Here is a 57,671-nt window from a genome sequence, read left to right on the forward strand (position 1 = left end):
GAAACCCTACAGGCCGCAGACCAACGGCAAGGTTGAGCGGTTCAACCGGACGCTGGCCGCTGAATGGGCCTACGCGCAGCCCTACACCAGTGAGGCCGAACGAGAAGCCGCCTACACGCGGTGGCTCCATCACTACAATCACCACAGACCCCACACCGGCATCGGCGGCCAAACACCCTCACAACGCGTTCACAACGTCACGGGGAAGTACATCTAGGCCGCGAATGCTCGCGACTGAATCTGCGCGAAGAACCCGAGCGCCTGGTCGATCGTGATCTCACCGCGGGTTACCGCCAGATCGAGTTCCTCCGCAACCCCCGCCAGGCGTGCGGTCACGGAGGGTTCCTGGGCCTGCGGCGCTGTGGGCTCCGCCCAGGGCGCATCCTGGTCGGGGCTGGCCGCCGGCGGTCGCACCGCGTTTTCCACCGCGACGGCGGGGGTGGCTCCGACCCCGGACATGAGGGCAGCAGCCAGTACGGTGCCGGCGGCGGCCTTGCCGGTGCGGGTGGCCTGGCGGTTAAGTTGGGAAACTCCGGCGGAGATCCGCGATCTCCGCGCATTCCGGGGCACAGGGGCAGGACGGGGTTCCGACGACGAACTCTTCGACGACGATGTGCTCATACCCTGCAGTTTGCCCGCTTCGTCTGTGTGAATCCTGCCGTTCGCATCACAAATCGGTCACACCTCTAGACTGGCGAATGAACACGCGGATGACCGCTCATGGGAGTCGGGCGCCGGCACCCACCATGACCGTCCGTTACGAACCCGCGCGGTGTGCTCCTCTCTCCGGCTCATCCGGCCGTGACGAGCAGACCCGAATGACGAGAAAGGAGTACCCAGTGGCCAGCGATTCGACGTTCGACGTTGTCAGCAAGGTGGACAAGCAGGAGGTCTCCAACGCCCTGAACCAGGCCCAGAAGGAGATTGCCCAGCGCTACGACTTCCGTGGCGTTGGTGCGGACATCGATTACTCCGGCGAGAAGATCCTGATCAAGGCCAACTCGGAAGAGCGCGCTTTGGCCGTCCTCGACGTCTTCCAGTCCAAGCTCGTCAAGCGTGGCATCTCCCTGAAGTCACTGGACGCGGGCGACCCGTACGCCTCCGGCAAGGAGTTCCGGATCGAGTCCTCCATCAAGGAGGGCATTGCGCAGGACCAGGCCAAGAAGATCACCAAGCTCATCCGGGACGAAGGACCCAAGTCCGTCAAGGCAACCATCCAGGGTGATGAGCTGCGCGTCTCCTCCAAGTCCCGGGACGACCTTCAGGACACGATCTCCATGCTCAAGTCTGCCGACGTGGAGGTCGACCTGCAGTTCGTCAACTTCCGCTGACCGTTCCCGGGCCCGGCCGGTTCAGGGCCGGGCGTCCCCGCCGCCGGCCATGTTCTGCAGCCGGGCGATCCGGTCCGCAGTCGGCGGGTGCGTGCGGAACAAATTCGCCATTCCGCGCCCGGAGAACGGGTTGGCGATCATCATGGAGGACGTGTTGACCACCCGCTGGTCGTTCGGGTCCAACGGTTGGGCGCTGACGCCGTTCTCGATCTTCTGGAGCGCATTGGCCAACGCCAACGGGTCACCAGTGAGTTGGGCGCCGTCCTCGTCTGCGTCGTACTCGCGGGTCCGTGAAATGGCCAGCTGAATAACCGTGGCGGCCATGGGGGCCAGCAGCGCAATGGCCAGTCCCGCCAGGGAGTTTCCGCGGTTGTCCCCGCCACCACGGCCACCGAAGATCGCGGCGAACTGCAGCATCTGGGCGGCCGAAGTGATGATGCCGGCCACGGCCGCGGCCACCGAGGACGTCAGGATGTCCCGGTTGTAGACGTGCATGAGTTCGTGGCCGAGCACGCCCCGCAGTTCACGCTCCTCGAGCAACTGCAGGATCCCTTCCGTACAGCACACTGCGGCATTCTGCGGATTCCGACCCGTGGCAAACGCATTCGGGCTCATGGTGGGCGACACGTAGAGCCGTGGCATCGGCTGACCCGCTTGCTGGGAGAGTTCCCGAACGGTCCGGTACAGGCCGGGCGCCTGCTGTTCGGACACAGGGACGGCACGCATGGACGCGAGCGCGATCTTGTCGCTGTTCCAGTAGCTGTACGCCGTCGTACCCAGCCCGATCAGGGCGAACACCCCGATGAACACCGAGTTGTTGGCCGCCACGGCCACGCCGTACCCGATGGCCAGGAGCAACAACCACATGCCACCAAGCAGGGTGACGGTTTTCAGACCATTGAAATGCCGGTGCATTCAGCACTCACCTCCAGCCAATCAGCACCCAACCGTCCGGGGTGAGGACCCAGTACCCGCCGGTATCCGAACCGCTGGTCGGGTCACTGGTCGGGTCGGTGGAATCCCCACCGGTGGTGTCGCGGGTGGACGTGTCCGTGCCGGATGTGTCCGTACCCGACGAATCCGTGGACCCGTCCGTCGGCTCGGAGGCGTCGGTGGTCGGCAACGGACTCGGGGAGGGCTCCGTCGTGGGAGCGGGTCCAGTCGTCTGCGTCGGATCCTGGGTCTGCGGCCCGGGCTCGTCGGTGGGCAGGTGGGTCTCCGGGGTGTCGACTCGCGTCGAGTCGCCCCCGTCAGTCGGGACACCTGCAGGATCCGAGGTCTGCCGAACACCGTCGCCCTCCCCCGTTCCGGGGTCCGTGGGTGCCGGTTCCGTGGAAGTCGGCTCTGCGGGCTCAGCCGGCACTTCTTCGGACTGGTTCGGGGTTGGCGCGGTCGGCGCTGTCTCAGGGGTGTCGTCCACGACGGGCGGCACGAGAGCGCCGGCGTGCCCCGTCCCCGGTGTGGTCCCCGAGCCCTCGGGCGCCTGCTGGCGGGGTGCCTCCGGCACCCGGACCGTCGCGGGGTCTTGTTGGTCGGCCGAACGCGGCAGCACACCGTTGGCGGTCGCACCCGAATCGTTCTGCGCGGGGGCGGCCGCCTGGCTCTCCGGGCTCCGAGCGAGTGGGGGGTCAGCGGGGACGTTGCGGAATGCACTCATGCCGACAGACGGTCCTGTGGCCTCTGAAGCTTCGGTCGAACGCGCGGTGGGCCCGGACAGCTCGTTGCTGCGCTCCAGGCCGACGCGCACGGTCTCCGAACTCTCGGAGTCGTCCGTGGGCGTGCTCGAGGCGCGATCCGCGCTGTCCGACGAGGTGGCTCCGGCGGTCTCAGCCGCCTCCGTGGCCTCTGCCGGTCCGTCATGGGCCGGGAACGGAAGTCCACCGAGTGTGGTGGAACCGTTGGTCCCGTCGTCCCTCACGAGCGTGTTGAACCCGACACCGACCAGCGCGACGACGGCGGAGGCCGCCACCGCACCCACAACGACCTTGAGTCCGACTCCGGCTCCAACGACGCCCGTGACAGTTCCCGCGTTGGCACCGGACCCGGCCGAGGAGGCGTCGCCCGACGCCTGGTCGGCCGAGGGTGGCGGGTCGTCGACGACACCCTCGAAGAGGGAAGGTCCGTGCGACGAATCGGCTGCCGCGGCGGTGGTCGTCGGGTCGATCGCCACCCCGCCCGTGGAGCCGGTTGTCCCGGCGGCGTTCTGCGTTCCTTGGGCCACCCCGGATGCGACCGCAGCGGCTCCCGTGCCACCGCCCGAGACCATGAGCGCGGCCAGGACCTTGGATTCGGTGCCCCACAGGGGCAGTGCCGCCAGCGCGGGGAGCAGCCAGGTCCGCATTCCCACGCCGGTCTCCTGCAGTTGCAGGTACTCGGCCGTGCACCGCGGGCAGGAGTCCAGGTGCTGCTGCACCTCCCGTCGCGCCCGAGACCCGAGGCTCCCCCGGGCGAAGGCACCGAGGTCTGCGGCGATCTCCGGGCACTGGCTCGTGGCGGCCGAGGACACCTGCGCCTGCAGATAGGCGGCCTGGAGGCCTCCCCTTGCCCGCTTGTTCAGCGCCGACACCGCATTCGGTGTCATGCCCAGGACCTCGGCAATCGCCTGCGGTTTCATACCCTCGACCTCGGCGTGCCACAGCACGGCCTGCCAGCGTTCCGGCAACGAGGCGTACGCACCGGCGACGGCGACGGCGTCGCACTGCCGGACCACGACGTCGTCGAATTCCTCTGCACCGTCGAGTTCGCTGTGCTCACCGACCGGCTGCACGCGTGTCGAGGCGACCCCGTGGTCAACGGCCAGGCGGCCGATGGTGGTCACCAGGTAGCTGCGCAGGAACTTCTGCGGGCCCCCGCCCTTGCGGATGACGGACAGAACTCTGGTGAAGGCCTCGGAGACCAGGTCCTCGGCGTCCTGCACGTTGCGGGTGTGCATGCGGGCGACATTGAGAGCAGTGGAACGGTGGCGCTGGTAGAGCACGCCGTAGGAGGTCTCGTCACCGGCGCGCACTGCATCCAGCAGTTCCTCGTCCTCGAGCGGACCGTCTGCCGCAGGAGCCTGCTCCCCCGTGCCGTCGACATCGGGTACGCCCTGTGCCCCACCGTCGAGGAGTTCGTCGGCGAGGTCCGTGTCCTGCTCGGGACCGGGGCGGCCGGTCACAGGATCGTTCGAGTGCTGCGGGACGATGGTTGGCCTCCTACTGGCCGTCGGCCGACTGGTGAGGTGTTGGTGGGTCGCACGAACATCAGCGGCAGCGAGGTGGTTCGCCGACGATGGTCGGCATTCACGTGTGGGAGTTGCGTCTACTCAGGTGTGGCACGCAATCCCGAAAATTCTACGCGCCGGGGTACCGCAGGCCAAGAGCCGTCTGATTAGTACAGACGACACTCAGGGGACACCGGTGAAAGTCTCGGGGCGGGTTGTTGTGAACTACTCAGATCTTTGGTTAGCGTGAATCACATGCAGCGATCCACGACGGTAATGGCAGGCACAGCGGGCGGGACGAGGCCACGCCCGCTCCTGGCCGCCGACGAGTGGGCATTGCAGTTGCGCGGACACGGTCGTCGGGTGACCAAACAACGGCTTGCCGTCCTGGGCGCCACCGATCGCCATCCACACTCGTCCGCAGACGAGATCACGCGGTGGGTGCGCGAAGACCTGCCGTCGATCACACCCCAGTCGGTGTACGTGGTCCTGTCGGACCTCACCGAGCTGGACCTGGTGCGGAAATTCGAACCACCGGCCGGCCCGGCACTGTACGAAACCCGCACGGGCGACAACCACCATCACGCGTACTGCATACGGTGCGGCCGGGTGGAGGACGTCGACTGCTCGGTGGGTGCCGCTCCGTGCCTGGTTCCTTCCCAGGACCACGGGATGACGTTGCTGTCCGCCGAGGTCCTTTACCGAGGCCTGTGCGAGCGGTGCCAAGCCACCGCCGCAGCCGAACCACAACCGTGAATTCATGAGGAGGACGAACATGTCAGAGATGTCAGGAAAGTCCGAACAGCCAGAGATGTCAGGGCAGGACGTTCGCAACATCGGCGAGCGCCCCACCGGGACCTTCACCACGGACCAACAGGGACGGGCCGTCCCGTCGGACAACCATTCGCTCACGGTGGGCGGCCCCGACGGGGTCATCTCCCTGACCGACACCTACGTGGTGGAGAAGCTTGCGGCCTTCGACCGCGAACGTGTGCCCGAGCGCGTGGTCCACGCGAAGGGCGGCGGGGCGTTCGGCGAACTCGAGATCACCGAGGACGTCTCGCAGTACACCCGCGCCGCCGTGTTCCAGCCCGGGACCAAGACCCCCATGCTCGCCCGCTTCTCAACGGTGGCCGGCGAACAGGGGTCCCCTGATACCTGGCGCGATCCCCGCGGTTTCGCCCTGAAGTTCTACACGACCGAAGGAAACCTGGACATCGTCGGGAACAACACCCCGATCTTCTTCGTCCGCGACGGGATCAAGTTCCCGGACTTCATCCACTCCCAGAAGCGCCTGCCCGGTTCCGGCCTGCGTGACCACAACATGCAGTGGGACTTCTGGACCCATCACCCGGAGTCCTCCCACCAGGTCACCTACCTCATGGGTGACCGCGGTATTCCCAAGAACTGGCGCCACATGAACGGGTACGGTTCACACACCTACCAGTGGATCAACGCCCAGGGCGAGCGGTTCTGGGTCAAGTACCACTTCGTCTCCAACCAGGGCGTGGAGGGTCTGACGCAGGAGGAGGCCGACCAACTGGCCGGTCAGGACGCCGATGCCCACCGCCGGGACCTGTACGACGCGATCGAACGCGGAGAGTTCCCGTCCTGGGACGTCTACGTCCAGGTCATGCCGTACGAAGACGGAAAGACGTACAAGGTCAACCCGTTCGACGTCACCAAGACGATCTCCAAGAAGGATTACCCGCGCATCAAGGTGGGTAGGTTCACGCTGAACCAGAACCCGTTGAACTTCTTCGCCCAGATCGAGCAGGCGGCCTTCTCCCCGGGGAACACGGTCCCGGGGGTGGCGATCTCCCCGGACAAGATGCTCATGACGCGTGTGTTTTCCTACCCGGACACCCACCGCCACCGCATCGGGGCGAACTTCGCGGATCTTCCGGTCAACTATCCGCACTTCGCCGAGCAGAACTCCTACTCGCACGACGGGCCCATGCGCTACACGTTCAAGTCCCCGGCGGTCCCGGTGTACGCCGAGAACTCCAAGGGCGGGCCGCACGCCGACCCGGCGCGGGCCAACGAGGACATGTACTGGCAGTCCGACGGTGAGATGGTCCGTGCCGCAGCCACCGTACGCGGGCCCGAGGACGACGAGAAACGTCAGGCCTCCGAGCTCTACTCCGAGGTCATGTCCGCCGAGCAGCAGGACATGCTGGTCAACAACGTGGCCGGGCACATCGGCGACGTGACCGACGACGGGATCCGCGAACGCGCGTTCCAGTACTGGGAGAACATCAACCCGGAGCTGGGTTCCCGGGTCCGCCAGAAGTGGGCGGAAAGCCAGGGCTGACGGCCGACACCCGCTCGGTCAACCGCGCGGGAACCCCGAACCGGGATCGACCTCGGGCTGACCCGGGTCTGCATCGAGCAGGCCCGGGTCGCTGCTCAGCATCCCGGGATCGGTGTCCACGTCCAGGCCGCCGGCCATGGGCGGCAGCGGCACGCCGTCCTCGACGTTCTGCGCGGACGAACGCTCCACGGATTCCAGCACGTCCCGGATGTCCTCGCTGCTGAACGAGGCGACCGGTGGCCGCGCGTTCAGACAGACCTGGCGGGCACCCGTGCCCAGTGCGTAGCGCAGGACGTCGCGGGCCGGGGCGGAACGAATCGCAAGGCCGGGGTCCAGCGCAGCGACTTCGGCGGCCGAGGTGAACAGCAGCAGGGTGTCGGCCACCTGTCCTTCCTCCGGTTTCGCCCACACGGGTTCGACGTCGGAGGTCGTGGCTGCCGCCGGAGCCGCACCTTCGGGTTCGTTTGCGGAACCATCAGCCGCCCGGTCCCCGTTGCCGGTCACGGGACGCACACCCAGGAGCAGCACGCTGTTGGGTCCGACCATTCCGGAGAGCACCTGCGGCACGCTGCCGATGGCCAGCCCGTTCTTGGCGACGTCGTTGCGGGGTGAGGACAGGAGCCAGTCGATCTGCTCGCGGGGGATCCGGCAGGACGCGGCTCCCGCGTCGATGATGAGGTGGTCGTACTGTCGGTCCGCACCCACCAGCTCCAGGATCGCCGTGGCCCGCTGCCGCAGGAACACGGGGTCGCCCTCCTGGCCGGAGCGGTCGAACATGTTGCGCGCCTCGCGCTGGGCCGTGTAGGCCGCCAGGGACCGTGTGCCGTCGGCCTCCGCGAAGCTCTGCAACCGGATCACGGAATCTCCCGTGATCTGCTGGTTGGGCCCACGGACGAGGTCCGATCCCGTGGCATCCACCAGGAGGTCCCCGGCGGTGCACTGCCGGAGCACCTCGATGAGCCCTTCTTCGGAGGGCGCAGCAGCGAACTCGGCCACGGCCTCCCGCAGCCGCGGGTTGACCGTGCCGTCGGGGTCGGCCTCCTGCTCGGTTCCCGGGGGCAGAACCGGAATGACCTGGTCGCTGTCTCCGGCCATTGCCGACAGCCAGGTGGGAACCCTCGCCTCGGTCCGCGGAAAGGCCTCGAGATGTTCGATGCCCTCCTCGATTCCGTACGGGCCTTCCTCTCCGAGGGTGGGCGGACGCTCGTCGAAATTGTGCTGGGCGGCGAAGGAATACGTCGGTCGGGGCCACCCCTCGGCGGTCACGGTGACCACCGTGGACAGCCAGGTGCCGCGGCCCGGGCGGTAGGCCAGGGACTGGAGCCGACTGATCCGGCGCAGGATCGGGCTGCCGGGTTTGATGGGCCCCACGGTGCCGGGCAGGGTGTGTTCGCCACGGTGTTCCGTGATGCGCAGCCACACACGCCCGCCCTGTGGTTTGAGGTCGACGTCCATCCGGTCCCACCCCAGCTGGGCGTTGAGGACCTCGAGGACCCAGTTGCCGACGGACCGGAGCTCGTCCTGGAGGGCTTCGGCGACCTGCTCACTGCTCAGCAGATCTGCTGCGTGCCCTCCGGCACGATTGCGGGATCGCTTGCCGGGCTCCTGCTGTGGCTGAGTCATGTGAACAAGCCTATCCGGCAGGCTGTCCACGGGTTCCATCAGCCGTTGCTAGCCTGGAGGTTATGACGACTTCACTGCAGGAACTGATCGACGACTCGATCTTCATTTCGACCGAACATCAGGCCCGTCTGGCCGAATTGAGCCAGGGCGTCGAGTGGGACGTGGACTTCTCCGTTCCGTCCTTCACCCTGCAGTCCGATCCGCCCGTCGTGCTGACCCCGCACCTGCTGGGCACCGACTCCGCCGAGCGCGGCTCCTGGGTGTGGTCCTGGCAGGAACTGGGCCACTTCCCCTCCGAGGTCGTGGCCGCTGCCGTCCAGTCCCGCGAATCAGGAGCGCGGGCCGACGTCGACGAACTCATCACCGATGAACTGCCCACCCAGGACGGCCTGGCCCGTCAGTTGACACTGGCCACAAAGTCCCTGACCGGCGTGTGGGCGCACTACCCGGCCCGCGTGGGCAAGCAGGTCACCGCCTGGCTCCTGTTGGAGGGCCCCGAGCTCGAGCTCGAACCGATCTCCCTGGAAACCATGATGCGCGTGATCGCCGAGGCCCTCCAGACCGGGACCGCGGTTGACCACAACCGGGCATTGGACTCCTACGCCAAGCTCCGCGGGATGCACATCGAGTGGGACACCGACGCCACGTGCGTGATCTCCACCCGCGACGGCGCCCAGCGGTTCTGGTTCGAGGACCACCAGGTCTCCGGGGTGGAGCCGGCCGAGTCCACCGTGGGCGAGGACGAACTCGCCCGCCTGGAGCAGGAGGCCCGGACCCGCCGCGAGGCCCTGGCCGCCGACCGTTCCGACGCGCAGCAGATCGCCGAACAGCAGGCGGCTCAGGACACCGCGGTCCGAGAGGCCGAGGAGGCCACGCGCCGTGAGGCGTCGGCAGCCGCTGACAGCCCCGCCGAGTCCGTTTCGGTGGCCCCGGAGGCCGCGGCCGCTGCGGAAGCCGGCGAGGGTGACGAGGCAACGGCGACGCAGGCCCCGACCCAGGACGGCCAGGAGCCGCTGCCCGCCGAGCTGTCCCGCGAGGACCTGGAGGCACCCGTACCGGGTACCGCTTCCGAGGATCTGCCCTACGACCAGGAGCCGCGCCGCGACATCGCCCCCGGCGAGGTCACGACCACCACGGTGCCCTCCCTCTCCCCCGAGACCGACGACGACGCCCGGCGCGACCATGCACGGACCGCCGAGCAGGCCGCAACGGCGGACCGCGAGGACCACCGTTCGCCCGGCGTCGTTTCCCCGGAGGAGTACGCGGCCCGCACCGAATCTGCGGAGCCGCGGGACACGGAACGCCCCGAGGTGCGGCAGCCGCGCGTCGAGGAGCCTGCCACGGCTCGCCCCGTCCAGGACGAGGCCGTCGAACCGGTCATCGGACCCGGGGGCACGGTTGAGGAGCCGGGCGCTGCGCAGGCCCCGGCAGATCGCGAGCCCGCCACTGCCGGAACCGGAGCAGACCAGAGCCCGGCAGCGCCCGGTTCCGCGAAGCCCGCGGACGACGCTCGGGCCACGGACGATCAGCCCGCTGACGCCCAGACCGCCCGCGAGGACCGCGAGCAGGAGGACGAGCCGCGCAAGAAGGGCTTTTTCAGCCGCTTCTTCGGGCTGTGATCGGGCAGTGACCGTTTGAGCACGCCCGAACCGGTGCGCCCAGGAGGCGACGACCGGCGCGGGTTGGTCTTCGGCGCGAGCGCCTACGGACTGTGGGGGCTGCTGCCCCTGTACTTCGTGGCGCTCGTGCCCGCCGGAGCCTGGGAGATCGTGTCCCTGCGCGTGATCTTCGCGCTGGGCCTCTGCCTGGTCCTGTTGGCCGTCTTCGGGCAGTTCGGCCGGTTCCTGGCGGCCTTCACCCAACCGAAGGCGCTGGGGCTCTTCCTCCTGTCCGGGGTGCTGATCGGGTGCAACTGGCTGCTGTACACGATCGCGACCACCACGGGCCACACGCTGGAAGCCTCCCTGGGTTACTTCATCAATCCCATCGTGGCCATCGCCCTGGGGGTCCTGGTCCTGCGGGAGAAACTCAGGCCTCTCCAATGGGGTGCGGTGGGCCTGGGGCTGGCCGCCGTGGTCGTGATGTCCGTCTTCTACGGTCAGGTTCCGTGGCTGTCCCTCGGACTCGCGTTCTCCTTCGGACTCTACGGTTTGACCAAGTCGATGCTGCGCGGCAGCTGGCCCGCGCTGGTGTCCTTGACCATGGAAACGCTGGCCATCATGCCTCCGGCCGCTTTGATCATCGCCGGGCTGGCGCGTGGCGACCAGCTGACGCTGACGGGCCACGGGACCACGCACACGCTGTTGCTCGCGGCCTCCGGTGTGGTCACGGTCGTGCCCCTGCTGCTCTTCGGACTGGCGGCCGCCCGTCTACCGTTGAGCACCGTGGGGATGCTGCAGTACATCGCACCGATCCTGCAGTTCCTCCTGGCCGTGCTGTACCTGCACGAGGCCATGCCGCTGGAACGCTGGCTGGGATTCGGGATCGTGTGGGCCGCCGTCGTCCTCCTGGTCGTGGATGCCTACGGCCGCGGCCGTGCGCAACGACGGCGGGCGAGGGGCGCCTGAGGTCGTCCCCGGTGGTCCACAGAAACGGCTCGGGCCGGGCACCCTGTTGGGTGCCCGGCCCGAGCCGTTGTCATGAGTGGTGCGGATCAGTGGTCCGGTGCGGTCCTACTCGTCGCCGCTTTCGTCCGGCTGGCGCCGCAGGTTCAGGATGGAGGCGATCAACCCGCCCCACACCGTGACCCCGGCCACGACCAGCATCACGATTGCTTCGGTGCTCATCGGGTTCCCTCCTCGACTGCGTTCGTGCGGGCGTCGTCGGACTCCACCCAGGGCTCGGAAGCGCGCTCCCGGTGCTCGTGCGGGTCGTGCCAGGGGGTCCCGTCACGTACCACGGAACTCGTGATCGTGGGGGTCACCCCGGTGCTCAGGTACTTCTGGTCCAATCCCGGGTCCAGCACCGCCAGTGCGGGCGAAGACTGGGCCCCACGGGAACGCTTGGACCACGGGATCTTCGAGACGATCAGGGAAATCACCACCAGGGAGATGGCCATGCCCCAACCGAAGGTCACCACGAACCAGGTGGGGAACCCACCGTAGCCCTCGGAGAGCACCGTGGTGATCTGCCCGATGATCGAGTAGCCCAGGACCACGACGGCCACACCGCCGATGAAGATCATCCAGGTGCGGCCGACCTTGAAGGCCGACACGGCGTTGAGGTGGTCGCGCAAGCCCGGGAGCGCTGTCAAGCCGGCGCTGAGGGTGATCACCGCAGCCAGGGACGCGGCCATGATGCCGAAGTTGTTGACGAAGGCGTCCGTGACGTCCAGGAGGTTCAGGCCAGTCGTCGTCGGGAACAGCAGCAAGGAGGCCACGGCCAACGGGACGACGACGGCGATGGTGCCCGCCAACCGTCCCAGACCCAGCTTGTCCTGGACGCCCGCGATGATGACCTCCACGATCGAGATCAACGAGGTCAAGCCCGCGAAGGTCAGTGCCCCGAAGAACAGCACACCGAGCAGGGCACCCATGGGCGCCTCGGAGATGATCGTGGGGAAGGCGATGAAGGCCAGGCCGATGCCGCCGCTGACGACCTCGGAAACCTCGGCCCCCGATGCCGTGGCCATGAAGCCCAGCGCCGCGAAGACGCCGATGCCGGCCAGGATCTCGAAGGAGGAGTTCGCGAAGCCGACGACCAGCGCGGTGCTGGTCAGGTCCGAACGCCGCTTGAGGTAGGAGGCGTAGGTGACCATGATGCCGAAGCCCACGGACAGGGAGAAGAAGATCTGCCCGTACGCGGCCATCCACACCGCACTGTTGCCCAGAGCCGACCAGTCCGGGGTGAACAGGGCGTTGAGACCGGCACCGGCACCGTCCAGGGTCAGCGCCATGACCACCATGACGGCGAACATGACCACCAGCAGCGGGATGAAGACCACGTTGAAGCGGCCGATGCCGCGCTGCACACCCAGGGCCATGACCACCAGCAGGATGACCCAGACGAGAGCCAGACCCAGGAGCACCTGCGGGACGAAGTCGAAGCTCGGGGCGACGGTGTCGGCGACCTGCAGGTACTGGCCCATGAAGAAGCCCTCGGGGTCATCCCCCCAGGCCTTGGTCACGGAGAAGATCGTGTAGGAACCGGCCCACGCGATGATCACCGCGTAGTAAGCGGCGATCACGAAACAGATGCACAACTGCCACCAGCCGAGGAACTCGGCCTTCGGATGCAGGCGCCGATAGGACAGCGGTGCGGAGGCCCGGTAGCGATGTCCCACCGCGTAGTCGAGCATGAGCAGCGGGAGACCCGCCGTCAGCAGCGCGATCAGGTAGGGGATCATGAAGGCCCCGCCGCCGTTTTCGTAGGCGACGTACGGGAAACGCCAGATGTTTCCCAGGCCGATGGCGGAGCCCATGGCGGCCAGGATGAAGACGGTTCGATTGGAAAAGACCTCACGCTGTTGCGCAGCGGGAGGTGCGGATGTGTTTGAGGACACGGGTCCACCTCGTGGTGCTCAGAGGGTGCCTGGCGCGAAAGGCCCGGCGGTGGTTGCGAATGGTTCCGCGGGTCCGGTGAGGGTGGCCGGAGGGACGGTTTGAGGGTTCAGGCTACCCGGGCTTATGCGGATCGATGCACCATGCCGCGCGCGAAGCTCTGCAAGGCGCGTTTGGCGGTGGATTCCGGCAGAGGCGCCAGGGCGGCTTCCGCATGGTTGACCCAGGACTCGGCGACCTCCCACGCCCCGTCGATGGCGGGATGCCCGGCCAATGCCTCGACCGCACGGGCGAGATCTTCGTCCGCGGTCAGGTCACCGTCCACGAGTGCGAGCACTTCCTGGGCGGAGGTGTCGCCCCCGGCAGCCATGCGTCGCAGCACGAGGACGGGCAGGGTGGGGACGCCTTCACGCAGGTCGGTACCGGGGGTCTTCCCGGTCTGAGCTGCCGTGGACGTGATGTCGATGACGTCGTCGGCCAGTTGGAAGGCCACGCCGATCTTCTCACCGTAGTTCTCCAGGACCTCGATGACCTCGGGGGTCGCACCGGCCAGGGTCGAGCCGTAGACCCCGCACGCTGCGATCAGCGAACCGGTCTTGCCGGCCAGAACCTGGATGTAGTGCTCCAGGGCGTCGGTGCCCTCGGGCGGGCCGGAGGTCTCCTGCAACTGGCCGGTGACCAGGCGTTCGAACGCGTTGGCCTGGATCTGGTAAGCCCGCTGGGACAGCGTGGCCACCAGCGCGGAGGCCCGCGCGAAGATCAGGTCCCCGGTGAGGATCGCGACGTTGTTGCCCCATACGGTGTGGGCCGCATCCACCCCGCGGCGCACGGGTGCGGAGTCCATGACGTCGTCGTGGTACAGCGAGGCCAGATGCGTCAGTTCGACCACGACGGCGGCGTCGATCACGTCGTCGTTGATCCCGCCTCCGATGGCACCGGCGAGCACCGTGAGCAGCGGCCGCACGCGCTTCCCTCCCGCTTTGAGCAGGTGGGAGGCCGTGACCTCGATGAGGGGGTCCGAGCTGCGCACTTCTTCGGCCAGACGGGTCTCGATCCGGTCCAGGGCGGCCAGAACCTGGGCACCGAACTCGGGATCGGCCGCGATGACCTCCATGCCCGCGGGAAGCGCGGAATCACCACCGGTGGCGACGGTCTCGCCCGCGGGGGCGTGGGCGTCGTCGTGCCGTTGGGGGGCGGAGGAGGAATCAGTCACGGTTCTCCACTTTACTGGTTTCGGGGGATTCTTTTGCCGCGGGCCGGATGTTGGAGGTCGGCGGGGTGAGCGCGTCCAGGACGGCGACGGCCCGATCCTGCCAGGTGCGCGGCGGATGATCGGTCAGCTCCGTCATGGTCTGCACCACGAAGCGCATCAGCGGTGGCACGGCCATCCCGGTGGCCAGGGCCGCTTTCATGACCCGGGGGTGCCCGATGGCCTCCGCCAGAACCCTCCCCTGTGTGAAGTGCGCACCCCACTCGTTCCGCAGGCGGTGTGGGTAACGGGCGAGTACGGCATCGCGTTGGGCCGGCCCGTTGGCCCCGGCCGCCTCCACGACGTGTTCGGCGGCGTACCGGGCGGACTCCATCGCGTTGGAGATCCCCTCCCCGTTGAAGGCCGAGACCAGGCCGGCCGAGTCACCCAGCAGGAGCATCCCGGGGTCCCAGTGCGGCGTGCGGTTGAAGGCCATCGGCAAGGCGGCGGAGAGCACCTTGCCCCGGACGTGGTCGGGATCGAAGGTCCACTCGGGCGGCATGGACGACGCCCAGTCGGCCAGCACCTTGCGGTAGTCCAGTTTCCCGAACGCGGGCGAGGTGTCCAGGATCCCGAGTCCGACGTTCGCGGTCCCGTCGCCCGCGCCGAAGACCCATCCGTATCCGGGCAACAGACCACCGCGGGGGTCCGACCCGTCCGTGAGTTCCAGCCAGCCCTCCATCCAGTCCAGGTCACTGCGGGGGGACTCGTAGTACGCACGGACCGCCACACCCATGGGGCGATCCTTGCGGCGGTGCAGTCCGGCCGACACGGCGGTGCGGGAGGACACCCCGTCGCAGGCCAGCACCAGGTCCGCACGGTGCTCCTCCATCTCTCCGGTGCGTCGCCCGTCGCCGTCCAGGACGGCCGCGGTCGCCCCGACCACGCGATCGTCGTCGTCACGCAGCACGCCCGTGACGGAGCGGTGTTCAAGGATCTCGGCCCCCGCGGAGCGTGCGTGCTCGGCCAGGTGCTGGTCGAAGCCGGCCCGCGAGCGCACCAGACCGTAGGAGGGGAAGTCGGTGAGTTCGGGCCAGGGCAGTTCGATCGCCCGGCCGCGGGCACGGATCCGCAGCCCCTGGTTGCGGGCGTAGCCCAGCTCGGGGCCGTGGGGCAGGCCGATGAGTTGCATCTCCCGGACGGCGCGCGGGGTCAGCCCGTCACCGCAGACCTTCTCCCGCGGGTAGGCGGTCTTCTCCAGGACGGTGACCTCCATGCCCTGGGAGGCCAGCCAGTAGGCAGCGGTGGCTCCCGCCGGCCCACCGCCTGCGATCAGGACCTTCACGCCAGCCTGATCTCCGGTGCACCGTAGGCGGGGTTCTCCCCCTTGATCCCCCGGTGCACGGCCACGATGCCGCCCGAGAGGTTGCGGTACTGGACGTTCTCCCACCCGGCGGCGGCGATGTCCTTGGCCAGGCCCTCCTGGTCGGGCCAGGCCTCGATCGACTCGGCCAGGTACTCGTAGGCCTCCGGGTTGGAGGAGACCTTCTTGGCCATGCCGGGAAGGGCCTTGACCAGGTACTCGGCGTAGACCTTACGGAAGGCCTTGTTGGTGGGCGTGGAGAACTCGGCGATGACCAGGCGGCCGCCGGGCTTGGTGACGCGGTACATCTCGTGCAGGGCGCGGTGGTACCCCTCCACGTTGCGCAGTCCGTAGGAGATCGTGACGGCGTCGAAGGAGTCGTCGGCGAACGGGAGCATGGTCGCATCGGCCTGTAGGAACTCGATGTCCGGGCGGCGGGAGCGTCCGACCTGCAGCATGCCGAGGGACAGGTCGGCGGCGACGACCTTCACGCCCGCGTCCGCGAACGGCTCGGAGGACTTGCCCGTCCCGGCTGCCAGATCCAGCACGAATTCGCCGGGAACGGCCCCCACCGCCTCCGTCACGGCCTTCCGCCAGCCGCGGGTCTGGCCGAGGGACAGGACGTCGTTGGTCAGGTCGTACCGCGGGGCCACCTGGTCGAACATGGCGGTGACGGCATCTTTGCGCTTGTTCAGGTCTGCTCGGTTCACGCTGCCATTGTGGCACTGATCGAACGGCGGCATTGATGCCGCATCGATGCGGCACCGATGTGGCATTGATCTGGACGCCGACCGCGACGGCAGGCGTGATCGAGCCGCCTTCCCCCCGGCCTACACTGGCCGGGATGCCCACTTCCGATCCGTTCACCACTCCCGAGGACGCCACGAGTTCCCCGGTCACCGCGTCCCCGGCCGCCGCTCTTCGCTCGAGCCTGACCGTCGACCTCGCCGAGGTTGCCGCCCACCCGGATTCGCCTGTCACCGCCGACTTCGCGGCCAACCCTGACCTCCGACGACTGTTGACCGCGGACGACGCGAGCGTGTGGACCATCGGCGGCCTGGGGCTCATCGGCTTCGGGCGGGCGGCGAACGTGGTGGTCACCGGGGACGACCGATTCACCGGCGCTCGCGCGTGGTGGGACGAACTCACGGCGGGTCTGAGCATCGTGGACCCGCTCTCCCGCTCGGCCACCGGCCCCGTGGCTTTCGGGGCCTTCGCCTTCGCGCGCACGTCCACCGCCGCCTCCGGGCTGGTCCTGCCGGAACTGGTGATCGGCCACGACCACGACGGCGCTTGGGTCACCCTGGTCTCCACGGCGCCCGAGCTGACCATCGCCGACGTGGCGGAGGCCTGGAACCGGCTGGTCCCGACGGTCCTGCCCGCAGGCGCCCCCGAAGCCCTCGCCCCGGACGCGGACACGACCTCAGGACCGGGCTCAGACCCGGACTCACGCTCGGGCTCGAACCCCCACGCGGTCGAGGACGAGGCCGCAGCCCGGACATGGTGCGCTTCCGTGGAGGAGGGTGTCCAACTCATCCGGGACGGACAACTCGAGAAGCTGGTCCTGGCCCGCGCCGTGACGGTGCAGGGTGACGGGCAGCCGTTGGACCTGACGCGGGCGCTGCGTCGTCTGGCCGCCGACTACGACACCTGCTGGACCTACTGCGTACGGATCGCCGACCACGAGGACCGGCACGCCGACACACTCTTCGGCGCCACCCCGGAGCGCCTGGTCCGCGTCCTGGACGGCACGTTGCACGCCCGTGTCCTGGCCGGGACCCTGGACCGCGCCTCGGCCCCCGAGGGGATCCCGGGATCGGAGTGGGCCCGGCGCAACCTCTTCGAGGACCCCAAGCAGAGGGCCGAGCACGAGTTCGCGATCGGTTCCCTCCTGGGCTCCGTGGCCGCCTACACGGAGGAGGTGGAATCCTCCACGGACCCGTTCGTGCTGGAGCTGCCCAACGTGTGGCACCTGGCCTCGGACGTCTCGGCCGATCTCACCCCGGGCCCGGACGGCACCGTGCCCTCGGCCTTGGAACTGGTGGAAGCCGTCCATCCCACCGCCGCCGTGTGCGGCACGCCGACCCACGAGGCGGCCGAGGCCATCGCCCGCCTGGAGGGTCTGGACCGGGGCCTCTACGCGGGACCCGTCGGTTGGCTGGACTCCCGCCACAACGGGGACTTCGGCATCGCCCTGCGCGGAGGGGTCCGACGCACCGAGGACACGGCCCAGGTCTACGCGGGCTGCGGCGTCGTCGAAGCATCCGTTCCCGCGGAGGAACTGGCCGAGACTCGAGCCAAACTGCGCCCGGTACTCAACGCCTTGGGCGTCACGCCACGATCCTGACGTGGGAGAACCGCCGTCACGCGGAAGTCACAGTCGCCCCGCGACATCCGCGTAACGGCACGGCGCGTACCATTAACGCGATCGTTGTACCGCTTGACCACCACGACGGGCCCCACGCCCGAGGTCGTTCGGGCGACGACCCCCTCCGGCAGGCGCTCCCGCCCGGCGCGCCCCGGCCCGGGCCTGTCCCTTGCCCACACCACACCGATCTTGAGGTATCCCATGAGAACCCGCCACTCCTCCACCCTGTTCGCGGCAGCGGGGGCCACCGCCCTGGTCCTGGCCGGCTGCACCTCCACGACCGGGGAAGCCCAGTCCGAGTCCGGGGTCCCCCTGGTCGAGGAAGGCGCCCTGACCGTGTGCGCCAACACCCCGTACCAGCCGTTCGAGTTCGAACGCGACGGCGAGGTCGTCGGCTTCGACATGGATCTCGCCGACGAGATCGCGGCCGACCTGGGTGTGGAGAAGAAGGTCATCCAGACGGGTTTCGAGGGCATCGAGTCCGGCGCGGACCTGTCCACCAACAAGTGCGACGTCGCGATCTCCGGTATCACCATCACGGACGCCCGTAAGTCGGCCATGAGCTTCTCCGAGCCGTACTTCGACGACGAACTGGGCCTCTTGGTCCCCAAGGATTCGGACATCAAGTCCTTCGACGACATCGGCGACTCCACCGTGGCCGTGCAGCAGGCGACCACGGGCCAGACCTACGCCGAGGGCAACGACCTGAACTTCGAGCAGCAGGAGGACGTCGAACTCATGCTGCAGAAGCTCGAGACCGGTGGCGTGGACGCCGTCGTCGGCAATGTCTCCGTACTGGGCACCCGTGCCGCCGACAACCCCGACCTGGAGCTCGTCGACCAGCAGTCCAACGGCGAACAGCTGGGTGTGGGGGTGCGCACGGACAACACCCAGATGCTCGACGCCGTGAACTCCACGATCGAGCGCGTCAACGAGGACGGCACGATGGAGACCATGCGCAAGGAGTGGATGGGCCTGTGAACGCGATCAATTCCCGCGTGTTCCTCGGTGCCGCCGCGACCGGCATGCTGATCCTCACGGGCTGCACCTCCACCACCGGTGATGGCGAGGACGGCTCACTGCAGACCATCAACGAAGGCCAGCTCACGGTCTGCTCGGAGTCCAACTACCCCCCGTTCGAGTCCGAGAAGGACGGCGAGATGGTGGGCCTGGACATGGACCTGGCAGCGGAGATCGCCAAGGACAACGACCTCGAGGTGCACAACGTGACCCTGCCGTTCGAGACCATGGTCTCCGGCGCAGCACTGGACACGCAGCAGTGCGACATCGTCACGTCGGCCCTGACGATCACCGACGAGCGCAAGTCCGTCATGGACTTCTCCGAGCCGTACTTCGACAACCAGCTCGGCCTGGTGGTCAAGAAGGGTTCGGACATCGAATCCGTCCAGGACGCGATCGACTCCGAGGCCCGCGTGGGCGTCATGCAGCAGACCACCGGGGATTCCAAGGCCAAGGAACTGGGCCTGAACTCGGTGCAGTTCGAGGACGTCCTGATGTTCCAGGACCTCGAATCCGGCGGCGTGGACGCCGTGCTGGACGACCTGGTCCCGATCGCCCAGCACTCCGAGGAGTACCCGGACTTCGTGGTGGTCGAGGAGGTTCCAGCCGACGACCAGTTCGGAGTGGCCGTTCGCAAGGGTGACACCGCGATGCTCGAGGCCGTGAACTCGACGATCGAGCGGGTCAAGGAGGACGGGACCATGGACGAGATCACCGAGAAGTGGATCCCGGTCAACGACCAGTGATGACTGCCTCGTGTGGCGTCCACGCCCATCTGCCGCCGTGGACGCCACACTGGCAAGGGCACCATCCGTAAGCAGCAAGTGCCGGCAAGAGCCGCAAGAGAAGGAAACCATCCGACATGGCTATGACCGCCCGCAAGAGGGCCCAGATCTCACGGGGAGTCCAGTACGGACTGCTGGCCGTGATCGTGGTGGCCCTGGTGTTCATCGCGGACTGGAACACCCTGATCTCGCGCGCCCTCAACCCGTCCGTGATGGCCCAGCAGTTCCCGGAAATCATCACGGTGGCGCTCAAGAACACGCTCATCTACACGGCCTTGGGCTTTGCCGCCGGCATGTCCGGCGGCATCCTGCTGGCCCTCATGCGCCTGTCCTCGGTGGCCCCCTACCGGTGGATCGCGACGCTCTACATCGAACTCTTCCGCGGGGTCCCGGCCCTGTTGGTCTTCCTGGCACTGGGCTTCGGTGTCCCCCTGGCCTTCCAGGTGCGGTTCAACAACCTGGTCACCGTCATGCTGGCCCTCGGGTTGGTCTCGGCGGCCTACATCGCCGAGTCCCTGCGCGCCGGCCTGCAGGCGGTGCCGAAGGGGCAGTATGAGGCCGCTCGTTCCCTCGGCATGACCCACGCCCGCGCGATGTTCACGATCATCATTCCCCAGGCCCTGCGCATCGTCCTGCCGCCGCTGACCAACGAAGTCATCCTGCTGGCCAAGGACTCCTCGCTGGTCTACCTGCTGGGCATGACCGTTTCCCAGTACGAGCTGACCAAGTTCGGTCGAGAGGCGATCTCCGGCACGGGTGCCGGCCTCACCCCGTTGGTCCTGGCCGGTGTCTGCTACCTGATCATCACCATTCCGTTGGGCCTGCTGGCCCGGTACTTCGAGCAGCGCGCCGACGCCCGCTCGGCACGCAAGTAGGAGCAAGCCGTGATCAAGTCGACTTCCACCTCCACCTCGGCCGCGCCGGTCGGTGAGGCGCACCCCGCCTCCGTCACGATCGACGGACTCCACAAGTCCTATGGCTCGCTGGACGTCCTCAAGGGGATCTCGCTCGACGTCGCCCCCGGCGAGGTCGTGTGCCTGATCGGCCCGTCGGGTTCCGGCAAGTCCACGCTGCTGCGTTGTGTCAACCTCTTGGAGACGCCGCAGAAGGGCGTGATCCGGGTCGGCGATGTCGAGGTGACGGATCCCGATGTCGACATCGACGCCGTGCGCCGCCGCGTGGGCATGGTCTTCCAACAGTTCAACCTGTTCCCCAACATGTCTGTGCTGAGCAACCTGACCATTGCCCAGCGCAAGGTGTTGGGCCGCTCCGATGCAGAGGCCAAGAAGGTCGCCCTGCACAACCTGGAACGCGTGGGACTCTCGGACAAGGCAGACAACGCGCCGGGGCAGCTTTCGGGTGGACAGCAGCAGCGCGTGGCGATCGCGCGTTCCCTGTCCATGGACCCGGAGCTCATGCTCTTCGACGAGCCGACCTCCGCCCTGGACCCGGAGACCGTGGGTGACGTCCTGGCGATCATGCGCGATCTGGCCAGGGAGGGCATGACCATGCTGGTGGTCACCCACGAGATGAGCTTTGCCCGCGACGTGGCCGATCGGGTCGCGTTCATGGACGGCGGAGTCGTGGTGGAAGAGGGCCCTGCCCAGGAGGTCATCGGCGCGCCGCAGCACGAACGTACCAAGACCTTCCTGTCCCGCGTGCTGAACCCGACCGCCGTCGATCACCCCGAGAGCTGACCCGGCACAGCTTCCAGTGGTGTGTGCCCAACCCGCACCGCAGAAGACCGCCAAACCTATGAATCACCCGCAACCTATAGGTGATTCATGCCTAATCGTACCCTGGCGAATGACCGGGCGTTCCCCCAATATGAGCTGAATCACATCCCTGTCACGATCGAGAGCACCCCTCCTGCTGATCGAAAGGACCTGGCAGAGATGTCCACCATCAATACCCTCGTGACAGAGGACCGCCGGTTGGAGATGAAAACCGCGGTATGGGTCGCGACGATCGCGTGCCTCGCGCTGATCTTCGACGGCTTTGACCTCGTCGTCTACGGCACCGTGATGCCGACCCTGCTCAACGACCCGTCCCAGATCGGTCAGCTGACCCCCAGCACGGCCGGGACCCTGGGGTCCCTTGCCCTGATCGGCGTGCTGCTGGGCTCCTTCGCCTCCGGGTTCATCGGTGACATTCTCGGGCGCAAGAAGATGCTGATGATCGGCATCGTCTGGTTCTCGATCGGCATGGCCGTCACCGCGCTGACCGGCACGGTCTTCACCTTCGGTCTGATGCGTTTCGTCACCGGCCTGGGCCTGGGCCTGGTGATCGCCACGGCCGGCCCGACCATCGCGGAGTTCGCACCCAAGGACAAGCGCGGACTGTTCAACGCCATCGTCTACTCGGGTGTCCCGGCGGGCGGCATGTTCGCCTCCCTGTGCGGCATCTCCCTGGGCGAGATGATCGGGTGGCGCGGCCTGTTCCTGATCGGGGCGACCCCGATCCTGTTCCTGGTCCCGTTGGCTGCCATGAAGTTGCCGGAGTCGCCCCGCTGGCTGCTCTCCCGCGGTCAGGAAGAACGCGCCATCGAGATCGCCCGGGAAACCGGCGTCCCGCTCGAGGACGAACTGGCCGTCCGCCGCGCCACCACGGTGCCCAAGCGCACGGGTTACCTGGCCTTGTTCACCCGGGAGTTCGGCCTGGCCACCCTGTTGATGGCCACGATGTCCTTCGCCGGGCTCCTGCTGACCTACGGCATGAACACCTGGCTGCCGCGGATCATGGAGTCCTACGGCTACGCGGACCAGAAGCTCTGGTTCCCGTTCGTGCTCAACGGTGCGGCCGTGGTCGGTGGCCTGATTGCCGCCCGCGCGGCGGACCGCAACGGCAAGCCGCAGAACATGATCGCCACGACCTTCGCGTTGGCTGCCATCTCGCTGGTCCTGATGACGTTCCAGTTCCCGCTGAGCTTGTTGTTCCTGTTCATCGGTGTGGCCGGCATCGGCATCCTGGGCACCCAGGTGCTCGTCTACGGCTTCCAGTCGAACTACTACACCTCCGAATCCCGCGGTGCCGGTGTGGCCGCCTGCGCCACCATCGGCCGGGCCGGCGGCGTGTTCGGCCCGCTGATCGGTGGGTGGCTCGTGGCGGCGGGGCTGGGTGCCACCGAACAGTTCTACGCCTTCGCGGCCGTGGCGCTGGTGGGCGCCGTGGTCACCTTCCTGGTCCCGCGCAAGCACAACACCTACCTGATCGAACGCGAGGCGGACGCCCGCGCCAAGGAGCAGGTGGCCCGGGACAAGGAACGTCAGCCCGTGGCCTGAGCGCCGCTGCTTCGAGTGTCACTGAGCTGAAATCAGCCGAGCCCGCTCGCACACGGTCCGGGGCTGGTTCGTCGACGTCGACGAACCAGCCCCGGACCGTGTGCGTTCAGAAGCTGGGGCCGGACCCCGGAAGACTGTGCGACCTCACAACTTCCCAATTTCTCCCGCGATCGCGGCGTGCAGATCCCGCAGGCTCTCCCGCGAGGCCGCCACGAGAATCACGGAAGTCCCCTTGACTGGCGCGGACAGCGCGTCACGCAACCCCGCAAGATCCGAGACCGCGGTGGCCGGGACCCCGTACGAAGCGCACAGGGCGCGGAGGTCGACTTCGGGCCGTGTTCCGAAGAACCGTTCCACCGTGGCCGACCATGCCGGTTCCTCCCCGAGCGCTCCGTGCTCGAGGGTCGAGAAGATCCCCCCGCCGCGGTCGTCGAGCACCACGAGCTGGAAGTCGGGGCGGTGCTCCGCGGCCAGGTGCAGAAGTGATCCCGCATCGTGTAGGAAGGTCAGGTCCCCGAGCAGCACGCGCACGGGCGAACCCGTTGCCAATGCGGCACCGGCTGCGGTCGCAATCGTCCCGTCGATGCCGGCCAGACCGCGGTTCGCCAGGACGGTGAGCGGGCCGCGCGCGGGCTCGGCCGCAAGGTCGAGGTCCCGCACGGGATTGGAGGAACCCGCCACCAGCACCGACGCATGACGGGCGGCGGTCCGCCAGACCTCCCGAGCCACCACGGGCCCGGGGAGGTGACCCGGTACGGTCCGCCGGGAGAGTTCGGCAGCGAGTGACTCCTCGGCACGAGCCGCCAGGTCCTGCCAGGCCGGCAACCAATCCGCTCCGCCGGACCCGGTGAACTCCAGGACCTCGTCCGAGGTGCGCAGCACGGTCTCCCGACGACGGCCGTCGTCGTACCACGCCACCGGACGCGGCTGCCAGGCCGCGGTGTGCACGTCGGGGCGTGCCAGCAGGCGACCGACCGGCCTGGACAGGGTGGGGCGCCCCACGAGCAGGACGCGTTCGATGCCGGCCCCGAGCTCGGACTCCAGGAGGAGCCGGTACGGGCCCACCGCGTTGGGACCGTACCGGGCGTTCGAAGAGGGTTCGGCGAACAGCGGGAGGCCCAGGAACTCGGCCAGTTCGGCCGCCGCGGGACCCGCGCCGTCGCCGGCCAGGACGACGCTCCGAGCGACTCTGGTGGGTGGTTTCGACGCGGCCCAGACACCGGAGGGGACGTCCACGGCGAAGGACGGCGTGGGGCCCGGACCGGAGCACCGGGACCTTTCGTCGGGTGCCGTCCGGGACTGGACGCCCTCCCCCAGCGGTGGTTGCAGCGGTTCCCGCAGGGCCACGTTGACGTGCACGGGGCCCGGTGGAGTTCCTCCGTCACCCGTGAGTGCGGCCACCACCGATTCGAATGCCCGAGCCACCGCGGCCGTCGTCTCGCGCTCCCCCGACCCCGGTTCCACCACGACGTCGACGGCGGCCCGCACGTGATCCGAGAAGATCCCCGGCTGCCGCGTGGTCTGGTTGGCCCCCGTGCCCCGCAACTCCGGCGGCCGGTCGGCGGTGAGCAGAACCAGCGGCACCTCTGCGTGGTCTGCCTCCATCACGGCGGGCAGGAGATTGCCCACGGCGGTGCCCGACGTGGTGACGACGACGGCGGGCGCCCCCGTCGCGCGGGCAGCACCGAGTGCGTGGAATCCCGCCGAGCGTTCGTCGAGACGCACGTGGGTCGCCAGGTCACCGCCGTCGCGGGAGGCAGCGGCGTACACGAACGGGGCCGACCGGGATCCGGGTGCGAAGAAGAACTGCCGGGCACCGGCACCGACCAGTTGGTCGAGAACGGCGGCGGCGGTCAGGAGGGATTCGGTGCTCACCGTCTCACCCTACTGACCGCCGCCGTTCTCACACGTTCCGACTTCTCAGCCCTCCCGGGCAGGGTATGGCCGATCAGGGCCGGACAATCGGGGCTCAGTCCTCCGCGTAGGTGCGCGGAGCCTTGCGGGCCTTGTTCCGCAGTTCCTCCGTGGCCTTGCCCCGGTAGCTCTCCTGCTTCGGTCCGCGCGGCCCGTTGCCCTTGCCCTTGCCCTTGTCCTTGCCCTTGTCCTTGCCGAACGGGTCCTTCCCCTTCTTGACGGGGAACACCTGGACCACGGACGGACGGGCGAACCCGAACTGGCCTTCGCCCTCGCGGGTGGGCAGCACGTAGTCGGGGAAGTAGGAACGGGGCTCCTCGAAGGAACCGTCCTCCCCGGGGTGCTGGACGGAGACGTAGACCATGTCGTCCTTGTCGTGGATGACCGGTCCGCAGGTCTCGGCGTCCTGGGGAACCGAGAGGAACTGCTGGGTCCGGCCCCGGTTCTCACCGGTGAGTTCCACCCGGAACAGACCGTCGTTGAACCCGATCGTGCTCGGTGCGCCGTCGGTCGAGATCCACAGGTTCCCCTGCGAGTCGAAGGCCAGGTTGTCCGGGCAGGAGATCGGCGAGACCTTGTCCGTGGGGAATCCCGCGAAGTACGCGGTGGAGTCCTTGGCGGGGTCACCGCAGACCATGAGGATGTCCCACTGGAACGTGGTTCCGGCGCTGTTCGGATCGTCCTCGGTGAGCTCGATGACGTGGCCGTCGCGGTTGTTGGTCCGCGGGTTGGCCTCGTCGGCGCCGGCCTTGCCGGGTTCGCCGCGCTTGGTGTTGTTGGTGCAGGCAACGTAGACCTTGCCGGTGTGCGGGTTCGGTTCCACGTCCTCGGGGCGATCCATCTTGGTGGCCCCGGCCTTGTCGGACGCCAGGCGGGTGAACACGAGCACCTCGTCCACCGCCATGCCCTCGACCTTGGACTCGCCGTCGACCACAAGGGGCAGCCATTCGCCCTTGCCGTCGAAGACGCCGTCGGCGGGCCGCCGGCCCGATCCGTCGATCTCACCCTCCGAGTTGCCCGTGAACTTGGCCACGTACAGGTCCCCGGAGGACAGCAGCGTCATGTTGTGGGCGCGGTCGCCCTCCACGTACTTGTCCTCGGCCACGAACTTGTACAGGTACTCGAAGCGTTCGTCGTCGCCCGAATACGCGACCACGGTCCCGTCACCGGCCACGTAGACGTTGGCGCCTTCGTGCTTGAAGCGCCCCAGGGCGGTGTGCTTGACGGGCGTGGAGGACGGATCGGACGGATCGATCTCCACGACGTAGCCGAACCGGTTGACCTCGTTCTCGTACCCTTCGTTGTTGCCGTCCCATCGCGGGTCCACCAGGTCCCAGCGGCGCTCGGGGGGCTCGGTGGGCAGGCCGTACCGCGTGTTCTCCATGGTCTCGGTGCCGGAGAGCACGTTCTGGATGTTCTCCTCACCCGACAGGACCGTGCCCCACGGGGTCACGCCACCCGAGCAGTTGTTCTGGGTACCCAGGACCGTCTTGCCCTCCGGGTCGGCGACGGTCTTGAGCAGGTCGGAGCCGGCCGCCGGGCCGTCCACCGTGAACGGGGTGTCGGCGGTGATGCGGCGGTTCCGCGCGCCTCCCCGGACGTACGTCCACGGCTTTCCGGCGCCGTCGCGGGTGATCTCCACGACCGCCATGCCGTGGGCGGCGATGGCCACGGCGGCGGTGTGTTCCAGGTCCGCACGCTGATTGGCGGGGAACATCAGGTTCTCGTTGGTGTACTCGTGGTTGCACACGAGCACGCCGGTGGTGCCGTCGGCGTCGGGGATGATGTCCAGGTAGTCGTTGTTGAACCCGAATTGCTTGGCCTGGGCCTCCGGGGTCTGGTTCCTGGGATCGAATTCCGGCGCGTCGTTGAACAAGGGGTCACCCCAGCGAACGATGGGCGACCACCCGTATCCGGCCGGGACGTTGAGATCGTCCACCGTTGCCGCGACGGACTCGATCGGCTCGAAGTCCAGGGCCCCGTGGCTCGCTCCCCAGTAGGCGAAGGTGGCCTGGGCCTCGGTCCGGGTTCCCGTCACGGTGACGCCCACGGTGACCGCGGCGGCAGCCCCGAGCCCCAGTGCGGCGCGGCGCGACATGGCCGTGGAGGCAACCTCCCGGAAGCTCTGGTTGGAGGAGGTGTTGCACAGTGGCTTGGTGCACTGTGAGCCGCATTTCAAGGCACAGGTCAGCGGACTCCGCTTCCCGTTCGTGTGACCGAGCATGGGCAATAGCATCCGGTTCATGGTTCCCCTTCGTCCGTGCCCTGGCGGTTGAGCCGGGCACCTCCCGTTGACAGGACTTGTCACGACGGCGCCCATAAAAGTCCCCCGCGGTGAGGTGAAACCCCACACCGCACCAACCGCAGGTGAACAACGGGCAACCATCACCACTGGTCAGCGCGCGGAGCCATGCTCCATCAACTCGTGCACGCGGCGCACGCGATCGACCCACCAGTCCCTCCGAGGCCCTTCCAGCAGAACCGGGTCGGGGTGCACGGAATCCGGGTCGAACGCATCCACCCTCAACTCCCCGTTCACGGGCCGCAGCGGGAAAGCGGTGACGTCCTCGGCCAGAAGCGCGCCCGTTCCCAGGCCGCAGGCGTACGGCAGGTTCGGCAAAGCGGCCGCCAGGGCGACCCCGGCACGCAGCCCCACGCTGGTGTCCAGGGCAGAGCTCACGACGGCGGGCAGACCGGCCTGCTCCACCACGGACAGTGCACGGCGGACCCCACCCAGGGGGGCTACCTTCACCACCACCAGGTCCGCAGCGCCCGCCCGGGCCACCGCGATCGGGTCCTCCGCTTTCCGCACGGACTCGTCCGCTGCAATGGGCACCGGCACTCCCCTGCTGTGCAGTTGCTCACGGACGGCGTACAGCCCGTCGATCCCTGCGGCCGGCTGCTCGGCGTACTCGAGGTCGTGCCGAGCCAGGCGCAGCAAGCCTTCGACGGCCTCCGGCACGGTCCACCCCTGGTTGGCATCGACCCGGATCTTGGCCCCGGGGAGTTCTGCCCGGACGGCGGCCACCCGCGCATCGTCGTCCTCGAGGGTCTGCCCGGCCTCGGCGACCTTAACCTTGACGGCCTCGATCCCGTGCCCGTAGCCCTCCAGGACCTTCGGCACCCGTGCCGCCTCGACGGCTGGGACGGTGGCGTTGACCGGGACCGACGCGCGGACCGGCTCCGGAAAGCCGGACCAGGCCGCTTCCAGACAGGCCCGGTACCAGGCCAGTGCCTCGGCGTCGTCGTACTCGGGGAACGGCGCGAACTCGCCCCACCCTGCGGGACCGTGGATCAGCACCGCCTCCCGCTCGGTCACACCACGAAACCTGACCGTCAAGGGAAGGCGCACGACGACGGCGCAGTCCAGGACGTATTCGAGCCCGACGGGAGGAAGGCCGGGAGAAGGGGTAACGGTGGGCAGGTCGGTCATGGGCACACCCTATGCCGGACTCCACCGCGATCTTGCCCAGGCCCTCTTCAGCTGGCACACAGACAACGCCGTCGACAAGGCTCGGGATTCAGGTTGTACCGAGCCTGGCCTGTCAGACTGTTGCGAACGAATTTCCCAGCGCCAATTTCCCGACGACCGCCGCACCAACCGTGCAAGGTCGCAGACCCCAGGGTTCGCACCGACCACCGGAGAGCCCGAACCGGAGGAAGTCAGTGACGTACATTCCCGCCGAGAGAGACCCCGACGGCGAGTCGAACGCGGATCGCAACCGTGAGCAGCCGACGGAGGCCATTCACACCACCCGATCGGCGCATACCAACGACCGGACGGACACGATCAGTGCCTCCTCCGACCCCTCCGTGACGCGCCCCATGCCCTCGGTCAAGGACGGGGGCAGGCGCTACGACCTCTCCCCGGATCCTGCCACCGCACCCATCGAGACCGCGCCGTGGCAGGACACCGCTCCCACGGCGCGGCAGGAACCAACACCCGCGCCGGCTCCCCGCGACGACGTGGCCCGCACGGGTGCGACGTCCCGCCCCGGTCCGTACGCCGCCCCCGGCCGGGGTCCCGGCGACGGATCCGGTGGGTACCCCGCCCAGACGGCCGGACCGGGGGCCTACCCGGCCACGGCACAGCAGGCAGCGCCCCGTGTGCCGAGCCGGGATCTCACCTTCGGGATCTTCATGGGCCAGTTGTTGCGGGCGGTATTCCTGCTGGCGGCAGCAGTCGGCGTCGCCTACTACGCGCTGCGGACCGTTCCCGGACAGTGGGCCGACGAACTGGCCCTGCAGGAGGGTGAGAAGGCGTTGGCCACGCTGCCGACGTCATGGGCTCCGTGGATCGATATGCTCCCGGTCATCGTGTGCGTGTTCTGGGGCGTGCTGACTCTGATCTTCGCCCTGGCCGCTCGCCGTTGGACGCCCCTGTTGGTGGGTTTGGTCAGTGGGCTCGGCGCGGTGGTCACGGTCCAACTGCTCAAGCGTGAATTCCTGCACAAGGCACAGTTGGGGATCCAGGAATCGGCCATGAACTCGCTGCCTTCGGGTCACACCGCGGCCGCGGCCGTCGCGGCGATGATCGCCGTCATGGTCGCTCCCGCGCGGGGACGCACGGTCGTCGCCTTCCTGGGAGCGCTCACCACCACCCTGGCCGGAGTGGCAACGGTGCTGAATTCTTGGCACCGTCCGATGGACGCCGTGGTCTCCATTCTGGTGGTGGCCTGCTGGGGCATCCTGGGTGCGTTGCTGTTGCGCTGCCTGATCCGACCGGAGCGCTGGCGCGCCAACCGCGCCCTGGGCAGCTTGATCCTGGGGATCCTGGCGCTGGCCGCCGCAGCCGCGGGCATGGCGGCCATGCAAACGGTGGCGATCGACGGCCTGGCCCTTGCAACGGGCGGTGCCGCGATTCTGGGTGTCAGTCTGGTGTGTGCTCACCAGACTGCGCGAGCGCTTCGGCCTCGGCATCGAGCAGGCTGAGCCGGTCCAGCAGGATGCGGGAGGCCCCCGCGCCGTAGGGCAATCGGAACATGGAGGCGGTGACCGGGCCCGATGACCCTTCTGCGGGCTCCTGTGCCTGCATGGCTCGGATCCGTTCGACCGCTCCGGCCATGGTCGCGGCCATGACACGTACGTCGGCGTGGTCCACGGGCAGTCCGTGTCCGGGGACCACCACGCGGTACCGCTCCAGATCGGCCAGTTGCTCCAGGGCCCCCACCCAGTCCTCGGGGAACGAGTCCTCGAAGGACGGGTCGGCGCCCTGTTCCACGACATCCCCGGCGAAGACGACGTCGTCGACACCCACCAGCACGTCGTTGTCCGTGTGACCCCGCCCCAGGGAGAAGACCAGAGCCTGTCGGTCGCCCAGGTCGATGCGGGTCAGGGCCGGGCGGCGGCCGGTTCCGGGCAGGTGGCGGGTGGGGACCACGATGCGCGTGTCCAGGCCGGTGCCCTCCCCCATTTCGGGTTCCAGCACCCCCACGAAAGACCTCTGGTAGTCGCCGTAGGTCTCGATGGCCTGGGCCGCAGCGCGGTGTGCCCAGAAGTCCGTGGCACCCGCTCGTTGGAAGACCGCGTTGCCCATGTAGTGGTCGAAATGCGCGTGGGTGTTCAGCACGACCAGTGGCAGCTGGGTGACCTTGCGGACCGTCTCCAGAATGGCGCGCCCCTGGCGGGGGCCGGCGCCCGTGTCGATCACCAGGGCACGTCCCTGCCCCACGATCAAACCGGAGTTCAGTCTCCAGTTCTCCGTGGTGATGACGTGGACGTCGCGTCCGACCTCGTTGATGGTGATCACCGTGACAGGGTACGGCACGGCCCCCGAGCACAGGATCTGTGAACTGACGTACGGTGTGGGCCATGACCGAGATCACCCGTGCCCCCGGCCCGGACTCCCGTCCGGGATGTGGTGTGGGGCGATACGCACCGTCCCCCTCCGGTGACCTTCACATCGGGAATCTCCGGACCGCCGTCCTGGCGTGGGCCTTCGCCCGCGCCGCCGGAAAAGGTTTCGTGTTACGCATCGAAGATCTGGACCGTGTGCGTGCGGGGGCCCGCGAACGTCAGCTCGCCGACCTCGAGGCCGTCGGACTCGACTGGGACCCGCCGGTGGTGGTGCAGTCCGATCGCGAACCGGAGCACCGCGCCGTCGTCGCGGACCTGACGCGGCGCGGACTGACCTACGAGTGCTTCTGCACCCGCCGCGAGATCCAGGCGGAAATCGCAGCGGCAGGCGGCGCACCGCACGGGGCACCGGGCGCCTACCCGGGCACCTGCCGGGACCTTTCCGCCGCCGAACGGGAGCGACGACGCCGCGACAGGCCACCGGCCGTCCGCCTCCGGGCCCAGGCGCAGGAGGTCACCGTGGTGGACCGGTTCGCGGGCCAGGTGACCGGAACCGTGGACGACATGGTGCTGCTGCGCAACGACGGGCGCCCCGCCTACAACTTGGCGGTCGTGGTCGACGACGCCCACCAGGGTGTCGACCAGGTGGTTCGCGGCGACGACCTGCTGCTGTCCGCACCCCGGCAGGCACATCTCGCGGACCTGTTGTCCCTGCCCCGGGTCACATACATCCACGTCCCCCTGGTCGTCAACGCAGAGGGTGCGCGTTTGGCAAAGCGCGACGGAGCTGTAACCCTGGAGGACCTACAAGCGGCGGGATTCGGCGTGCCGGACGTCATGGGGTGGATCGGTCGGTCCCTCGGGCTCCCCGGCTCCGTCGCCACGGCATCGGATGTCCTGGACTCATTCACTCTGCTCGATCTCACGGGCGGCCCGTGGGTCTTCCACCCTCCCGGAAAACTCTCGGACTCCGGCGTCCAGCCGTAGACCGACGACGAAAGGAATCACATGGTTGACTTCGGCTCAGGCTTCTGGTGGATGCTTGCCGCCATCGGCCTGTACTTCGCCGCGATGCTGGGCGTGGGTGTCTGGGCATCTCTGAAGACCCAGGACAAGGACGACTACATGATCGGCGGGCGCAACTTGCCGCCTGCCGTGGCGGCCCTGTCCGCGGGAGCATCTGACATGTCCGGCTGGCTGCTCATGGGTCTTCCGGGCGCCCTTTACATGGGTGGCATGGTCCAGGCCTGGATTGCGATCGGCCTGACCGTGGGTGCGTGGGTCAACTGGAAGATCGTGGCCCCGCGACTGCGCGTCTTCACGGAGAAGTACGGAAACTCCATCACGCTGCCATCGTTCTTCGGCAACCGTCTGGTCCGCGGAGGCCGCGCGCTGCGCATCGTGTCCGGTCTGGTCATCCTGGTCTTCTTCACGTTCTACATCTCCTCCGGAATGGTGGCCGGAGGTAACTTCGCGACCTCGGCCTTCGGTGCCGCTTTGGAACAGACCGCGGGGTGGGACAGCGACACCACGTATCTGGTCGGCATGTGCGTGATCGCCGGTGTGACGATCTTCTACACCCTTATCGGCGGGTTCCTGGGCGCGACCTACACCGACTTCTTCCAGGGCGCACTGATGTTCCTGGCTCTGCTCACGGTCCCCGTGGTGGTCCTGTTCATGGTGGGGGACCCCGGGCGCATCGTCGAGAGGGTGGACCAGGTCCACCCCGGTGCGTGGAACCTGTTCGACTTCGACGCCGCCGGTGGACTGATCGTGGTCATCTCCCTGATCGCCTGGGGCCTGGGTTACTTCGGCCAGCCCCACATCCTGGTCCGGTTCATGGCGCTGAGCTCGCACGACGACGCTGTGGCGGGGCGCCGTGTGGGCGTCGGTTGGATGCTGCTGTGCGTGCTCGGTGCCATGTTCACCGCGCTGTTCGCCATTCCGCTGGTCGATTCCGGCCGCCTGGCGCTGACCAACGAGGAGACGGCGGAGACCGTGTTCCTGGACTCGGCCATCGGCCTGTTCCCTGCGTTCCTGGCGGGGTTGGTCCTGGCAGCCGTGCTCGCGGCCATCATGTCGACCGTGGCGTCCCAGCTTGTGGTGACGGCGTCGGCGCTCGTGGAGGACCTGGCGCTGCTGTTCCGCAAGGAGACGCTGTCCCCGAAGGCTTCGCTCTGGCTCAGCCGCGCCGGGGTTTTCGTCGTCGCCCTGGTGGCCATGGCCATGGCCTTCAACCCCTCCGAATCGATCCTGAACCTGGTCGGTTTCGCCTGGGCCGGGTTCGGCGCCGCGTTCGGCCCGATCACCCTGCTCGCCCTGTACTGGCGCAAGCTCACGGGCGTGGGGGCCATTGCCGCCATGATCACGGGTGCCGCGGTGGTGTTCATCTGGCCGAACACCCCCTGGTCGGACCTGTACGAATTGGCTCCGGGCTTCATCGCAGCCACCGTGGCCGCCGTCGTGGTCTCGTTGATCACCTACCGCGCGGATCCCGGCGTGGATCAGCACTTCGACGACGCCGTGGCCATGTCCCACCGGGGCCTGCCCGCTGACTCGGAGCCCGCCTCCGAGTCAACAACCGAGAGCGCAATCGGACCCGCCTCCGGGAGCGCCGCGTCTGGTGCTGCGTCGTCAGCCTCCTCGACGGCAAGATCGGGCGATTCCGCCGCCACCAACTCCGGGGCGGCCTCGACCGATCTCCCCTGGGCCAAGCCCCAGGCGTGATCAGGAGCTCCAACCAAAAAAGGCGGGCGACCGGTCGTAACCGGTCGCCCGCCTCTTTTGCGTCCCGGGGTGGTCAGAAGCCCAGGGAGTTGAGGGAGGACTTGAGCGCCTCCGCGGAGTTCTTGAGCTGCTGGATCTCGCCGTCGGACATGGGCACGGGCAGCTGCTGCAGGACACCCGCGCGGCCGACCACGGAGGGCACGGAGAGCGCCACTCCGCTGATGCCCTGGTAGTCGTCCAGGATGGTGGAGACGGGCATGACCGCGTGGTGGTCGGCCAGAATGGCCTGGCAGATGGAGCCGCCCGCCATACCGATCGCGTAGTTGGTGGCGCCCTTGCCCGCGATCACGGAGTACGCGGCGTGCATGACCTCGTCGGCGATCTTCTCCCGGACCTCTTGCGGGAAGGCCAGTTCCCCGTTCTCCCCCCGCCAGTCGACCAGGGGCACGGTGCCGATGTTGGCGATGGACCACAGCGGGAACTCGGTGTCACCGTGCTCGCCGACGATCATGGCGTGCACCGAGGTCGGGGAAACACCGGCTTCCTCGGCCAGGCGCAGGCGAAGGCGGGAGGTGTCCAGAACCGTGCCCGAGGACATGACCCGTTCCTTTGGCAGGCCCGAGAGTTCGCGGAACACGCTGGTCAGCACGTCACACGGGTTGGTGACCAGAACGTAGATGGCATCCGGAGCGGCTTCGAGCAGTTTGGGCGTCAGGGCACGCAGGATGTCCACGTTGGCCCCGGCCAGCTCCAGGCGCGGCTGTCCCGGCTTCTGCTTGGCGCCGGCGGTGATGACCACGATGTCCGACCCGTTGAGGATGGAGACGTCATCCGATCCCGTGACAACGGTGGACGGAGAGAACATGGCACCGTGGGACAGGTCGGCGGCCTCCGCGCGGACCTTGTCCCCGGCGACGTCGTAGATCGCGATCTCGCGGGCGATGCCGCGGATCTGGCAGAAGTAGGCCAAGGACGAGCCCACGGCACCGGCGCCGACGATGCCGATCTTGGAGCGTCGATCGGACTGCGTGCCCGTGGACCAGCTGGACGGTGCGGTTGCTACGGCATTCGGCTCGGACATCAGGTCCCCTTCGTTGAGGTCGAGGTCGTCGGCTCGTGTGCCGACATCGCGGGCTTTCCACCCGACGCGCATCAGTTTCCAACAACATCGCAACGGGCGGCAAGGTATTGCCGCCCGTTGCCGATATTTCCCCAATCATTTCCTTGGGTTCATGTGAGGTTGGTTGCGAATCAGCAGTGGTAGGTGTCCGTGGGTGCCTCGAAATGGACGTCATAGCCCTGCGGAACGGACAGCCCGAAGGCCTGCGCCAGCCCCAGGATCTTGTTGGCGCGGGCCACCCTCGGCAGGTCGGACCCGTTGCGGATCTCCCCGCCCGCGGCGGTGAACTCGGTGAGGAATTCGCTGGCCCAGGTCATCTCCTGGAGCGACGGGGACAGGCCTTCGTTGACGGTCGCGGCCTGTTCCGGCATCAGGCACAGCTTGCCGGTCATACCGAACTCGGCGGTCACGGCGGCGGCCTCGGCCAGCTTGGCCCCGAGCGCCCCGACCGACGGGCCGTCGATGGGTCCGGGAAGGTTGGCCGCGCGGGAGGCGATCGTGAACTGCGAGCGCGTGTACGCCAGGGTCAGCGGGTTGTCCCCGAAGCCCGTGTCCCGCCGGTAGTCGCCCAGACCGAAGCCCAGGCGGTAGGTGGAGCGGGCGGCGGCGATCGACGGCAGCGCCTGGACACCCCGTGCGGTTTCCACCAGGGCGACGATCTTCACGTCCTGCAAGGCTTCTGCGGTTCGGGTCACGTGCTCGGGGCTTTCGACCATGGCGAGCATGACGCCGTCGAGCCCCGGGACGCCCGCGAGTGCTGCCAGGTCCTCGGCCCACCACGGTGTGCCGAAGCCGTTGATGCGCACCCATCCGCGGCGCCGGTGGCCGGACTCGTCCAGACCGGAGAGCCAGTCGACCACGGCCTGCCGGGCCTGGTCCTTGCCCGCCGGCGCCACGGAGTCCTCGATGTCGTAGACGACGACATCGGCGTCGCTGGCCGCTGCGGGTGCGAAGCGGTCGGGCTGTGCCCCGTTGACCAGGAGCCAGGAGCGGGCGAGTTCCGGGCCGATCGCGGGACGGGTGGGAGCCTGCCCGGTTGCTTGGGTGTCGGTCTCGGTCCAGGTGGGGGTTTCGGTGGCTGTTGCGCTCATGTCGATCGTTCCTTCGTGTTGGGGCTCGAGTCCGTGAGCCCGTTGTGAGCTCCGCCGGGTGACCTTCGATCCCCTCGGCCATCCGACCGTCATCGGCCGGGGTGCCAACGGCCCGTGACGGGCAAGCGGTGGCGGGCGTGAACCCGTTCGAGGGGAGCGCCGGATCATCCGGCCGGAGAGAGAAACCTCAGGGTCTGAGCACTGTCCGTGGGCGTGCTCCCGGACCCGGGAGGTTCTGCCCCGCGAGGCCCGGAATCCGCGAGTGTGCGGACGAGCCTGCCTGACGCCGAGGCGCTGCCGTGAGAACCAATCCGATGCGTGAACTCACCGCGGGGCTTGCAAACGATGGGGACTACACTACCCCAGAAACAGTGACCCAGACCACATTCATCCAACCGCCGGACCGGCGGAGGGATCACATGCGGGACTTCGTTCGCGCCGTGGCCGGGGCCGACCACGGGTCCTCGGGCCAGGGGTGTTTGGGATAGCGGCCTCGCATCTCAGCCCGGACCTGGGCGTACGGCCCCTCCCAAAAGGACCGGAGGTCCGCGGTGATGGCCAGTTCCCGGCCGGCCGGGGAGAGCAAGTGGAACAGGACGGGGACACGGCCATTGAGGACCCCCGGCGATTCCGCGAGCCCGAAGCACTCCTGCAGCTTCACGCGGACCACGGGCTGATCGCCGTCCCAGTGCACGCGGTGGGACGCCCCGGAGGGAACCTGGATCCGTTCGGGCACGAGTTCCTCGAACCGCGTGGCCTCCGGCCAGGGCAGGAGGCGGCGCAGTGCGCTCTGCAGGTCAATGCGGGACACACTCGCGCCGCGGGCCACGGCTGCGATCTCCGGGGCCAGCCATTCGTCCAGCCGTGCGGTGAGGCTCTGGTCGTCCACCGCGGGCCAGGGGTCCCCGAGATGCTTGTGTGCTGCCGCAAGGCGGGCCCGTAGCTGCGCGGTCCCGTCCGACCAGGGCAGGACGTCCAGGCCCTGGGTACGCAGCGCCGTTCGAATGGCGGGTTGGGCCTGTTCCGGGTCGGGCCTGACCGGGGTGCTCGAGAGTTCGATGGCGCCCACGGCCTTGACGCGGCGTGCCGTGGCCTTGCCGTCGGCGAAGCGCACTCTGACCTCGTCCACGACCAGGGACCCACCGACGGCGACGGCGACCTCTTGGGTCAGCGGTGCAGCCGACCGGATCATGGCACCCGTCCCGGCCGCGGCTCTGCCCGTTGCCCGGGAGACCTCGGCCACCGCGAGCCAGTCATGGTGGCGCAGCGCCGAATCGCTCGGCAGGCCCGCCCTGGTCCCGCCCGCGAACAGGTAGGAGTCCCCGTCCCTGCGCGCGATCCATTCGGGGCGAGCCAGGGCGACGACGGCGGCGTCCGGGTTCGTCGCCAGTGCCTCTGCGGCCGCCGCGTCGAGCGGACGGACGGACGCGTCCTGGTCATCGAACCGGCCACTCAGTCGTGCCAACCGGTCCGCTTCACGCCGCCAGGCTCGGGCATCGCCCGCGCCGCGTGTCCTCCCGGCGTCACTCCTCCGTAGGTGGGTGAGCAGACCGGTCAGGTCCCCACCCGTGGGACGGTGGTCGCTGGCCAGGACCGCCACCACCTCGGCCGCGGTCCGTCGACCCACCAGGTGGGCGCCGTCGAGCAGCGCTCGGGCCGACCGCGGGTCCGCGGGTACCCCAGCCAGCCTGTGGCCCAGAGGGGTCGCGCGACCGTCGTCGTCGACCGCACCCAGGCCTCGCAGGGCCCCCTCGGCTTCCCGTGCGGCCCGTTCCGGCAAGGGATCGGGCAAGCTCAACCCGACGCCGCGCGGCGTGCCCCACACGGCCAGCGTCAACATCGCGTCCGTCAGGTCACCCGTGGCGATCTCGGGAGCCGACTGTTCGGGCATGGCCGCCCACGTACGCTCGTCATGGCAGCGGACCACCTGCCCCGGCCCCAAGCGGGCGGCGCGTCCCGCACGTTGGTCCGCCGAGGCCTTGGACGCCGCGACCGTGACCAGCCCGGACATGCCGCGCACCGTGTCTCGCCGAGGCTCCCGCGACAATCCGGAATCCACGACCATCCGCACGCCGGGCACCGTCAAGGAGGACTCGGCCAGTGCCGTGGACACGACGATTCGCGCTCGTTCGTTCGGTCCGCGGCCGGACACCGCGCGGTCCTGGGAGCGCGAGTCGATCCGCCCGTGCAGTTCGAGAACCTCCACGGCCTCCGGGTCCACGGTTGCGCGGATCCGTTCGGCCACCCGGGCGACCTCCCAGGCACCCGGGAGGAACACGAGAACATCCGAATCACCGAGCCCGCCCCCGGCCCCTCGCCTGGCCCTGACCGTCGTGTCCGCGACGTGATCCAGGAAGCCTCGGGTCACGCCCCGTTCGTCGATCCGGGGCCCGTCGTACGGGGCCCACCGGGTCTCCAACGGGTGCAGTACGGAAGGGCAGGTCACGACGGCGGCCGGTTCCCCGGCGTCGTCGGGCAGGGATGCCGCGAAGCGGTCCGTGTCCAGCGTGGCCGACATGACCACGAGTTTGAGTTCCGGTCTCAGTTGCCGGACTTCGGCCAACATGCCGAGCAGGAGGTCGGTGTCCAGGCTGCGTTCGTGGACCTCGTCCAGGACCACCGCGGAGATTCCCGGGAGGTCGGGGTCCGCCAGAACGCGGAGCAGCAGGATCCCGGGGGTCACGAACTCGACCACCGTGGCCGACCCGGTTTCCCGCTGACCGCGGACCGTGAACCCCACCCGGTCCCCCACCGCGGTTGCGCTGAGGTGCGCCAGCCGGGAGGCCGCGGCGCGAGCCGCCACGCGCCGCGGCTGCGTCACGACGACGCGCCCCGGCAGGTTCGCGCCCGCGGTGTCCGTATGGGCGCTGCCCAGCAGGTTGGCCACCAGGGGCGGGAGGTAGGTCGTCTTGCCGGTTCCGGGTGGCGCCTGGACGATCACGGCTCCATTGCCCAACACCCTGCCGAACTCCTCCGCAATCGCGGTCACGGGCAGGCCCGCACCGATGCGGGCGAGGTCGAAGGGCAGGGGAAGGTCGGTCACGGGTTCAGTGTGGCAGGCGACTGTCGCAAGGCTTGCACGACCTCGGCCGCGATGCGCCCGACGGCGGCGTGGGCAAGTGGCTGCTCCTGAGCTGCACGCGCCGACCGGGTCAAGACGCTGATCACCACTGGGGACTCACCGGGGTGAGTGACCACTCCAGCTTCATGTCGGTACGGGCCCCACGTGCCGGTCTTACCCGCCACCTCCACGCCGTCATAGGCGAATCCGCTGGCCAATCGATGCCGGAAGAGTTGCTGGCCGAGGGTCACACGCAACCAGTTGCACCACGTCGGATTCGCTATCTCATCAGTCCAGATGCGTTGCAGAATTCCTCGCAGGTCGGCGGCTGTGGCCAGACTGAAGAGCTTGACGTCGAATTCTCCGGCACTCATGTCGGGGCGCTGCTCTGCCCAGATGTCATGGTCGCGCCCCGGCCAACCGTCAGTGACCAACTCCTGTGGTTCAGCGATTCGTGTTGCCCGCAGTCCCCACCGGGCGATGGTTTCCCCCACGAGGTCCTCGCCCAGGTCTCTCCAGATGAACTGGGCAGCCGCATTGTCGGACACGGTCAACATCGAACGGACCAGGTCGCGATAACTCACCTCCACCGGGTCCTCAAAAAGGCTGAAGCCGGTAGGACCTGGGGCCATCTGCGGCCCGTGTACGACGATCCTGCGGAGGGGGTTCACCTCTTGGCGGGCGATGGCTTCGATCCATACGGCAGCCAGCACGAGTTTGTACGTCGATGCCGCCACCCACACCGTGTCCGCTCGGACTTCGAATGTTGTCCCCGACCCGGTGTGCAGCGCACTGACTGCAAACTCAACTGAGGCGTCGTCGGCGATTGCTTCCAAGGTGGCCCGCAGCCAATTCATTGGTCGCCTCCAAAAGCCGTTTCAAAGGCCTGGACCCACCCACCATCGGCATCAATCGAGGGGTGCGCGATGAGTTGAAACCTCAGACCCAGGAGACTTCGGTCGATCATGCGCGGTTCACAGCCTGGAAGTTCGCCGCCCAACGTGAGCGCACAACCGCCACGTGCCACGACGTCATGAGCCTCCACCGCGTTCTCCACCGGCACGCTACGGGCGATGACACCTGCTTGCCGTAATCGATCCTGGACTTCTTGTGCCTGCGCCGGGTTCCACGCTCTCGGTGCGACGGCAATTTCACTGACAACCGCACTGCGTAGTTCACCGGCAGTGCGGATCGGTTCTCCGCCGGATTGTGCCCACAACGTGGCGGTCGCCGGGAACGAGGACAAAGGCTTCACACCGGGCATCAGCACCGGAGAGACGACGACACCAACAGCCAGGGTCCCGGACCGAACATCACTCACGATTTGAGCGCTGGAATTCTGCCGGCCCGTGACGGGTTGTAGCGCCCGCAGGAGCATGGATGCCGCCAGCCCGGGAACCTCGTGTGCGAGACCCATCGCCGGAACTGCGTGTTGACCGACAGCGATGAACTCCGCCTCGGCTCGCAGGAGAGAGCGCGCCCTCATGAGCGCAGCCTGACCTTCAGGCGTCAGCGAAACGCCACCGGCGGAACGGTTGAAAACCCGGCACCCGACCTCAACCTCAAGTGTCCGAATGGCTTGAGAAAGCGCCGGTTGGGAGATCCCCAACACCTCAGCGGCCTGCCCGAAGTGCATGGTTTCACTCAGTGTCACGAAGTAGCTGGCCAGGCGGAGGCGGTTCAGAGCCACGATTGCCTCTCATAAGACATAGCTTATTGAAAACACCACATTATCAGTATGGACGCATCTTCCGTGGGTTCATACATTCGCTGCATGAACCCCGCCCCGAACTCGATTCATATGACCCGCCGCCATCTCCTGACCCTGACCGCACTGGGAGCAGGAGCATCTTCCATCACTGTGCTGAGTGGCTGCGGGTCTGGCGCCCAACGCGGGGCGAAAGACGCCGCCCAGAAGCTCGCCAACGGCCTGCAAGCCGCCGATGCCACAGATGTCCCGCTGACCCCTGCCCCCACAGACCCATCCGCGTTCTTCTCGCTAAGGATGGTCGGGGAAATGCGGCCCAGGGTCACGGTGGCAAACGTGGATGTTCAGGACACCAAGGCCACGGCCAATCTGAAGTTCGACTGGGACTCGCTCGACCCTGATCAGATCTGGAGCTACACCTCGTCAGCTGACCTGGCCCAAGACGATTCAGGCGCGTGGAACGTGCAGTGGAGTGACGCGATCGTCCACCCAGACCTCCAGGACGGCCAGGGACTCGCACTCGAACTCATCCCCGGCGAGCGCTCGGGGATTCTGGGCAATGACGATGTCCCGATCGTTTCGAATCAAGAGGTGCATGTACTGGGCATCAACAAGGCCGATCTGTCCCCGGAGGATGCCGAGACCTCAGCGCGAGAACTGGCTGAGGTCGTGGACATCCCGGTGCAGGAATACCAGGAAAAGGTTCACGCATACGGAGATGAGGCATTCGTAGAAGCCATCACCCTGCGCCGGTCAGACTTCTTGAAGCTGGACGGTCGCCGGGCCGGAGCAATTGACGGGTATGAGGTGCAGACCCGCACGATGCCGCTTGCAGTCACGAAAGGCTTCGCGGGGGCCCTCATTGGCTCAGTCCGAACTCCCACCGCCGAGGACCTGGAAACGGCGGGTGATGAACTCGACGGCGTTGATTGGATCGGCTCAGGTGGACTCCAAGAAGCCTTCGACGATCGACTACGTGCCGTGAACAGATTGCGGGTCACCGTGTCTCAACTGGATGGAGCACGCACTCCCCCAAGGCTGGAAGCATTATGGGAACAGTCCGCCGCACCGGACTCCCCACTCCGAACGACTTTGGATGTCCCGCTGCAGCGCGCCGCGGAGGAGATCATTGCCAACACCGACAGTCCAAGTGCACTCGTGGCGGTGAGAGTTTCCACGGGTGACGTGTTGGTGGCCGCCTGCGGACCCGACGACAACGCTTATCCGACGGCAACTCTCGGCCAATACGCACCGGGGTCGACTTTCAAGATTGCGACGTCGATGGCTCTTCTGCGCAAGGGCTTGACGGAGGATTCCACCGTTCACTGCACCGAGAACATTTCCGTGGACGGCCGCAGTTTCAACAACGCGGGGACCTACCTGTCCGACCATTTAGGTGACATTTCCCTGAAGGAGGCCATCGCGCAAAGCTGCAACACAGCGCTGATCGATCGGCATGAGGAAGTCAGTCAGGACGACCTGGCCGATGCCGGTGCAGCCCTCGGCATCGGCGCTGAATGGGACTTGGGCATCCCCGCCTACTCGGGCAACATCCCCCGGGACGAAACAGGTACCGAACACGCGGCCTCCATGATCGGACAGGGCAAGGTGCAGACGTCTCCGCTGGCCATGGCTATTTTTGCTGCCAGTGTGGCGGCTGGCGAGACGGTCACACCCCAGCTGCTCCCCGAGGACAAACCGGCCAAGAGCGTGTCTACGGACTTCACGTCAGCGGAGGCTGCCCAACTGCGAAGCCTGATGCGCGCCGTCGTGACCGAGGGGCATTTGCTAGACCTGGACGCCCATCCTGGCGGTGAAGTCATCGGCAAGACCGGCACGGCCGAATTCGGAGAAGCGGACCCTGATCGAGGTGGGTTCCCTCGCACGCATTCCTGGGTGATCGCTGCGCAGGCCGATCTTGCCTTCTCGGTATTCGTCGAGGACGGCGACTACGGCTCCGTCACGGGCGCTCCTCTGGCCAAGAAATTCCTCGACGCGGTTCAGTCCGTTGGCCAGACATCGTCCGGTGCCTAGCCCAACACCAGTTGCCGACGAAGCCCGACGGCCGACCAAGGCCACAGGTCACCTGGTGGCCCCTGCACCACCCACCAACTCCACCTAGACTCGACGCCGTGACCGACGCAGCTCAGAACCCGCACAACCCGCTCCCGGAGAAGATCTCCGAGACCTTCGATCCGACGCAGTGGCGCACAGTGGATGGTTTCGAAGACCTCGTGGACATGACCTACCACCGCGGCGTCGCGCGTGCCGCGGACGGCACGGTCGAACGCGACCTCCCGTGGGTCCGGATCGCCTTCGACCGCCCCGAGGTACGCAATGCCTTCCGCCCCGGCACAGTGGACGAGCTGAACCGCGTGCTGGACCACGCGCGTATGTCCTCCGACGTCGGAGCGGTCCTGCTAACCGGCAACGGCCCCTCCGCCAAGGACGGCGGCTGGGCCTTCTGCTCCGGCGGTGACCAGCGCATCCGCGGGCGCGACGGGTACCACTACGCCGAAGGCGAGACGGCGGAGTCCATCGATCCCGCACGCGCCGGGCGATTGCACATCCTGGAGGTCCAGCGCCTGATCCGTACCATGCCCAAGCCGGTCATCGCGCTGGTCAACGGGTGGGCGGCCGGCGGCGGGCACTCGCTGCACGTCGTGTGCGACCTGACCCTGGCCTCCCGTGAGCACGGAAAGTTCAAGCAGACGGACGCCACGGTCGGTTCCTTCGACGCCGGGTACGGCTCGGCTCTGCTGGCCCGCCAGGTGGGGCAGAAGTTTGCGCGGGAGATCTTCTTCCTGGCCCGCGAGTACTCGGCCGAGGACATGTTCCGCATGGGCGCGGTCAACGAGGTGGTCGACCACGCCGACCTGGAGACCGTCGGCATCGAGTGGGCAGCCATGATCTGCCGCCAGTCCCCGCAAGCCATCCGCATGCTGAAATACGCCTTCAACCTGCCCGACGACGGCATGGTCGGCCAGCAGGTCTTTGCCGGTGAGGCCACCCGCATGGGGTACATGACCGACGAGGCCGTCGAGGGGCGGGACGCGTTCCTGGGCAAGCGGGACCCGGACTGGTCGGCCTTCCCGTACTACTTCTAAGCCGTGTCGGTCCCCGAACGGTTCTCGCCCGGCACTTTCTCGCCCGAGCCCGCACAGGCCCCGGCCTCCACGGCGCTGCCCGCCGACACCCTGATCCTCGACGGACCGGATTCCGTGACCGCCCTGGGGGGCCCGGCAGGGCTTCTGACCGCGCTGCAGCGGGTTCTGGACCGGCCGGGTCCGGCCGTCGTCGTCGCCACCTCGGGCAGCACAGGACGCCCCAAACGCACCGTGCTCAGCACCGAGTCCCTGAGAGCTTCGGCCGACGCAACCGCTGAGCACACGGGCGGGCCAGGACAGTGGCTGCTGTGCCTCCCATCGCATTACGTGGCCGGCGTTCAGGTGCTGGTGCGGTCGGCCCTGGCGGACACCGAACCCGTGATCATGACCGGAGACCACTTCACCGTGGAACGGTTCGTGGCAGCCGGCTCGCAGCTCACCCATCCCACGCGGTACGTGTCCCTGGTCCCCACCCAGCTCCAACGCCTGATGTCCGCGGCCACCGAGAACGCAACCGACCAGGCCGTGGCACAGGCGTTGCGGTCCTTCACCGCCATCCTGCTGGGCGGTTCGGCGGCCTCTCCCGCGCTCTTGGAACAGGCACGGGAACTCGGGGCACGCGTGGTGACCACGTACGGCATGTCCGAGACGGCGGGGGGCTGCGTGTACGACGGCGCCCCGCTCCCCGGGGTACGGGTTCACCTGGAACAGGGCGACCAGAGCGAACCCGGCCGCATCTGGCTGGGCGGGGACGTGGTCACGGACGGGTACCTGGACGACCCGGACCAGACCGCGCGCCACGTCTTCACCGACGGGGACGGCACGCGCTGGTACCGGACGGATGACCTCGGTGAACTCGCCACGGATGGTTCTAGCAAGGTCCTGCGCGTGATCAGCCGAGCCGACGACGTCATCGTCACGGGTGGGGTCAAAGTCTCCGCCGGCGTGGTCCGGACGGTCCTGGTGAAAGACCCTCGGGTCCAGGACGCCGTCGTCGTCGCGCTGCCTGACGAGGTGTGGGGGCAGCGGATCGTGGCCCTGGTGGTGCCCCGCACCGCCGGGGACGGGCAGGCCCTGGAACGGGAACTGTCGACGGCGGTCCGCGACGCCGCGGGGGCGGCTGCGGTTCCCAAGGACTGGCGCACGCGCCACGAGATTCCGCTGTTGGCCACGGGCAAGCCCGATCTGGCCGCCGTCCGGTCCCTGTTCGCGTGAGATCCGCAGTTTCGCGGGGTCTCACCGGGTTCGTGAAAGAATGACGCGGTCCCCCGCGCCACCGCGCGCCAGGTCAGCGGATCCGTTGGCCGGCCGACGCACACCAGGTCCGCACCCTCACGTCAGGAAGGTCACCCGTGGCAACTGCCGCCCAGTGGATTGAAGGCGCACGCCTGCGCACATTGCCCATGGCGCTGGCCCCGATCATCGCGGGCACCGCCGCTGCGCAGTCCATGCACGGGGCCAATCTCAGGTTGGCACTGCTGGCGTTCCTGGTCGCGCTGTTCCTGCAAGTCGGGGTCAACTACGCCAACGACTACTCGGACGGCATCAAGGGCACCGACGACGACCGCGTGGGCCCCCTGCGCCTGGTGGGCTCCAAGGCGGCAACCCCGCGCCAGGTTCTGACCGCCGCGCTCGGGTGCTTTGCCGCCGCCGCAGTGGCCGGGGCCGCCCTGATCATCCTGTCCCAGCAGTGGTGGTTCATCGTCATCGGCATCTCGGCGGTGTTCGCCGCCTGGGGTTACACCGGGGGCAAGCGGCCCTACGGGTACCGCGGTTGGGGCGACGTGGCGGTGTTCATCTACTTCGGTCTGGTCGCCGTCCTGGGGACCACGCTGACCCAGGCCGGCGAGCTGAACCTGGACGCCTGGATCGCGGCGGTGGCAACGGGGCTGTTCGCCTGCGCGCTGCTCATGGCCAACAACATCCGCGACATCCCCGGCGACCTAGAGGTGGGCAAACGAACCCTGGCCGTTCGCTTGGGCGACCACCGCGCTCGCGTGGTCTTCGCCGCCGAGGTGGGCTTGGCCTTCGCTCTGCACCTGTTCCTGGTGCCGTTCAACGGGTGGATGCTCCTGGTCCTGCTCGCCGCGCCGATCGCCGTGGTCGCTGCCCGGACCGTGCTGTTCGCCAAGGACCGGAAGGCCCTGATTCCCGTGCTCAAGCAGTGCGGAATCCTGAACCTGGTGTGGTCCCTGTTGTTCCTGTTGGCGGTCCTGCTGCGTCAGTGGGTCTGAGGCCCGGAAGCTGTGGTTGAGCCGGGCTCAGTCCGAGCTTCGGCCCGTCCTGTTGCCCCGGAAATCAGTCTGCTAGGGGTGATGCCCGGAGGTATTGATTCCGCGCGCGGCGGTTAGTAGTTCCATCGCCTTCTAACCGCGTCCAGGACCTGGCTCGTTTCCCGACCGGACGTGACGACTGCTACTTCTCCAGCTCGATCCGTGTCTCCGTGCACTGGTATCCGGCACGGTTGAAGGCCAAAGCCATAGGCGTGTTCACGGCATCGGTGGTGCCCGTGATGCACAGGGCCCCCTCACGGACGTGGAAGTGGGTGATGTAGGCGAGGAGGTCGTTCACATATCCATGCCCCCGGTGTTCAGGCAGGATCGCGAGATATCCGACGTTGCGGTTGGTCGGGGTCGCGGATGGGATAGCGACGCCGACAACGTTGCCTGCCAGGTCGTAGGCGACGCGCCACCAGTCGCGGTCGCCAGGACAGGAACGGTAGTAGTCAACCTCACCCCGGGCCAAGGTCAGGGGATCCGTAACCGCCAGCTCGCGGCGAGTCATGACGTCCAGTGATCCCTGCGCGGCTCGGGCGAACATCTCGACGAAGGTGCTGTCGTCTGCAGGCTCGAAGCGCAAGCGGTGCGGCTCGGGAGGCATCGAGGAGCCTGCGTCCCACTGAAACTGGCGGCGTTCGTTGGAGCGGGCGAGTCCTCCGGCTGCAGCTGCCGCGGTTTTCACCGCGACATCGCGTCGAATGAGCTCATCATCGCGCCAGGTCGTCGGGATGCGCATCGTGTGCTGCAGTGGCACGTCGACTCCGGCGTCAGCGAGCAAGGCGTGGCCACGAGTCAGGAGATCGTTGAGGATCGTCGTCGCCTCGGGGTGGTCGCAGCGTGCGTCCCACACGTCGAGAGCTATCGGGGTTTGACCGTCTCGGCTCCACCACATCGCGCGTCCAACGATCATGTCGTCGTCGAGCGCGAGGACCGACCACTCTGGGCGTAGGCGCTTCGCGCCAATTTCAGCCTCGATCTCGACGGGCGTCATGCCCACACCCGGAACGGTGGGCATGACCGCGGCATCGAGGAGCGAGGGTGCGGTGGGTTGCATGAATCTCATGGCCACATAGTTCAAGTAGTTTCAACCAATCACAGGAGTCAGGAGTTTGATTCGGTCCGTGACTGGGAGGATTCAGAACCACCACGCGTGTCCGTGACCGGATCGTCGGTCGAGTCCACGTAGGCGTCCTCGATCTCCGCGTCCTCGTCGCGCAGTGATTCACGGCGGATCTTGGGAGACCGGGAGATCCGGCGGTGGAAGTCCTGAGAGGCCGCGATGTGCAGCTTGGGGAAGAAGATGTAGCACACCGCAAAAGCGATGATGATCGCCGCGGCACCGGCGAACAGGATGCCGAGGCGCAGGTACAGTCCCGCCACGAAAACGACGACGAGCAGACCCAGACGCAGGACGGAGTACTTCAGGAAGTTCACCCGAGCAGTCTAGAGCCGGTACCTGAAGGCGAGCCGGAGGCCCTGTGCCGAACCGGTCAGGCGTCACCCACCGTCCGCAACGGCCAACGGTCCTGCCACGCCTGCGGATCCTGCGCCAGGAGAGAGACCTCTTCCGGGAAATGCCCGGTCAGCACGTCCTCGATGCTGACCTCGTCCAGCACCCGCCGCAACGCCGCCCGAACAGCGACCCAGACCACCGGGAGATGCGCAGCGGGACCGGAGTAGGTCGTGTCCGAAGGGCGCATGCCGCGGACACCCGTGAGCGGTCCGTCCATGGTGCGAATGACTCCGCCGATCATGATCTGGTCGGCCGCGACGGCCAGACGGTAGCCGCCCGCGGCACCGCGCTTGCTGCTCACCAGTCCCCCACGGCGCAGCTGGCCCATGATCACTTCCAAGAACTTGGCGGGCAGTTCCTGCCGCCGTGCAAGTTCCGCCGCCGGGACCGCGTCCGTACCCGCTTGATGAGCTTCCGCGAGCATCAGCAGCGCTCGAATCGCGTATTCCGATCGCGCTGAAATCTCCATGTGACGATTGTTTCACGATCTTTGACTCCCCCCTGGTGCCGCTGAAAAGCTCCACTTCACCGAATCCCGATCGAAGTGATGGGAATTGTCGGGAACCCACTCCATTCGTGACGTAGGAGGTGCCCTGTGCGCACATTGATCTTGATCGCCTTGGTCGGTCTTGCCGCGCAACTCGTGGACGGCGGCTTGGGCATGGCCTACGGCGTGACCACGTCAACGCTCCTGCTGGCCGTCGGAGCCAACCCTGCGGCGGCGTCGGCCACGGTGCACCTCGCCGAGGTGGGAACCACTCTGGCCTCCGGTTTGTCGCACTGGAAGTTCGGCAACGTGGACTGGCGCGTGGTGGCCAAGATCGGCATCCCCGGGGCCGTGGGTGGCTTCCTGGGTGCAACGGCCCTGTCGAGCGTCGACGCGTCCGTGGCCCGGCCCGTCATGAGCACCGTCCTGCTGGTGCTGGGGATCTACATCGTCTACCGCTTCACGTTCCGTGGGCTGCGGAAGGAGCGGCTGGGACACAAGATCCCCGCCAAGTTCTTGTCCCCGCTGGGGTTGTTCGCCGGCTTCATCGACGCCACCGGCGGTGGGGGCTGGGGCCCAGTGGGCACCCCCGCCCTGCTCGCCGACGGCAGGCTGGAACCACGCAAGGTGGTGGGCTCGGTCAACACCGCCGAGTTCATGGTGACGGTGGCTGCCTCCCTGGGCTTCCTGCTCCATCTGGGTGGGCAAGGCATTGAGTTCGCCTGGGTCGCAGCGCTGCTGCTGGGTGGCGTGATCGCGGCCCCCATTGCTGCCGCTGTCGTTCGTCACGTTCCCGCCCGCGTACTAGGGCCTGCCGTGGGTGGTCTGATCGTGTTGACCAACCTGCGCACGGTGCTCTCTGTCGAGGCGCTGCAGGTACCCGAGCCCCTGGGTCGGGCCCTGCTGCTCCTGGTGGTTGCCGGGTGGATCGCAGCCGTGGTCCACACCACCCGCCTGCACCGCGCCGAGCGTAATGCAGTGAGCACCCCCAGGACGGCGGAGGAGCCGGAACACCTTCCCGTTGCGTGACCCATATGCTGGATACATGATCCGAGCAATTGCAATCATCGGCGCCGCGGCGCTGGCGGTCGGCGTGATCATCTATTCGTTCTTCGACTGCTTGCGGTCGGACCCCCGTGACATCCGGGGCATCGGTCGGGGTCCCTGGATCGCAGTCATCCTTCTGCTCCCCGTCATCGGCGGCATCCTGTGGCTGGCCTTCGGCCGTCCCCGCTACACCTCAGCCGGATCCGAACCGGCCCGTGGGCGCGGGCCCGACGACGACCCCGCGTTCCTCCGGGAGATCGACGAGAAGCGTCGGGCGCAACGCGCAGAAGCTGAACTGGCCGAGTGGGAACGTCAACAACGTGGTGTCCGGGATCCGAACGGCGCACCGTCCTCCGAGAACCCCGAGACGGGCCCCGACACCGACGGTGGCCCTGACGGGCCCGATGACCATGACCCGCGATCCGACCGGGACGACAATCACGAATAGGGTGTCCCCTCGTGAACCCACCCCATAGCCTGGAAATGCGGAGACGCCTGGAAGGGACTACAGAGAAGCAGGTTCGCCATGACACGCACGTACGTCATCACCGGGTCGGGCTCAGGGATCGGAGCGGCTACAGCGGCCCTCGCGCGCGACGCCGGTGCCACCGTCGTCGGGGTCGATCTGAAGAACGCCGAGGTCACGGCTGACCTCTCCACCGCCGACGGGCGTCGTACGGCAGCCACGGCCGCCGTCGAAGCGCCCGGGGGCGCGGTGGACGCGGTGATCGCCTGCGCCGGGATTTCAGCACCCACACCGGTCACCGCGGGCCGCCGTCGTCTCGTCGATGTCGTCCCTGCAGCCCAACGCTCCGCATCTGGTCGACGCTTTGTTGTCCGGCACCGAAGCCGAGGCGATGGAGATCGCGGAACAGCTGTCCATGGATGCTCAGACCGGCAACCTGATCTACGCGTCGAGCAAGAGGGCGATCTCCCGGTGGGTCAGGATGCGTTCGGTCTCCCCCGAATGGGCAGGGGCGGGGATTCCGCTCAACGCCGTCGCCCCGGGGATCGTGACCACCCCCATGACCTCCGATCTGCTGAGCACACCGGAATCCGTGGCTTTCCTGGACGCCGTGGTGCCCATGCCGTTGAACTACCACCAGCCGCCGGAGTCGATCGCCAACCTGCTGATCTGGCTCACCTCACCGCAGAACACGCACTGCGCGGGTCAGACGATTTACTGCGACGGCGGCAGTGACGTCGTGCTGCGCGGCGAGGACGCGTGGGGTTGGGCGGATGCCCGCGTGGGCGAGTACTTCCAGCGGATCGCGTCCGTCAGCCCCGCAGCCGAGGAGGACACGGCACCGTAGGACTCAGCACGCCGTGGTGAGCACGCTGTGCGGCTCACAGCCCCGCGTAGGAGTGCAGGCCATCGAACAGCGTGTTCACCACGAAGTAGTTGAACAGGATGCAGAGGAAGCCGACGATCGACAGCCAGGCCGAGCGGTTTCCGGTCCAGCCGCGGGTGGCGCGCGCGTGCAGGTAGGCCGCGTAGACCACCCAAATCACGAACGTCCACACTTCCTTGGGGTCCCAGCCCCAGTAACGGCCCCAGGCGTCGCGGGCCCAGATGGCCCCGGCTGCCAGGGTGAAGGTCCAGAACACGAACCCCACGCTGTTGAGCCGGTAGGAGAAGTTCTCCAGCGCCTGGGCTGAGGGCACGAGCTTGAGGAACGCCCAGCCGTTGCCCTCCCCCGCGAGGATGCGCCGTTCCCGGCGGTCCTGGAGCAGCTGGAGAACGGCCAGGGCGAAGGTGATGGCGAAGATCCCTGATGCGGCCACGGCGATCGACACGTGGATGATCAGCCAGTAGGACTGCAGGGCCGGCTGCAACGGGGACACCGGCATGGGGTAGGCGATCGTCGCGGCCGTCAGGAGCAGGGTGACTAGCCCGGAGATCAGCACCCCGACGAAGCGGAGGTCCTTGAGGGCCAGCATGATCAGGTACACCGCGGTGATGAGCAGAGCGCCGCTGGTGGTGTATTCGTACATGTTGGACCACGGCACCCGGTGGGCCGCAATGGCCCGCATGATGACCGCAGCCAGGTGCACCCCGAAGGCCAGAACCATGAGGACCACGGCCACGCGGGCTGCGGGGCGACGCTCGTCGGCGTCGGAGTACGCCATGGAGGAACTGGCCACTTGGCCTCTGAGCGCGTCGGCCGTGTTGGAACGCCACCCGGCGCGTGAACCGGAGCCCGCGTCATTCCGGTCGTCGCGGGGCTGCGTTCCCCTGGCGGCCGCGCCGTCCTTGTCCCACTCGTCGGCCTCCGTTCCACCCGCGGAACCACCGGCGGTGGCACCCACAAGGGCTTCGGAACGACGGGCGGGGGCGCTGTCCCGCTGTTCGGCCTCCTTGAGCGTCTTCGAGTGGGCCGCCATGTCCCAGGCAAAGGCGATGAAGACGAACATGTAGGCGATCGCGGCCAGGAGCATGAACAGCTCGGACCACGTACCCAAGGCGGTGTTGACGGAGCTCATGGCGGTCATTCTCTCACTTTCACGCGGTCACCGGGCCCGGTGCCGACGATCATTCGGCGGCAGCGGGCTGACGTGCGGCGGCAGTGGTGACGGCCTCTGAGTCGCGCACACCGATCTGCTCCCACTCCCCCGTGAACAGATCCGCCAAGGCGTTGTCCTCGGCGACCAGCCGCGGGTCCTCGCCGCGGGCCAGCAGACCGTACTGCAGGAGCACGCGGGGGCCGTCGGCGGTCTCGACCGTGTTGACCCGGACCCAGGCACGGCGTCGCACGATGAACAGGGACATGATCAGACCCAGGAAGGCCAGGCAGAAGGAGATGAAAACGCCACGGGTTCCGGGGTCGTAGTTCAGATCGAGTCCCACGTAGCGCACGGTGTCCAGGTATTCGACGGTTCCCAGGCCGTTGGGCAGTTCCGCCTTGGGGTTGGACTCGGACAACGTGATCGGCCCGCCCTCGGTCATGGGAGAGGCCACCTCGTCCAGGTTGTTGACGTCCAGGACGTAGACGTTCTGCGGGGTCCCGTCGTCCAGGCCGAGGTCGCCGCTGTAGACGGAAAGCACCAGGGCAGGGTTCCCCAGATCGGGGTCCGCGGAGGTCAACTGGCCGGTCTCCTCGTCCGTCCACGCCGTCGGGAGGAAGGTTCCGGAGAAGCCGAGCTGCTCGGGTTCGGCGTCCGGGACCTTGAGCGTGAACGCGGAGATGTTGGAGGTGTCCTCGGGGACCGTGACCACGGGGCCCTCGTAGGCCACGTTGCCCTCCCCGTCGGTCACGCGCACCACCGGCGAGTAACCGTTGCCGATCAGGTAGGCATTCACGCCGTCGATCTCCACGGGCCTGTTGACGCTGAGCACTTCCTGCCGCGCCCGTTCACCGGGCGAGTCCGTGATGGAGACGTCGGCCTCGTAGTGCAACGGCACCCCGAAGTTCTCGGGGTCCGTGGTGTCCCTGTTGTACTCGACGTTGAAGTCATCCACCCGAATGGTGAACGGCTCCAGCCAGTCCGCGTTGTAGTTCGATCCCGGGGTAAAGGAGTCGTAGCTGATCAGGGAGTTGGCGAAGGTGTCCCCCACGGTCAGGATCTTCTGACCCTTGAACCCGAACATGGACCCATAGGCCGCGAACACCAAGATCCCCACCAAGGCCAGGTGGAAGAGGATGTTGCCGACCTCCTTCCACATGCCCCGTTCGGCCCCGACCGACGGCGCCGTGGTCCCCAGGTCCCGCACGTGGACCCGGTACCGACGCTTCTTCAGGATCTGGGCGGCACGTTCGATGACTTCTTCGGGATCGGGTGCCGGGGCCCCGTCACGGCCGCCGAGTTCCAGGGAGCGAGAGACGGGAAGTCGCTGCAGCCGAGCCGGAGTCCGCGGCGGCTCCGCGCGCCAGGCCTGCCAGTGCTTACGGGCCCGGGGGATCACACACCCCACCAGGGAGATGAACAGGAGCAGGTAGATCGCGGAGAACCAGACGGAGGAGAAGACGTCGAAGAACTGGAGCTTGTCCAGGATCGGGCCGGTGGTCGGATTGGCTTCGATGTACGCATTGACCGCGCTGGGGTCCTGGACGCGCTGCGGGAAGACCGAGCCCGGCACCGCTGCGACGGCGAGCAACAGGAGCAGGAAGAGCGCCGTGTTCATGCGGGTCAGCTGGGACCACGCCCAGCGCAGCATGCCCCACACACCCAGTGCGGGGACGGCCACCTCCGACGATGCCTTCTGCTTGTCTTTTCGTCTCACGTCACTCCTGCGCGCCATCAACGCGTTGCTCCGTTCGTGGGCCGGTCTCCCAGGGGCTTGTTACTCGGGGTTTGTTGCTGCGGGTCCGCATCAGATCACCGGCACGAAGTCTTGCACCAACTCGGACTGGAACCAGGACACGAACTGCGTCCACACCCCGGTCATGAGCAGGAGCCCGATCACGATCAGCATGAAACCACCGATCCGCTGCAGCAGCAGTCGGTGCTTGCGCAGATAGGACAGGACCCCCATGCCACGCCGGAAGGCCAGGGCCATCAGCAGGAAGGGGACACCCAGCCCCACGCAGTAGGCCAGGGTCAACACGGTGGCCTTGCCGACGGAGGCGCCGCCGCTGTAGGCCAGCATCTGCACCGCGGCAAAGGTCGGTCCGATGCACGGGGCCCAGCCCAGACCGAACGTGACCCCGAGCAGCGGGGCACCCCACAGGCCGGGCGGCGGTTTCCGGTGGATCTTGCGTTCCCGCTGCAGCATTCCCACGCCGCCCATGAACACCACGCCCATGAGCACGACCAGGGCGCCCAGAAGGACCATGATCCAGTTCTGTCCCCGCAGCCACGGCAACGCACCCAGTTGGGCGAGCACCACGGACATGAGCACGAACACCGCCGTGAACCCGGCGATGAACAGTGCGACGCCGGTAAACATCCGCCCGCGCTTCTGCTCCTGCAGGTCCACGCCCGTCAGCCCCGTGACGTACCCCAGGTACCCGGGAACCAAGGGCAGGACGCACGGCGAGGCGAAGGAGACCAGCCCGGCCAGCAGTGCCACGGGGAAGGCGACCCACAGGGACCCGTCCAGGACCAAGGCGGCGAAGTGGTTGCCTTCGATCACGCCTTCACCACGTCGTCCAGCAAGGCCTTCAGGATGGACGGCTCTGCGATGCCCAGGATGCGGGAGGCCACCCGCCCTTCCGAGTCCAGGACCACCGTGGTGGGAACGGCCTGGGGCGGGACGAACTCCGAGAGGGCGAGCAGGACGCCGCCGTCGCGGTCCTCGAAGGAGGCGTACGGGATCTCGAATGTGCGCTCGAATGCCTCGGCCGTGGCCTTCTCGTCACGGACGTTGACTCCGTAGAACGCCACCTGGTCCTTGCGCTCCCCGGCCATCTCCACCAGATCGGGAGCCTCTTTGCGGCAGGGGGCGCACCCGGCGTACCAGAAGTTCAGCAGGGCCGGTTTGCCGCGCAGGGACTCGGAGCTGACTTCCGTGCCGTCGAAGAGCTTGCCGCTGAACTCCACGGGCTCACCGCGCTCCGACTCGGCGTACTCCGTCACGGATCCGTCCCCGGCGATGTACCCGGTGTCTCCCCCGGCGTTGGCCTGCTCGGCCAGCGACTCCTCCTGCGGCCCGCAGGCTGCCAGGACCAGGGCGCTCAGTCCGGCTCCGGAGGCCGCCAGAACCGCTCTACGCGACAGGGCGCGGGGCGCGCGGGAGTCATCCGTGGGAGGGGTTGTCGGACGGGTCACTGAGAAATCACCTGGTGAATCGACGGACGACGCGGCGTCGGCCGCACGTGGACGGGAGGTTACTTGCGTGAATCGCGGCAGGGGCATCATAACCCGGGAAGCTGGTTGACCCCTGGGTACAGGTGCGCGGCGGGCTCGCTGTAGACCACCCGCGGACGCAGCCCCGCGTTGACGTCGTCGAACACGAGGGAGGTCAAGGAGGCCAGATTGCACTCGCGGGCCCGGGGGTCGTGCGGCAGGAACTTGCCCTCCGCCGAACGGCGCGCCATCCAGATGGGCAGCTGATGCGACACCAGTACCGCCTCGGCACCGTCGCCGCCGATTTCCACGGCACGGCGACCGGCGTCGACGACGACGTCGGCCATGCGCGCCACCTGTTGCCGGTACGGCTCGCCCCAGGACGGGCGGAACGGGTTGATCATGTGGGGCCAGTGCGACATCTTGGAGAGCTGACCGCGATCCACGTGCAGCCCCTCGAAGTGGTTGCGCGGTTCGATCAGGCGTTCGTCGGGATGGACCTCGAGGTCCAGCGCAGAGGCCACCGGGGCGGCCGTTTCCAGCGTCCGGGTCAGCGGTGATGAGGCCAGGTACACCAGGCGGGCGCCGTGCTCACGGCGTTGTGCCAGCGCGGCGGCTGCTTCCTCCGCCATCTTGTGCCCCAGTTCCGAGAGGTGGAACTCCGGCAGACGTCCGTAGACGATGCGGTCCGGGTTGTGCACCTGCCCGTGGCGCAGGAGATGCACGGTCACGGAGGCGGCCGATGCGGGAGTCGGGTTCGCTGAAGGCATGTGGGCCATTGTCCCAGACACGGCCCGGCTGCCCGAATCCGGCCCGGACGGGGCCAGCTGCCCCTGGACGTATCGTGGGTCACATGACTGATACCTACGCCAAGTACCAGCGCCTGAGCGGATCCCGCTGGGGGAAGCGGCTCTTCAGCCTGGCCTATGCCCAGTTCGCCCCGTATTTCTGGACGGTCCGACCCAACGTGCGTGAAGTCCGACCGAACTACGCGGAGCTCAGCATCCGAAAGCGCCGGGCGGTGCACAACCACATCGGGACCTTCCACGTGATCGCGGTGGCCAACGGGTTGGAGGCGGCGATGGGACTGCTGGCCGAGGCAACCGTGCCCGATCACAAACGCTGGATCCCCCGCGGCATGGAACTCACCTACCCGGCTAAAGCGACCACGGACCTGCTGTGCGTGGCCGAATCCGATCCCGCCGCCTGGGAGGTCGGCGGAGACGTGCCCGTAAGGGTGCGGGCGTTGCGCACGGACGGCACGGTGGTGGTCGAAGGCACGATCATGCTGTACGTTTCGGACAAGCCGAAGAAGTGAGCGAGCGGGCGGGTCGGCCCTGTGTGGATCGGCCCCGTGTGGATCAGCGCTGAGTGGATCAGTGCAGGGCTTCGTCAGCCCCGGTCGGATGACCCGGGTGCGATGTCGGTCTCCCCGCCCGTGCGCTCGCGCAGCAACCGGGTCAGGCGGCGCGGGTCGATCTGCCAGAAGTCCCGCTGCACGCCGTCGACCAGCAGTACCGGGACCTCCACGGACCACCGGTCACGTTCAGGACCCTCCGGTACCTCCGCGAGCGGCAGTTCCGCCCAGTCGATGCCGAACGGTTCGGCCACGCGCTCCACGACCCGCAAGCCCTCCGCGCACAGGTGACACCCCGGCGTCGTGACGACCTGAACGGGGACGGAACCGATGGGCGACGGGCTGGCCGGCTGAGGAGCGGAGGTCATGGCGAGAATCCTAGTGAAGCGGATCGGTCGGCCTGAACAGCAAAGCCGCGGGCGGTGCCTCCCATGTAGGAGGCACCGCCCGCGGCTTTGACCGGGATCAACCGGGGGTGCGCGGGTCCGGATCGGCCCGCGCCCAAGATCACTTCTTGTTGCGGCGCTGGTGGCGGGTCTTGCGAAGCAGCTTGCGGTGCTTCTTCTTGGACATACGCTTGCGGCGCTTCTTGATGACGGAGCCCATAGACGTTCCTCACTTGTGTCTCGACGGCCCGGTCCTCATGCACTGTCACGTGCGGACTCGCGGCCCTGAAGGAACCGGAGATTGTGGAAGACCGAGTGGAACCGGAGCGCACCACGTGCGCATCCGAAAATTGGTTCCCCGGAAGTCTACCCGTTCCGGTTCCCGTGGCGTTATTCGAGTGCCATGGCTCGCTTCGCAGCACCCGTCACACCCGCTCGAAGCGACGTCACCCGGTGCGGCGTTCGTGCCCCTCGGGACCGAAGCTCTCGGGCACGTCGTCATCGCCCGATGCGTCGCCGTCCACGGCCTCCGGGTCATCGGCGCTGTCCACGGAATGCCCGGAATTCCGGGCCACCTGCATGGCCACCGCTTCCTTGACCGGGGTGTGCTCCGCGGTCGCGGGCACGGCGTCGTCGTTGCCGTGGGACCACACGCGGCCCGAGGCCACCGGGCCGGTCATGGGGCCGGTCGCCTCCGCGGGCTCTTCGCGCGGACCACGCTCCGGGTCCACCCCGGCCTCCACGTACTGGTACTCGATGTGTTCCTCGACCAACCGAGCGGCCAGCGTGTTGTCCCCAGCCAACACGGCGGAGAAGATGGCCTGGTGCTCGGCCCGGATCCGGTCCACGGTCTTGGACCACAGCGGCACGTGGCCCACCAAGGCCATCGTGTACTCGTAGATCGAGTCGCGCAGCGCCGACATCAACGCGGCCACCAGAGTGTTGTCCGAAGACTTCACCAATGCGATGTGGAAGCTCACGTACAGGTGGTGGAACTCCTTGAGAGAGATGTCATCGCGGCCCATCTCCCGCAGCAGGGTCCGCAGTTCGCCCATCGCGGGCGAGCGGTTGTCCGCATTGGTCAGCGCCCAGGTCTCCAGCAGCACCCGCGTCTGGACGATGTCACGCAGCGGGTAGTCCGCCGTGGCCATGTGCAACTGCAGTGCGGGGCCGGCCGAGGCCGCGGGCTCCCGGACGAGCATGGGCAGGATGGTCTTGCGGCTGCCTTCGTACAGCCGCAAGACACCCTGCGCCTCGAGGATCTTGAGTGCCTCACGCATGGTGCCGCGATGGACCCCCAGAACGGATGCGAGATCCCTGTCGGACGGGAGTTGCTGACCCAGTACCAGGTTCCCGTCGAACAGTTCGTTCTCCAA

General features: G+C 67.8%; 52 protein-coding genes (1 of these 52 running past the window's edge). 23 read left to right on the plus strand and 29 right to left on the minus strand.

Features of this window, described 5'->3' with window-relative positions; genetic code table 11:
- The coding region (locus tag EDL96_RS00005; RefSeq protein WP_148079883.1) for an integrase core domain-containing protein at window positions 1–217 on the plus strand (217 nt) is incomplete at its 5' end.
- Here the strand turns inward: EDL96_RS00005 and EDL96_RS00010 are convergent.
- Complete coding sequence (locus tag EDL96_RS00010) at window positions 214–621, minus strand: hypothetical protein (protein ID WP_123823427.1); 408 nt, start codon at window positions 619–621, stop codon at window positions 214–216. The genes EDL96_RS00005 and EDL96_RS00010 overlap by 4 nt on opposite strands.
- A gap of 218 nt (window positions 622–839) precedes the next feature.
- Between EDL96_RS00010 and EDL96_RS00015 the strand changes: the two genes are divergently transcribed.
- Complete coding sequence (locus tag EDL96_RS00015) at window positions 840–1,331, plus strand: YajQ family cyclic di-GMP-binding protein (protein ID WP_123823428.1); 492 nt, start codon at window positions 840–842, stop codon at window positions 1,329–1,331.
- A 21-nt stretch (window positions 1,332–1,352) separates the two neighbouring features.
- On the opposite strand, the gene htpX is transcribed toward EDL96_RS00015, so the two are convergent.
- Both htpX and EDL96_RS00025 read right to left on the minus strand, forming a co-directional pair.
- The gene (htpX, locus tag EDL96_RS00020) at window positions 1,353–2,246 is read right to left on the minus strand and encodes a zinc metalloprotease HtpX (protein WP_123823429.1); all 894 of its coding nucleotides are present in this window, start codon (window positions 2,244–2,246) and stop codon (window positions 1,353–1,355) included.
- A 7-nt stretch (window positions 2,247–2,253) separates the two neighbouring features.
- The gene (locus EDL96_RS00025; RefSeq protein WP_123823430.1) at window positions 2,254–4,488 is read right to left on the minus strand and encodes a sigma-70 family RNA polymerase sigma factor; all 2,235 of its coding nucleotides are present in this window, start codon (window positions 4,486–4,488) and stop codon (window positions 2,254–2,256) included.
- A gap of 321 nt (window positions 4,489–4,809) precedes the next feature.
- On the opposite strand from EDL96_RS00025, the gene EDL96_RS00030 reads away from it, so the two are divergent.
- A complete protein-coding gene (locus EDL96_RS00030; RefSeq protein WP_199732493.1) occupies window positions 4,810–5,289 on the plus strand; it encodes a Fur family transcriptional regulator in 480 nt (159 codons plus the stop codon).
- Window positions 5,290–5,344: 55 nt separating this feature from the next.
- Entirely contained in the window at window positions 5,345–6,847 is a 1,503-nt protein-coding gene (locus tag EDL96_RS00035) for a catalase (protein ID WP_123823674.1), read from the plus strand.
- Between the two features lie 18 nt (window positions 6,848–6,865).
- On the opposite strand, the gene EDL96_RS00040 is transcribed toward EDL96_RS00035, so the two are convergent.
- Window positions 6,866–8,470: an SseB family protein gene (locus EDL96_RS00040; protein WP_158609435.1), complete on the minus strand. Its 1,605-nt coding sequence runs from the start codon at window positions 8,468–8,470 to the stop codon at window positions 6,866–6,868.
- A 62-nt stretch (window positions 8,471–8,532) separates the two neighbouring features.
- On the opposite strand from EDL96_RS00040, the gene EDL96_RS00045 reads away from it, so the two are divergent.
- Both EDL96_RS00045 and rarD read left to right on the plus strand, forming a co-directional pair.
- Window positions 8,533–10,089, plus strand: a complete 1,557-nt coding sequence (locus EDL96_RS00045; RefSeq protein ID WP_123823433.1) for a DUF6882 domain-containing protein — start codon at window positions 8,533–8,535, stop codon at window positions 10,087–10,089.
- Window positions 10,090–10,104: 15 nt separating this feature from the next.
- Window positions 10,105–11,037 carry an EamA family transporter RarD gene (gene rarD / locus EDL96_RS00050; RefSeq protein ID WP_233568564.1) on the plus strand — a complete coding sequence of 311 codons (933 nt, stop codon included), beginning with the start codon at window positions 10,105–10,107 and terminating at the stop codon, window positions 11,035–11,037.
- A gap of 105 nt (window positions 11,038–11,142) precedes the next feature.
- Here rarD and EDL96_RS00055 read toward each other — a convergent pair whose 3' ends face one another.
- The 5 genes from EDL96_RS00055 to EDL96_RS00075 form a co-directional block, all read right to left on the minus strand.
- Window positions 11,143–11,256 (minus strand): methionine/alanine import family NSS transporter small subunit, encoded by a 114-nt coding sequence (locus tag EDL96_RS00055; RefSeq protein ID WP_123823434.1) that lies wholly within the window; start codon window positions 11,254–11,256, stop codon window positions 11,143–11,145.
- Window positions 11,253–12,890 carry a sodium-dependent transporter gene (locus EDL96_RS00060; protein ID WP_123823676.1) on the minus strand — a complete coding sequence of 546 codons (1,638 nt, stop codon included), beginning with the start codon at window positions 12,888–12,890 and terminating at the stop codon, window positions 11,253–11,255. Before EDL96_RS00060 ends, EDL96_RS00055 begins: the two co-directional genes overlap by 4 nt.
- A gap of 203 nt (window positions 12,891–13,093) precedes the next feature.
- Entirely contained in the window at window positions 13,094–14,182 is a 1,089-nt protein-coding gene (locus EDL96_RS00065; RefSeq protein ID WP_407656878.1) for a polyprenyl synthetase family protein, read from the minus strand.
- Entirely contained in the window at window positions 14,175–15,503 is a 1,329-nt protein-coding gene (locus EDL96_RS00070) for an NAD(P)/FAD-dependent oxidoreductase (RefSeq protein ID WP_123823435.1), read from the minus strand. The genes EDL96_RS00065 and EDL96_RS00070 overlap by 8 nt, the downstream gene beginning before the upstream one ends.
- Complete coding sequence (locus tag EDL96_RS00075; RefSeq protein ID WP_123823436.1) at window positions 15,500–16,231, minus strand: demethylmenaquinone methyltransferase; 732 nt, start codon at window positions 16,229–16,231, stop codon at window positions 15,500–15,502. The genes EDL96_RS00070 and EDL96_RS00075 overlap by 4 nt, the downstream gene beginning before the upstream one ends.
- 134 nt (window positions 16,232–16,365) lie before the next feature.
- On the opposite strand from EDL96_RS00075, the gene EDL96_RS00080 reads away from it, so the two are divergent.
- The 6 genes from EDL96_RS00080 to EDL96_RS00105 all read left to right on the plus strand — a co-directional run bounded on the left by EDL96_RS00080 (window position 16,366) and on the right by EDL96_RS00105 (window position 22,975).
- Window positions 16,366–17,868, plus strand: a complete 1,503-nt coding sequence (locus tag EDL96_RS00080; protein ID WP_123823437.1) for an isochorismate synthase — start codon at window positions 16,366–16,368, stop codon at window positions 17,866–17,868.
- A 222-nt stretch (window positions 17,869–18,090) separates the two neighbouring features.
- A complete protein-coding gene (locus EDL96_RS00085; protein WP_123823438.1) occupies window positions 18,091–18,870 on the plus strand; it encodes an ABC transporter substrate-binding protein in 780 nt (259 codons plus the stop codon).
- Complete coding sequence (locus EDL96_RS00090) at window positions 18,867–19,655, plus strand: ABC transporter substrate-binding protein (protein WP_233568566.1); 789 nt, start codon at window positions 18,867–18,869, stop codon at window positions 19,653–19,655. The genes EDL96_RS00085 and EDL96_RS00090 overlap by 4 nt, the downstream gene beginning before the upstream one ends.
- A gap of 116 nt (window positions 19,656–19,771) precedes the next feature.
- Window positions 19,772–20,569 carry an amino acid ABC transporter permease gene (locus tag EDL96_RS00095; RefSeq protein ID WP_123823439.1) on the plus strand — a complete coding sequence of 266 codons (798 nt, stop codon included), beginning with the start codon at window positions 19,772–19,774 and terminating at the stop codon, window positions 20,567–20,569.
- A gap of 9 nt (window positions 20,570–20,578) precedes the next feature.
- Window positions 20,579–21,391: an amino acid ABC transporter ATP-binding protein gene (locus tag EDL96_RS00100; RefSeq protein ID WP_407656879.1), complete on the plus strand. Its 813-nt coding sequence runs from the start codon at window positions 20,579–20,581 to the stop codon at window positions 21,389–21,391.
- A gap of 198 nt (window positions 21,392–21,589) precedes the next feature.
- On the plus strand, window positions 21,590–22,975 hold the full coding sequence (locus EDL96_RS00105; protein ID WP_123823440.1) for an MFS transporter: 1,386 nt from the start codon (window positions 21,590–21,592) through the stop codon (window positions 22,973–22,975).
- A gap of 144 nt (window positions 22,976–23,119) precedes the next feature.
- On the opposite strand, the gene menD is transcribed toward EDL96_RS00105, so the two are convergent.
- The 3 genes from menD to EDL96_RS00120 form a co-directional block, all read right to left on the minus strand.
- Entirely contained in the window at window positions 23,120–24,850 is a 1,731-nt protein-coding gene (gene menD, locus EDL96_RS00110; RefSeq protein ID WP_123823441.1) for a 2-succinyl-5-enolpyruvyl-6-hydroxy-3-cyclohexene-1-carboxylic-acid synthase, read from the minus strand.
- A 94-nt stretch (window positions 24,851–24,944) separates the two neighbouring features.
- Window positions 24,945–27,134, minus strand: coding sequence for a PhoX family protein (locus tag EDL96_RS00115; protein ID WP_123823442.1), 2,190 nt, complete (start codon window positions 27,132–27,134; stop codon window positions 24,945–24,947).
- Window positions 27,135–27,284: 150 nt separating this feature from the next.
- Window positions 27,285–28,322, minus strand: a complete 1,038-nt coding sequence (locus EDL96_RS00120) for an o-succinylbenzoate synthase (protein ID WP_123823443.1) — start codon at window positions 28,320–28,322, stop codon at window positions 27,285–27,287.
- Between the two features lie 233 nt (window positions 28,323–28,555).
- Here EDL96_RS00120 and EDL96_RS00125 point away from each other — a divergent pair, with 233 nt between their 5' ends.
- Window positions 28,556–29,821, plus strand: a complete 1,266-nt coding sequence (locus tag EDL96_RS00125) for a phosphatase PAP2 family protein (protein WP_123823444.1) — start codon at window positions 28,556–28,558, stop codon at window positions 29,819–29,821.
- Here EDL96_RS00125 and EDL96_RS00130 read toward each other — a convergent pair.
- Entirely contained in the window at window positions 29,760–30,638 is an 879-nt protein-coding gene (locus EDL96_RS00130; protein ID WP_123823445.1) for an MBL fold metallo-hydrolase, read from the minus strand. The genes EDL96_RS00125 and EDL96_RS00130 overlap by 62 nt on opposite strands.
- Window positions 30,639–30,700: 62 nt before the next feature.
- Between EDL96_RS00130 and gluQRS the strand changes: the two genes are divergently transcribed.
- Both gluQRS and putP read left to right on the plus strand, forming a co-directional pair.
- The gene (gene gluQRS / locus EDL96_RS00135; protein WP_123823446.1) at window positions 30,701–31,672 is read left to right on the plus strand and encodes a tRNA glutamyl-Q(34) synthetase GluQRS; all 972 of its coding nucleotides are present in this window, start codon (window positions 30,701–30,703) and stop codon (window positions 31,670–31,672) included.
- 21 nt (window positions 31,673–31,693) lie between these two features.
- Complete coding sequence (putP, locus tag EDL96_RS00140; RefSeq protein WP_123823447.1) at window positions 31,694–33,412, plus strand: sodium/proline symporter PutP; 1,719 nt, start codon at window positions 31,694–31,696, stop codon at window positions 33,410–33,412.
- A 73-nt stretch (window positions 33,413–33,485) separates the two neighbouring features.
- Here the strand turns inward: putP and EDL96_RS00145 are convergent, their stop codons facing one another.
- The 5 genes from EDL96_RS00145 to EDL96_RS00165 form a co-directional block, all read right to left on the minus strand.
- A complete protein-coding gene (locus tag EDL96_RS00145; protein ID WP_123823448.1) occupies window positions 33,486–34,493 on the minus strand; it encodes an L-lactate dehydrogenase in 1,008 nt (335 codons plus the stop codon).
- A gap of 170 nt (window positions 34,494–34,663) precedes the next feature.
- Window positions 34,664–35,623, minus strand: coding sequence for an HpcH/HpaI aldolase/citrate lyase family protein (locus tag EDL96_RS00150; protein ID WP_123823449.1), 960 nt, complete (start codon window positions 35,621–35,623; stop codon window positions 34,664–34,666).
- 415 nt (window positions 35,624–36,038) lie between these two features.
- Window positions 36,039–38,666: an ATP-dependent helicase HrpB gene (gene hrpB / locus EDL96_RS00155; protein ID WP_123823450.1), complete on the minus strand. Its 2,628-nt coding sequence runs from the start codon at window positions 38,664–38,666 to the stop codon at window positions 36,039–36,041.
- Window positions 38,663–39,541 (minus strand): serine hydrolase, encoded by an 879-nt coding sequence (locus EDL96_RS00160; RefSeq protein WP_123823451.1) that lies wholly within the window; start codon window positions 39,539–39,541, stop codon window positions 38,663–38,665. The genes hrpB and EDL96_RS00160 overlap by 4 nt, the downstream gene beginning before the upstream one ends.
- Window positions 39,538–40,374 (minus strand): LysR family transcriptional regulator, encoded by an 837-nt coding sequence (locus EDL96_RS00165; protein WP_123823452.1) that lies wholly within the window; start codon window positions 40,372–40,374, stop codon window positions 39,538–39,540. Before EDL96_RS00165 ends, EDL96_RS00160 begins: the two co-directional genes overlap by 4 nt.
- Window positions 40,375–40,458: 84 nt before the next feature.
- On the opposite strand from EDL96_RS00165, the gene EDL96_RS00170 reads away from it, so the two are divergent.
- From EDL96_RS00170 to EDL96_RS00185, 4 genes are all read left to right on the plus strand, one after another.
- Window positions 40,459–42,426 (plus strand): penicillin-binding transpeptidase domain-containing protein, encoded by a 1,968-nt coding sequence (locus EDL96_RS00170; RefSeq protein WP_158609438.1) that lies wholly within the window; start codon window positions 40,459–40,461, stop codon window positions 42,424–42,426.
- A gap of 143 nt (window positions 42,427–42,569) precedes the next feature.
- Complete coding sequence (locus tag EDL96_RS00175) at window positions 42,570–43,499, plus strand: 1,4-dihydroxy-2-naphthoyl-CoA synthase (RefSeq protein WP_407656886.1); 930 nt, start codon at window positions 42,570–42,572, stop codon at window positions 43,497–43,499.
- A 3-nt stretch (window positions 43,500–43,502) separates the two neighbouring features.
- Complete coding sequence (locus tag EDL96_RS00180) at window positions 43,503–44,714, plus strand: AMP-binding protein (RefSeq protein WP_123823455.1); 1,212 nt, start codon at window positions 43,503–43,505, stop codon at window positions 44,712–44,714.
- Between the two features lie 137 nt (window positions 44,715–44,851).
- A complete protein-coding gene (locus EDL96_RS00185) occupies window positions 44,852–45,733 on the plus strand; it encodes a 1,4-dihydroxy-2-naphthoate polyprenyltransferase (RefSeq protein WP_123823456.1) in 882 nt (293 codons plus the stop codon).
- Window positions 45,734–45,914: 181 nt separating this feature from the next.
- On the opposite strand, the gene EDL96_RS13310 is transcribed toward EDL96_RS00185, so the two are convergent.
- Genes EDL96_RS13310 through EDL96_RS00195 form a run of 3 tightly spaced genes read right to left on the minus strand, consistent with a single transcriptional unit; the run spans window position 45,915 to window position 47,760 of the window.
- On the minus strand, window positions 45,915–46,847 hold the full coding sequence (locus tag EDL96_RS13310; RefSeq protein ID WP_233568593.1) for a GNAT family N-acetyltransferase: 933 nt from the start codon (window positions 46,845–46,847) through the stop codon (window positions 45,915–45,917).
- Between the two features lie 32 nt (window positions 46,848–46,879).
- On the minus strand, window positions 46,880–47,212 hold the full coding sequence (locus EDL96_RS00190) for a DUF4229 domain-containing protein (RefSeq protein WP_123823457.1): 333 nt from the start codon (window positions 47,210–47,212) through the stop codon (window positions 46,880–46,882).
- A 56-nt stretch (window positions 47,213–47,268) separates the two neighbouring features.
- On the minus strand, window positions 47,269–47,760 hold the full coding sequence (locus EDL96_RS00195; RefSeq protein ID WP_123823458.1) for an RrF2 family transcriptional regulator: 492 nt from the start codon (window positions 47,758–47,760) through the stop codon (window positions 47,269–47,271).
- A gap of 126 nt (window positions 47,761–47,886) precedes the next feature.
- Here EDL96_RS00195 and EDL96_RS00200 point away from each other — a divergent pair, with 126 nt between their 5' ends.
- The 3 genes from EDL96_RS00200 to EDL96_RS00210 all read left to right on the plus strand — a co-directional run bounded on the left by EDL96_RS00200 (window position 47,887) and on the right by EDL96_RS00210 (window position 50,138).
- The gene (locus EDL96_RS00200) at window positions 47,887–48,807 is read left to right on the plus strand and encodes a sulfite exporter TauE/SafE family protein (protein WP_123823459.1); all 921 of its coding nucleotides are present in this window, start codon (window positions 47,887–47,889) and stop codon (window positions 48,805–48,807) included.
- Between the two features lie 16 nt (window positions 48,808–48,823).
- Window positions 48,824–49,273 (plus strand): PLD nuclease N-terminal domain-containing protein, encoded by a 450-nt coding sequence (locus EDL96_RS00205; protein ID WP_123823460.1) that lies wholly within the window; start codon window positions 48,824–48,826, stop codon window positions 49,271–49,273.
- A 340-nt stretch (window positions 49,274–49,613) separates the two neighbouring features.
- On the plus strand, window positions 49,614–50,138 hold the full coding sequence (locus tag EDL96_RS00210; protein WP_325049514.1) for an SDR family oxidoreductase: 525 nt from the start codon (window positions 49,614–49,616) through the stop codon (window positions 50,136–50,138).
- 34 nt (window positions 50,139–50,172) lie between these two features.
- Here EDL96_RS00210 and ccsB read toward each other — a convergent pair whose 3' ends face one another.
- From ccsB to EDL96_RS00235, 5 genes are all read right to left on the minus strand, one after another.
- On the minus strand, window positions 50,173–51,309 hold the full coding sequence (gene ccsB, locus EDL96_RS00215) for a c-type cytochrome biogenesis protein CcsB (RefSeq protein ID WP_233568567.1): 1,137 nt from the start codon (window positions 51,307–51,309) through the stop codon (window positions 50,173–50,175).
- Window positions 51,310–51,358: 49 nt separating this feature from the next.
- The gene (gene resB / locus EDL96_RS00220; RefSeq protein WP_233568568.1) at window positions 51,359–53,047 is read right to left on the minus strand and encodes a cytochrome c biogenesis protein ResB; all 1,689 of its coding nucleotides are present in this window, start codon (window positions 53,045–53,047) and stop codon (window positions 51,359–51,361) included.
- Between the two features lie 90 nt (window positions 53,048–53,137).
- Complete coding sequence (locus tag EDL96_RS00225; protein WP_123823681.1) at window positions 53,138–53,896, minus strand: cytochrome c biogenesis CcdA family protein; 759 nt, start codon at window positions 53,894–53,896, stop codon at window positions 53,138–53,140.
- On the minus strand, window positions 53,896–54,534 hold the full coding sequence (locus tag EDL96_RS00230; protein WP_233568569.1) for a TlpA family protein disulfide reductase: 639 nt from the start codon (window positions 54,532–54,534) through the stop codon (window positions 53,896–53,898). Before EDL96_RS00230 ends, EDL96_RS00225 begins: the two co-directional genes overlap by 1 nt.
- Before the next feature lie 86 nt (window positions 54,535–54,620).
- On the minus strand, window positions 54,621–55,322 hold the full coding sequence (locus tag EDL96_RS00235; RefSeq protein ID WP_123823463.1) for a histidine phosphatase family protein: 702 nt from the start codon (window positions 55,320–55,322) through the stop codon (window positions 54,621–54,623).
- Between the two features lie 83 nt (window positions 55,323–55,405).
- Between EDL96_RS00235 and EDL96_RS00240 the strand changes: the two genes are divergently transcribed.
- Window positions 55,406–55,870 (plus strand): hotdog fold domain-containing protein, encoded by a 465-nt coding sequence (locus EDL96_RS00240; protein WP_123823464.1) that lies wholly within the window; start codon window positions 55,406–55,408, stop codon window positions 55,868–55,870.
- A 74-nt stretch (window positions 55,871–55,944) separates the two neighbouring features.
- On the opposite strand, the gene EDL96_RS00245 is transcribed toward EDL96_RS00240, so the two are convergent.
- The 3 genes from EDL96_RS00245 to EDL96_RS00255 all read right to left on the minus strand — a co-directional run.
- A complete protein-coding gene (locus tag EDL96_RS00245; RefSeq protein ID WP_123823465.1) occupies window positions 55,945–56,277 on the minus strand; it encodes a glutaredoxin family protein in 333 nt (110 codons plus the stop codon).
- 139 nt (window positions 56,278–56,416) lie between these two features.
- Window positions 56,417–56,515, minus strand: a complete 99-nt coding sequence (locus tag EDL96_RS00250) for a 30S ribosomal protein bS22 (protein ID WP_005504750.1) — start codon at window positions 56,513–56,515, stop codon at window positions 56,417–56,419.
- A 226-nt stretch (window positions 56,516–56,741) separates the two neighbouring features.
- Window positions 56,742–57,671 carry the 3' portion of a FadR/GntR family transcriptional regulator gene (locus EDL96_RS00255; protein ID WP_123823466.1) on the minus strand. Its footprint extends 30 nt past the window's final position, so the window shows 930 of its 960 coding nt (coding positions 31–960); the start codon falls outside the window, past its right edge; the stop codon is at window positions 56,742–56,744.

Origin of the sequence: Kocuria soli (assembly GCF_003797835.1) — a bacterium.
GTDB lineage: Bacteria > Actinomycetota > Actinomycetes > Actinomycetales > Micrococcaceae > Kocuria > Kocuria soli.

What these genes read in the sequence shown, in the direction of transcription:
- EDL96_RS00010 (WP_123823427.1), bottom strand. Translation starts at nt 621, where the DNA reads ATGAGCACATCGTCGTCGAAGAGTTCGTCGTCGGAACCCCGTCCTGCC.
- htpX (WP_123823429.1), bottom strand. Translation starts at nt 2,246, where the DNA reads ATGCACCGGCATTTCAATGGTCTGAAAACCGTCACCCTGCTTGGTGGC.
- EDL96_RS00030 (WP_199732493.1), top strand. Translation starts at nt 4,810, where the DNA reads ATGGCAGGCACAGCGGGCGGGACGAGGCCACGCCCGCTCCTGGCCGCC.
- EDL96_RS00035 (WP_123823674.1), top strand. Translation starts at nt 5,345, where the DNA reads ATGTCAGGGCAGGACGTTCGCAACATCGGCGAGCGCCCCACCGGGACC.
- EDL96_RS00040 (WP_158609435.1), bottom strand. Translation starts at nt 8,470, where the DNA reads ATGACTCAGCCACAGCAGGAGCCCGGCAAGCGATCCCGCAATCGTGCC.
- EDL96_RS00045 (WP_123823433.1), top strand. Translation starts at nt 8,533, where the DNA reads ATGACGACTTCACTGCAGGAACTGATCGACGACTCGATCTTCATTTCG.
- EDL96_RS00055 (WP_123823434.1), bottom strand. Translation starts at nt 11,256, where the DNA reads ATGAGCACCGAAGCAATCGTGATGCTGGTCGTGGCCGGGGTCACGGTG.
- EDL96_RS00060 (WP_123823676.1), bottom strand. Translation starts at nt 12,890, where the DNA reads ATGGGCTCCGCCATCGGCCTGGGAAACATCTGGCGTTTCCCGTACGTC.
- EDL96_RS00080 (WP_123823437.1), top strand. Translation starts at nt 16,366, where the DNA reads ATGCCCACTTCCGATCCGTTCACCACTCCCGAGGACGCCACGAGTTCC.
- EDL96_RS00085 (WP_123823438.1), top strand. Translation starts at nt 18,091, where the DNA reads ATGAGAACCCGCCACTCCTCCACCCTGTTCGCGGCAGCGGGGGCCACC.
- EDL96_RS00095 (WP_123823439.1), top strand. Translation starts at nt 19,772, where the DNA reads ATGGCTATGACCGCCCGCAAGAGGGCCCAGATCTCACGGGGAGTCCAG.
- EDL96_RS00105 (WP_123823440.1), top strand. Translation starts at nt 21,590, where the DNA reads ATGTCCACCATCAATACCCTCGTGACAGAGGACCGCCGGTTGGAGATG.
- EDL96_RS00115 (WP_123823442.1), bottom strand. Translation starts at nt 27,134, where the DNA reads ATGAACCGGATGCTATTGCCCATGCTCGGTCACACGAACGGGAAGCGG.
- EDL96_RS00120 (WP_123823443.1), bottom strand. Translation starts at nt 28,322, where the DNA reads ATGACCGACCTGCCCACCGTTACCCCTTCTCCCGGCCTTCCTCCCGTC.
- gluQRS (WP_123823446.1), top strand. Translation starts at nt 30,701, where the DNA reads ATGACCGAGATCACCCGTGCCCCCGGCCCGGACTCCCGTCCGGGATGT.
- putP (WP_123823447.1), top strand. Translation starts at nt 31,694, where the DNA reads ATGGTTGACTTCGGCTCAGGCTTCTGGTGGATGCTTGCCGCCATCGGC.
- EDL96_RS00145 (WP_123823448.1), bottom strand. Translation starts at nt 34,493, where the DNA reads ATGTCCGAGCCGAATGCCGTAGCAACCGCACCGTCCAGCTGGTCCACG.
- EDL96_RS00150 (WP_123823449.1), bottom strand. Translation starts at nt 35,623, where the DNA reads ATGAGCGCAACAGCCACCGAAACCCCCACCTGGACCGAGACCGACACC.
- EDL96_RS00160 (WP_123823451.1), bottom strand. Translation starts at nt 39,541, where the DNA reads ATGAATTGGCTGCGGGCCACCTTGGAAGCAATCGCCGACGACGCCTCA.
- EDL96_RS00170 (WP_158609438.1), top strand. Translation starts at nt 40,459, where the DNA reads ATGAACCCCGCCCCGAACTCGATTCATATGACCCGCCGCCATCTCCTG.
- EDL96_RS00195 (WP_123823458.1), bottom strand. Translation starts at nt 47,760, where the DNA reads ATGGAGATTTCAGCGCGATCGGAATACGCGATTCGAGCGCTGCTGATG.
- EDL96_RS00205 (WP_123823460.1), top strand. Translation starts at nt 48,824, where the DNA reads ATGATCCGAGCAATTGCAATCATCGGCGCCGCGGCGCTGGCGGTCGGC.
- EDL96_RS00210 (WP_325049514.1), top strand. Translation starts at nt 49,614, where the DNA reads ATGTCGTCCCTGCAGCCCAACGCTCCGCATCTGGTCGACGCTTTGTTG.
- ccsB (WP_233568567.1), bottom strand. Translation starts at nt 51,309, where the DNA reads ATGAGCTCCGTCAACACCGCCTTGGGTACGTGGTCCGAGCTGTTCATG.
- EDL96_RS00235 (WP_123823463.1), bottom strand. Translation starts at nt 55,322, where the DNA reads ATGCCTTCAGCGAACCCGACTCCCGCATCGGCCGCCTCCGTGACCGTG.
- EDL96_RS00240 (WP_123823464.1), top strand. Translation starts at nt 55,406, where the DNA reads ATGACTGATACCTACGCCAAGTACCAGCGCCTGAGCGGATCCCGCTGG.
- EDL96_RS00245 (WP_123823465.1), bottom strand. Translation starts at nt 56,277, where the DNA reads ATGACCTCCGCTCCTCAGCCGGCCAGCCCGTCGCCCATCGGTTCCGTC.
- EDL96_RS00250 (WP_005504750.1), bottom strand. Translation starts at nt 56,515, where the DNA reads ATGGGCTCCGTCATCAAGAAGCGCCGCAAGCGTATGTCCAAGAAGAAG.